27 protein-coding genes (1 of these 27 only partly in view) are annotated in these 44,288 nt (G+C 72.2%); 16 read left to right on the forward strand and 11 right to left on the reverse strand.

The genetic code is table 11. The features are described 5' to 3' along the window. On the reverse strand, window positions 1-467 hold the 5' portion of the coding sequence (locus tag ABZT47_RS00420; protein WP_354834284.1) for a PHP domain-containing protein. The gene continues 388 nt to the left of window position 1, outside the view; only the first 467 of its 855 coding nucleotides appear in the window; its start codon is at window positions 465-467; the stop codon falls past the left edge of the window. Between the two features lie 81 nt (window positions 468-548). Here ABZT47_RS00420 and ABZT47_RS00425 point away from each other — a divergent pair, with 81 nt between their 5' ends. Next, complete coding sequence (locus ABZT47_RS00425) at window positions 549-1,595, forward strand: hypothetical protein (protein ID WP_354834287.1); 1,047 nt, start codon at window positions 549-551, stop codon at window positions 1,593-1,595. Between the two features lie 148 nt (window positions 1,596-1,743). On the opposite strand, the gene ABZT47_RS00430 is transcribed toward ABZT47_RS00425, so the two are convergent. After that, window positions 1,744-2,625 carry a hypothetical protein gene (locus ABZT47_RS00430; protein ID WP_354834290.1) on the reverse strand — a complete coding sequence of 294 codons (882 nt, stop codon included), beginning with the start codon at window positions 2,623-2,625 and terminating at the stop codon, window positions 1,744-1,746. Window positions 2,626-2,848: 223 nt separating this feature from the next. Here ABZT47_RS00430 and ABZT47_RS00435 point away from each other — a divergent pair, with 223 nt between their 5' ends. Next, the gene (locus tag ABZT47_RS00435) at window positions 2,849-3,016 is read left to right on the forward strand and encodes a hypothetical protein (protein ID WP_354834293.1); all 168 of its coding nucleotides are present in this window, start codon (window positions 2,849-2,851) and stop codon (window positions 3,014-3,016) included. A gap of 124 nt (window positions 3,017-3,140) precedes the next feature. On the opposite strand, the gene ABZT47_RS00440 is transcribed toward ABZT47_RS00435, so the two are convergent. Then, window positions 3,141-3,815: a response regulator transcription factor gene (locus ABZT47_RS00440; protein ID WP_354834296.1), complete on the reverse strand. Its 675-nt coding sequence runs from the start codon at window positions 3,813-3,815 to the stop codon at window positions 3,141-3,143. Further along, window positions 3,812-5,080 (reverse strand): sensor histidine kinase, encoded by a 1,269-nt coding sequence (locus tag ABZT47_RS00445; RefSeq protein ID WP_354834299.1) that lies wholly within the window; start codon window positions 5,078-5,080, stop codon window positions 3,812-3,814. Before ABZT47_RS00445 ends, ABZT47_RS00440 begins: the two co-directional genes overlap by 4 nt. Window positions 5,081-5,312: 232 nt before the next feature. Between ABZT47_RS00445 and ABZT47_RS00450 the strand changes: the two genes are divergently transcribed. The 7 genes from ABZT47_RS00450 (at window position 5,313) to ABZT47_RS00480 (ending at window position 23,490) form a co-directional block, all read left to right on the forward strand. Next, entirely contained in the window at window positions 5,313-8,915 is a 3,603-nt protein-coding gene (locus ABZT47_RS00450; RefSeq protein ID WP_354834301.1) for a LamG-like jellyroll fold domain-containing protein, read from the forward strand. Window positions 8,916-9,076: 161 nt separating this feature from the next. Continuing rightward, entirely contained in the window at window positions 9,077-16,123 is a 7,047-nt protein-coding gene (locus ABZT47_RS00455; protein ID WP_354834303.1) for a polymorphic toxin-type HINT domain-containing protein, read from the forward strand. Window positions 16,124-17,105: 982 nt separating this feature from the next. After that, a complete protein-coding gene (locus tag ABZT47_RS00460; RefSeq protein WP_354834305.1) occupies window positions 17,106-17,717 on the forward strand; it encodes a dihydrofolate reductase family protein in 612 nt (203 codons plus the stop codon). 212 nt (window positions 17,718-17,929) lie between these two features. Beyond that, window positions 17,930-18,418 carry a DUF6220 domain-containing protein gene (locus ABZT47_RS00465; RefSeq protein WP_354834308.1) on the forward strand — a complete coding sequence of 163 codons (489 nt, stop codon included), beginning with the start codon at window positions 17,930-17,932 and terminating at the stop codon, window positions 18,416-18,418. Beyond that, window positions 18,415-20,838: a multicopper oxidase domain-containing protein gene (locus tag ABZT47_RS00470; RefSeq protein WP_354834310.1), complete on the forward strand. Its 2,424-nt coding sequence runs from the start codon at window positions 18,415-18,417 to the stop codon at window positions 20,836-20,838. The genes ABZT47_RS00465 and ABZT47_RS00470 overlap by 4 nt, the downstream gene beginning before the upstream one ends. A gap of 104 nt (window positions 20,839-20,942) precedes the next feature. Next, window positions 20,943-22,013: a DUF3152 domain-containing protein gene (locus ABZT47_RS00475; RefSeq protein WP_354834313.1), complete on the forward strand. Its 1,071-nt coding sequence runs from the start codon at window positions 20,943-20,945 to the stop codon at window positions 22,011-22,013. A 130-nt stretch (window positions 22,014-22,143) separates the two neighbouring features. Continuing rightward, on the forward strand, window positions 22,144-23,490 hold the full coding sequence (locus tag ABZT47_RS00480; RefSeq protein ID WP_354834316.1) for a serine hydrolase domain-containing protein: 1,347 nt from the start codon (window positions 22,144-22,146) through the stop codon (window positions 23,488-23,490). Window positions 23,491-23,588: 98 nt separating this feature from the next. On the opposite strand, the gene ABZT47_RS00485 is transcribed toward ABZT47_RS00480, so the two are convergent. Then, entirely contained in the window at window positions 23,589-24,410 is an 822-nt protein-coding gene (locus tag ABZT47_RS00485; RefSeq protein WP_354834319.1) for a hypothetical protein, read from the reverse strand. A 310-nt stretch (window positions 24,411-24,720) separates the two neighbouring features. Here ABZT47_RS00485 and ABZT47_RS00490 point away from each other — a divergent pair, with 310 nt between their 5' ends. Beyond that, the gene (locus ABZT47_RS00490; RefSeq protein WP_354834321.1) at window positions 24,721-25,569 is read left to right on the forward strand and encodes an NAD(P)H-binding protein; all 849 of its coding nucleotides are present in this window, start codon (window positions 24,721-24,723) and stop codon (window positions 25,567-25,569) included. 40 nt (window positions 25,570-25,609) lie between these two features. On the opposite strand, the gene ABZT47_RS00495 is transcribed toward ABZT47_RS00490, so the two are convergent. Beyond that, window positions 25,610-26,401 (reverse strand): SAM-dependent methyltransferase, encoded by a 792-nt coding sequence (locus tag ABZT47_RS00495; protein WP_354834324.1) that lies wholly within the window; start codon window positions 26,399-26,401, stop codon window positions 25,610-25,612. A gap of 118 nt (window positions 26,402-26,519) precedes the next feature. Next, window positions 26,520-27,299 carry an ABC transporter permease subunit gene (locus ABZT47_RS00500; RefSeq protein WP_354834327.1) on the reverse strand — a complete coding sequence of 260 codons (780 nt, stop codon included), beginning with the start codon at window positions 27,297-27,299 and terminating at the stop codon, window positions 26,520-26,522. A 605-nt stretch (window positions 27,300-27,904) separates the two neighbouring features. Here ABZT47_RS00500 and ABZT47_RS00505 point away from each other — a divergent pair. The 4 genes from ABZT47_RS00505 to ABZT47_RS00520 all read left to right on the forward strand — a co-directional run bounded on the left by ABZT47_RS00505 (window position 27,905) and on the right by ABZT47_RS00520 (window position 35,124). After that, on the forward strand, window positions 27,905-32,053 hold the full coding sequence (locus tag ABZT47_RS00505; RefSeq protein ID WP_354834330.1) for a Pls/PosA family non-ribosomal peptide synthetase: 4,149 nt from the start codon (window positions 27,905-27,907) through the stop codon (window positions 32,051-32,053). 20 nt (window positions 32,054-32,073) lie between these two features. Then, the gene (locus tag ABZT47_RS00510; protein ID WP_354834333.1) at window positions 32,074-33,402 is read left to right on the forward strand and encodes a M1 family metallopeptidase; all 1,329 of its coding nucleotides are present in this window, start codon (window positions 32,074-32,076) and stop codon (window positions 33,400-33,402) included. Between the two features lie 326 nt (window positions 33,403-33,728). Beyond that, window positions 33,729-34,310: a hypothetical protein gene (locus ABZT47_RS00515; RefSeq protein WP_354834336.1), complete on the forward strand. Its 582-nt coding sequence runs from the start codon at window positions 33,729-33,731 to the stop codon at window positions 34,308-34,310. A gap of 487 nt (window positions 34,311-34,797) precedes the next feature. Then, the gene (locus ABZT47_RS00520) at window positions 34,798-35,124 is read left to right on the forward strand and encodes a hypothetical protein (protein ID WP_354834339.1); all 327 of its coding nucleotides are present in this window, start codon (window positions 34,798-34,800) and stop codon (window positions 35,122-35,124) included. Here the strand turns inward: ABZT47_RS00520 and ABZT47_RS00525 are convergent. Then, window positions 35,114-37,048, reverse strand: a complete 1,935-nt coding sequence (locus tag ABZT47_RS00525) for a hypothetical protein (RefSeq protein WP_354834342.1) — start codon at window positions 37,046-37,048, stop codon at window positions 35,114-35,116. The two genes, ABZT47_RS00520 and ABZT47_RS00525, sit on opposite strands and share 11 nt — an antisense overlap. A gap of 56 nt (window positions 37,049-37,104) precedes the next feature. Further along, a complete protein-coding gene (locus ABZT47_RS00530) occupies window positions 37,105-38,313 on the reverse strand; it encodes a transposase (RefSeq protein WP_354834345.1) in 1,209 nt (402 codons plus the stop codon). A gap of 34 nt (window positions 38,314-38,347) precedes the next feature. Here ABZT47_RS00530 and ABZT47_RS00535 point away from each other — a divergent pair, with 34 nt between their 5' ends. Beyond that, a complete protein-coding gene (locus tag ABZT47_RS00535) occupies window positions 38,348-38,554 on the forward strand; it encodes a hypothetical protein (RefSeq protein ID WP_354834348.1) in 207 nt (68 codons plus the stop codon). 71 nt (window positions 38,555-38,625) lie between these two features. On the opposite strand, the gene ABZT47_RS00540 is transcribed toward ABZT47_RS00535, so the two are convergent. Beyond that, window positions 38,626-40,716, reverse strand: coding sequence for an ABC transporter ATP-binding protein (locus tag ABZT47_RS00540; RefSeq protein WP_354834351.1), 2,091 nt, complete (start codon window positions 40,714-40,716; stop codon window positions 38,626-38,628). A 32-nt stretch (window positions 40,717-40,748) separates the two neighbouring features. Then, complete coding sequence (locus tag ABZT47_RS00545) at window positions 40,749-42,482, reverse strand: ABC transporter ATP-binding protein (protein ID WP_354834354.1); 1,734 nt, start codon at window positions 42,480-42,482, stop codon at window positions 40,749-40,751. 444 nt (window positions 42,483-42,926) lie between these two features. On the opposite strand from ABZT47_RS00545, the gene ABZT47_RS00550 reads away from it, so the two are divergent. Then, window positions 42,927-44,144, forward strand: a complete 1,218-nt coding sequence (locus ABZT47_RS00550; RefSeq protein ID WP_354834357.1) for a cellulose-binding domain-containing protein — start codon at window positions 42,927-42,929, stop codon at window positions 44,142-44,144. The last annotated feature ends 144 nt before the right edge of the window (window positions 44,145-44,288 follow it).

Here is a 44,288-nt window from a genome sequence, read left to right on the forward strand (position 1 = left end):
CCGAACGCCTCGTCCACCGACCCGACCAGGCCCCGCCGCACCAGCGCCCGGGCGATGTGCGGACGGCCCACCGTGCCGCCGGCCGCCTGCCCGGCGACCTCGGCGGTCGTGACGTCGATTCCGTCGGCGTTCAGCAGCGCGACGATCTTCTCGCTGCGCAGGTCGCGTGACCGGCGCACCCGGGCCAGCTCCTCGGCCAGCGGCTGGTGCGCCGGGTCGAACAGGTAGGCCAGCAGGTGCAGCCCGACCGACGGCTCGGCGCCGTACCAGCGCCCGGACAGCTCCGCCCCCGGCACGAGGGTCAGGCCCGGCGGGACGGCCGCCGCGGCCGCCTCCCAGCCGGCCGTGGTGTCGTGGTCGGTGAGCGCGACCACGTCGAGCCCGGCGGCGGCGGCCCGCCCCATGAGCGCGCCGGGGGCGTCGGTGCCGTCGCTGGCCGTGGAGTGCGTGTGCAGGTCGATCCGCATGGCACGAGCCTGCCAGCATCCCCGCCGCCGCGGTGACCCCCACCGCGCCGTGGTGGGCGTACAGGGGGTTGTATACAGGGCATGTCCGTTCTTCACGCGCGTCGCCGGTGGCGTGGCGTTCTCGCTCTGCTGTCGGTTCCGCCGCTGTTCCTCGTCGTCAGCGGGGCGTGGTTCTCGCTGCTCGGGTCCGGCGAGCCGGCGGCGCGCCCGCCGCGCCCCGCCGGGCAGGACGCCCTGTGGCTCGGCCACGCCTGGGTGGACGGGCGCAACGGGGAGCCGGAGCTGGCGGCGCTCGCCGCACACCTTCGCGGCGGAGGCATCGGCGACGTCTACCTGCACACCGGGCCGCTCGCCTACGACGGCACCCTCGCGCCCTCGTTGTACCCGCGCGCCGCGTGGGCGGTCGGCGCGTTGCACCGGGCCGTGCCGGGCCTGCGCGTGCACGCCTGGCTCGGCCAGCGCGTGGAGCCCGGGGAGCTCGACCTCGGCTCGCCGTCCGTGCGCGCCAACGTGGTCGAGGCGGCCGGGCAGGTGCTGGCCGCGGGCTTCGACGGCATCCATTACAACTTCGAGCCCGTTCCGGACGGTGACCCGGGGCTGCTGGAGCTTCTCGACCGCACCCGCGCGGCCATCGCGCCCGCCCATGGCGTGCTGTCGATGTCGGTGCACCACATCGAACCGGCGTCCGGCGTCGCGCTCGTCGGCAACGCGCTGCTCGGCAGCACCAAGTGGTGGACGCCCGGTTATCTCACCCAGGTGGCCAGCCGTGTGGACCAGGTAGCGGTGATGAGCTACGACACCGCGCAGCCGACCGAGGACGCCTACGCCGGTTATGTCCGGCGGCAGACCGAGCTGGCCCTGGCGGCGGTTCCGCCCGCCACCCGGCTGCTGATGGGGTTGCCCGCCTACCACGACGACAACCTGACCCACCACGCCTCGGCCGAGACCGTGGCCGCCGCCGTGCGGGGCGTGCGCCTCGGGCTCGGCGCGAACACCAGGCCCGGCTTCGGAGTCGCCCTGTACGTCGACTTCGCCGCCACTCCCGCCGACTGGACCTCCTACCACCGCGCCTGGGAGGCCCCGTCGGCGAGCATCCCCCGGACCAGCGGGCGGGCGGCAGGACCTTAGAGGGCCCGGACGCGGGTACCCCTGGACCAGTGGGCAGGGGGACGGGACGTGGGAGAGCCCGGAGCGAGGACAGCGCGCGGGCACTACTCCCAGGTCCTCTGGATCAGCGGGCTGAGGGTCGGGACCTTTCGGGAGGCCGTGGGCCGTTTCAGCGGACAGGGGTGGAGACCCTGCCGATGCCGAGGGTGTTGGCGGCGGGGAGCAGGCCGGACTCCAGGGCGGCGACCAGGAGGGGCGTGGTGAGCTCGGCGAGGCGCTCGGCCTTCTCCAGGCCGATCGCGCGCCAGGGGGCGATCGCGAGGTCGTCGGTGACGCGCTCGACCGTGTCGCGCAGCCGGTGCCCCTGCTCGGTCGCCGTGCCGTCCGGGTTCACCAGGCCGCGGGCGGCGAGACGGTCACGGGCGGCGTCCCACGCCTGAGCGGTCCACCCGCGGCTGTCGAACGTCTCGCGCGGCGCGCCGCCGATCGCGGCGAGCGACACCAGCGCCTCGCACGGGTCGAGCTCCGCGGTCAGCAGCGCGGCGACGTGCCCGTCCCCCCGGTGCTCGCGCAGGACGCCGATGGCCTGCCACAGGAGGAGGTGGGGCTCCTCGGGCCACGGCAGCGCGGCGTTGGCGGCGGCGAGCGGCCGGCCCGCGGTACCGGCCGCCTCCGCCGCCTCCCTGGCGAGCCGCGCGGCCTCGGCGAGGCCGTGGCCGCCGACCTCGCCGCCCAGCATCGCCCGGTACATCCGGTCCACGGCGCGCAGCCGCGCCTCCAGCACCTTCGCGGCCGGGGCCACGGTCCAGGCGGCGGGGACGTGTTCGGCGACCATGCGCGGGCTGAAGCTGTAGAAGGCCGCCGCGACCAGCTCGGCGGAGGCCTCCCCCAGCGGGGCGGCGCGCCAGGCGAAGTACGCGGGCCAGCGGGTGTCCACCTGGTAGCCCAGGGCCGCCGCCTCGGCCGACACCTCCGGCGCGTACCAGAACGGCGCGTGCACCGGCTCCAGCTGGTGCCACATCCGCCGCGCGAAACCGGGGTCCTGCGTCATCGTCGTCCACTCCTGTGCAAAGAGATCGAAAACCGCGAAGCCCCGCGAGAAGCCGGGAACATCCGGATCGTCACGTCAGCGCCATGACGTACGTTAGATAGTGCGGCTATCTAATGTCAATCCCTGTCCTCTCACGCGGCCGCGCCCGCCCTGCGGCGGGGAACGGAGATGAAGGCGCAAACGGGGAGTACGCCGTCCGTCAGGCGGGAGGCATGCCCGCTCCATGGCCGCCATCGATCGGTATCGTGGGACGCCGCGGCGGTTCAAGATCGCCTTTGCGCTGCAGGTGCCGCCCACGCCGCCGGGCGAAGTGCGCCGGGATGTGCCGTCCGCCCTGGACGACCTGCTGATGCGCCTGCCGGCCAAGGAGCCCGGCGACCACGACGACTAGGAACCGGCCGCCGAAGAGGCGGCCGCGCCGGTCGCCGGCGTCGTCCGCCCGAGCCGCCGCTCGGCCGACGCGCCGAGACCCGCGAGAGAGAGGCCGTGACCTGCCGCGACGGCGAGCAGCCGTCTCACACCGTCGCCCGGCGAGGGGTCACCAGACCGGTCTCGTAGGCGAAGGCGACCGCCTGCGCGCGGCTGGAGAGGCCGAGTTTGGTCATCGTGCGGTTGAGGTGGGTCTTCACGGTCGCCTCGCTGACGCACAGGCGGCCGGCGATCTCGGTATTGGACAGCGCGTGCCCGACCAGCTCGAGGACCTCCGCCTCGCGGGCGGTGAGGGCGGCCAGGTCGCGGGAGGGGGCCGCGGTGACGTCCGCGCGGCGCGTGTAGGTCTCGATCAGGCGCCGGGTGACGCTGGGCGCGAAGAGCATCTCTCCTGCCGCGACGGTGTGGATCGCGGTGAGCAGGCGCTCGGGCGGGGTGTCCTTGAGCAGGAAGCCCGACGCGCCGGCCCGCAGGGCGTTGTAGACGTAGTCGTCGAGGTCGAAGGTGGTGAGGATCACGACCTTCGGCGGCCGGCCGTCCGCGGGGGCGGCGAGGATGCGCTCGGTGGCGGTCACCCCGCTCATGCCGGGCATCCTGATGTCCATGAGGATCACGTCCGGGCGCCTCGCCGCGGCCAGGCGCACGGCGTCCTCGCCGGTGGCCGCCTCACCGACGACGTCGAGCTCGGGCATGGCGCGGATCAGCGCGGCGAGTCCGGCACGGACCAGAATCTGATCGTCGACAACGAGCACTTTGATCATAAGGACGTCTCACCGGCCGGCATAGGAGGCTGCTCATCCTCAGTCGGGGATGACAGGGGCAGGGTGACCACGACCTCGAACCCGCCGAGCGGGCGTGGTCCGGCGGCCATCGTTCCCTTGTAGAGCTTGACGCGTTCTCGCATGCCTATCAAGCCGTGGCCTTTCTCGCAGTCGGGAGCGGCCGCCCGCTCGCTCCCGCCGCCGTCGTCGGTGACGCGGATCTCCAGTTCCGCGGGGCGGTACAGGAGGGACACCCCGGCCCGCGCGGGCCCGGCGTGCTTGAGCACGTTGGTGAGCGATTCCTGGACGACCCGGTAGGCGCACAGGTCGACACCGGGCGCCAGCGGCCGCGCGGCGCCGGTGACCGTCACCTCCACCGCCACCCCCGCAGAACGCACCCGCTCGACCAGCTGCCCGAGCTGGTCGAGACCCGGCGCCGGGTCGTAGCTCACCCCATCGCCCTCGTCCTCGGGTTCGATGCGCAGGACCGACAGCAGCCGCCTCATCTCGCCCATGACCTCGCTGCCGGTCTGTGCGATGGTCGCCAGCGCGTCGCGCGCGGTGACCGGATCAGAGGCGAACACGTACCGGGCGAGTCCCGCCTGCACCGAGATGACGGACATGTGGTGGGCGACGACATCGTGCAGTTCGCGGGCGATGCGCACCCGCTCCTGGGTGACCGCGCGCCGGGCCCTGTCCTCCTGGTCGCGGCTGAGCCGCTCGGACAGCTCGGCCAGCCGCCGGCTCCTGTCCGTCAGCAACCGCGCGCCGTTGCCGAACCCCCAGGCCACGGCGATCATGACACCCGCCTGGACGACGCCCGCCCCCAGGAGGCCGACGGGTCCCACCAGGAACGCGTGCGTCCACATGACCAGGATGGCCACCGCGCCCACGGCGGCCAGGCGCGGTGACCGCCGAGCCGCCACCGTGTACAGGGCCAGCAGCGGCGGCATGGTGTTCAACCCGTAGTAGTAGCCCAGCGCGTGGTACACGATCGCGGCCGCGCAGGAGATCAGCAGGACAACGAGCGGGGCGCGCCTGCGCAGCGCCAGCGGGAGGTTCGCCACGAGCGTCAGCATCATGGAGAACCGGTCCGGCAGCCGGAACCCGTGCTCGGGCGCCATCCCCAGAAGCCACGGATGGCGTGCCACCGCCACCTCGATCGCCACGGTCATGCCGGTGAACACCAGGGCGAGCACCACGTCGACGATGAGCGGGTTCGTCGCGGCGAACCTCCTGAACGGCGCGACGACCCTTGTGCCCATCAGCGCATGGTAACCGGACGACCACCGGCCCCTCATCCCCCGCCGAACCTACGACGCGTACCGCGGAAGTCACGCGCCCGGCGCGTCGTACGGCAGGGGTTTACCCCCGGCCGCCACCCGGTGTACGGCGATCTCAATCGCATGCGGGATGACCTCTTTGTCTGACCTCCGTAACGTCCTGCGGTAACGCCGGCGGACCGTCCAGCGTGACAGGAGCCCCCAAGGAGAGCGCGTGCGCCGATACCGTCTCCCCAGCCGCGCGGTCCGGGCGATCGCACTGCCCGCCGCGCTGCTCGCGTCGCTGAGCGGCCTCACCGCGGCACCACACCAGGCGAGTCCGGCGAAGGCCTCCGCCGAGGCGCCCCCGCCCGCTCCGACCGAGAGGCAGGCCGTGGAGGCGGCACGGCGGTCGGGGACGCGGGTGGAGGTGCTGTCTCTGCGCACCGAGACCCGGCAGGTCTTCGCCGATCCCGGCGGGGGCTTCACCTCCGAGACGGCGGCGCTGCCTGAGCGGGTACGGCGTGGCGGTGGCTGGGCCGATGTGGACACGACGTTGCGCTTCGCCGGTGACGGCACGGTGCGTCCGGTGGCCACGCCGTTGGATTTGGCCTTCTCCGGGGGCGGGACGGTCCCGCTGGCGAGTATCGGCGAAGGCGGGCGTTCGGTCGCGATGTCCTGGCCGGGCGGGTTGCCGAGACCGGTGCTGGAGGCCGGCACCGCGACGTACCCGTCGGTGCTGCCGGGGGTGGACCTGAAGGTCACCGCGTCGGTGCTCGGGTTCTCCGAGGTGCTGGTGGTGAAGACCCGGGAGGCGGCGGCGAATCCGGCGCTGGCCAGGCTGAGGTTCGCGACGCGGGGCGCCGGGGTGTCGGTGCGACGGTCGCCGGCCGGCGGGCTGAGCGCCGTGACCGAGGGTGGTGAGACGGTCTTCCACGCGCCGGCGCCGCGAATGTGGGACTCCTCGGGGATCTCGGCGGAGGCGCCGTCGGTGGCGCGGCCGTCGGCGTCGAGGTCCTCGGGGACGGCGTCCCCGGAGGCGGGGTCCTCGGGCGCGGGCTCCTCGGCCGCCGGTATTTCGGGGACGAAATCCTCGGGGACGGGGTTCTTGGGCACGGGTCCGCGGCCGGGCGGACGGCAGGCATTGCTGGGCGTCGAGGCCACGCCCGATGAGGTGGTGCTCACGCCGGACGCGCGGCTGCTCACGGGCGCGAACGTCACCTACCCGGTCTACATCGACCCACAGTGGTCGGGCTCCAAGCAGGCCTGGACCTACGTGGACCGGGCGTTCCCGAACCAGGAGTACTGGAACTCCAGCCACATGCCGGAGGCGGGCAACTACGGCAGCGGGATCAAACGGTCGTTCTTCCGCATGGACTCCAACAACGTCAACGGGAAGCACATCCTGAAGGCGACGTTCCGCATCACCCAGGCCAAGTCGTGGGGGTGCACCTCCTCCCCGCAGGCCGTACAGCTGTGGTTGACCAGCGGCATCTCCAGCTCCACCACCTGGAACCACCAGCCGTCCTGGTCGGACTGGCAGGACAGCGTGTCCTCCGACGCCGGCTACAACTCCTCGTGTCCGGACAAAGGCATCGAGTTCGACGTGACCGCGACCATCGCCAAGGCGGCCAAGTCGGGCTGGCCGAACACGACGTTCGGGCTGAAGGACTACGACGACACCGGCAGCAGCACGTGGGGGTGGAAGGGCTTCGGCAACGCGCCCAAGCTGGTCGTCGACTACAACACCCCGCCCGCGGCCCCCTCGGGCGTCGGCACCTACCCGGCCACGCCGTGCGTCACCGGGGCGGGGCGGCCCGCCGTCAACGCCGGCGACGCCGAGAGCCCCATCAGCCTGAAGGCGAAGATCTACGACCCGGACAAGGCCAACGACGGGGTGCGCGCCGAGTTCGCGTTCCATCACTACAACACCACGACGGCGGTGTGGGACGACGTCACCGCCACCCTGCCCGGCGGCGGGAAGACCGCCTACAAGTACACCACCGCGGCGACCGACCACTCGATCAAGCTGTCGGGGCTGGTGACCGGACAGAGCTACTCCTACAAGGTCAAGGCCTACGACGGCACCGACTCCAGCGCGTGGAGTCCCTGGTGCGAGTTCACCGTGGACACCGTCGACCCCGCGACGCTCCCGAAGATCACCTCGGCCGACTACCCCGGCGACACCCCCGACGACTGGCGGGGCGGGGTGGGCGGCGCCGGCGCCTTCACCTTCGCCCCAGGGGACGGAGAGACCGACGTGACGGCCTTCAGGTTCGCCCTCGACGACCCGAGCCTGGCCACCCCCGCGACCCAGGTGGCGATCCCCGCCGGGCAGACCTCGGTGACGGTGCCGGTGGCGCCGCGCCATGACTGGCTCAACGCGCTGTACGTCTTCCCGGTGGACCGGGCGGGCAACGTCGGCAAGATCCCGGCCGTCCACAGCTTCTACGTCAGGGCCGGCGCCGACCCCGTGGGACTGTGGCGCCTGGACGAGACCGCCGGCACCACGGCGGGCGACTCGGCGGCCGCGCCACACCCGGTGACGCTGGCGGGTGACACGGCGTGGACGGGCGGCCGGGTGAACGGGGCCGCACGGCTGAACGGTTCCACCGGGTACGGCAGCACGGCGGAGCCGGTGGTGCGCACCGACCGGGGTCTGACCGTCTCGGCCTGGGTGCGGCTCACCGCCAAGACCGTCAACTCCTCGGTGCTGAGCCAGTCGGGTGACCGCAACTCCGGCTTCCAGCTGTACTACTCCTCGACCTACAACCGGTGGATCTTCGGCAAGTACGCCACCGACGTGGACGGCACCGCGCTGTCACGGGCGATAAGCGACACCGAGCCGCAGCTCGGCGTCTGGACGCACCTGACCGGCGTGTACGACGCCCCGGCCAAGCAGGTCCGGCTGTACGTCAACGGGACGCTCCAGCAGACCGCCGCGGCCTTCCCGTACACGCCGTGGAACACGAACGGACCTCTGCAGGTCGGGCGCACCAAGTGGGAGGGCGGCTTCCACGAGAACTTCGCGGGTGACGTCGACGACGTCAGGGTGTGGGACCGGATCCTGTCCGACGACCCCCGAACCGTGAACGACCCGATGCTGGGCAACGAGATCGCGGCCATGGCCAAGCAGCCGCCCGCCCAGCTCGGCCTGTGGAGGCTGGACGAGGGAACGGGCACGACCGCCGCCGACTCCTCCGGGTACGGACGGAACGCGACGCTCGCCGGCGGCGCGTCCTGGTCCGACGACGGCTTCGACGGCGCCGCCGTACTGCACCTCAACGGCACGACGGCCTACGCCTCCACCACCTCGGCCCCCGTGCGCACCGACCACAGCTTCACGGTGACGGCCCGCATGCGCCTGACCGGGGACGAAACCTGCGCCATGCCCGTCCACACGCTGACGGCCGTCGGCCAGGACGGCGCCAGGAACAGCGGCTTCTACCTCGGCTACCGGACCTTCACCGAGAACGGCGCCACGGTCTACCGGTGGTCGTTCAGCACGGCCGGCAACGACACCGATTCCTTCACCATGACGCACGCCCGGTCCGTCGAGACCGTCGGCTGCTCGACGCTCGACACCTGGACGCTGCTGGTGGGGGTGTACGACGAGGTGGCCAAGGAACTCCGCCTGTACGTCAACGGGCAACTGGCCGACGTCCGCCCCTTCACCGCCTGGAACGCCGGCGGCGCCCTGCAGATCGGCCGGGTCAGGAACAAGGGCGCCTACGTCGACCACTTCGCGGGTGACGTGGACGACGTTCACGCCTTCGCGGGCACGCTGACCGACCGCCAAGTGCTGAACCTCGCCATGGGACTCCCCCTCGACGGCTGATCCACGACCGGACCTAGCTCGATCCGACCCGGCCCGGCGCGGCGCGGTTTCACCGCCTCCCGGCGTGGCCGGGCCCGGTTCCCCGACGTTCACTGACGCTCATCGCTCCCCCGGAGGAAGCCGTGCTCGGTTCATGGCGAGGCTTGGCCAAGGTCGCAGGAATGCTGGCCGTCGTGGTGCCCGCCACGCTGATCACTCCGGTCGCCGCACGGGCGACGGAAGACCCTCGATGGCACAAGGCCCAGGAGCAGCATCCCGTACCGGGGCACGCCCTCACGGCCCGCGCGCCGCTCGCGGACCCGGGGGCGAAGTACGACCTGAAGGCGGCGCCCCCGGTGACCTGGCCGGAGCCGGGGTCGGCCGTGGTGCGGCTCCCGGGGGCCGCGGCCGGCGCCGGGGCAGGCGCGGGAACGGGCGCCGGCACGACGACAGGGACCGGCACGGCAACAGGGACCGGCGCGAGAACAGGGGCCGGCGCCGGTGCCGGTACATGGGCCGCGGGCCCCGGCAAGGTGCGGGCCGGGCGCCTGCCGGTCTGGCTCGGCCCGGCGCCCCCGAAGGCCGGCGCCGACGGGCCGGCCCCCTCCCCTCAGAGCACCGACAGGCAGAGCGAAACCTCGCGGCGGGCGACCGCGGGTGCGACACCTTCTCCGACCTCGCGGCCCGCGCCGGCGCCACCCGCCGTCGAGGTGCGGACGCTCGACGCCCGTACCGCCGCGGCGTCGCGGATCTCGGGGCTCGGCCTGCTGCTGACACCCCAGGCAAGACCGGCGGGCGCGGAACGCCTGTCGGTGGAGGTCGACTACTCGGGCTTCCGGTACGCCTTCGGAGGCGACTGGGGGGCGCGGCTGCGGCTCGTCCGGCTGCCCGAATGCGCGGCCACGACCCCGGACAGACCGGAGTGCCAGACCCGCGCGCCGCTGGTCACCAGGAACGACGTCACCACCGGGCGGCTGAGCGCCGACGTCGACGTCACCTCGGCGGCCCCGATGACGCTGGCCGCGGTGGCCGCGGCGTCGGGTTCGACGGGCAGCTACGAGGCGACCTCCCTCTCCCCCTCGGCCACCTGGAGTGTGAGCAACCAGAGCGGGGCCTTCTCCTGGTCCTATCCGCTGCGCCTGCCGCCGACGCCCGGCGGGCCGACCCCGAACATCGGGTTCGCCTACTCCTCGGGGAGCATCGACGGCCGCACCGTCGCGACCAACAACCAGGCGTCCTGGATCGGCGAGGGCTTCGACTACTGGCCCGGTTTCATCGAGCGCAGGTACAAGCAGTGCGCCGAGGACGGCGTGACGCCCAAGCGCGGCGACCAGTGCTGGCGGTACGACAACGCCACGATGTCGCTCAACGGCCAGGCCACCGAGCTGGTACGGGACGACGCGACGGGCACCTGGCAACCGCAGAACGACGACGGCGCCAAGATCGAGAAGCTCGGCGGCGCCGCCAACGGGGACAACGACGGCGAGCACTGGCGGGTGACCACGCCGGACGGCACCCAGTACTACTTCGGCCTGAACCACCTGCCCCGCTGGGCCGACGGCGACCCCGAGACCCAGTCGACCTGGACGGTGCCGATCTTCGGCAACAACGACGGCGAACCGTGTCACAAGGACAGCGGCTTCGCCGACTCCTGGTGCCAGCAGGCGTGGCGGTGGAACCTGGACTACGTCGTGGACCCGCACGGCACCGTCAGCACGTTCTGGTACACGCCCGAGACCAACTACTACCGCCGCGACGTCACCACGCTGACCAACGGCGAGCCCAACGGAACCCCGACCCGCTACATCCGCGGCGGCTATCTCAAGCGCGCCGACTACGGGCAGCGCTCCGACGCCGTCTACTCCTCCTCCGCCCCCGCACGCGTGGTCTTCGACGCCAAGGAGCGTTGCGTCCCCGACTCCACGTTCGACTGCGCCGAGAGCAAATTCACCAAGGACAACGCCAAGTACTGGCCGGACGTGCCCTATGACCAGAAGTGCGACTCGGGCGAGAAGTGCTTGGACAACTACGCCCCCACGTTCTGGACGCGTAAGCGGCTGGCCGGCGTCACCACGCAGGTGCTGGTGTCCGGCAGCACCTACAAGGACGTCGACACCTGGACGCTGAACCACGAGATGCGCGCCCCCGGTGACGGCACAGCGGCCGGACTGTGGCTGGCCTCGATCCAGCACACGGGCAAGGTCGGCGGATCGGTCTCCCTTCCGCCGGTCCGGTTCGCGGGCGTCCAGAGGCCGAACCGGGTGGATGCGCTCGAAGGGCGCCCCCCGCTCACCAAGTGGCGCATCTCGGCCATCGACAACGAGACCGGCGGCGCCCTGTCCATCACCTACTCCAGCCCCGACTGCGCGGCCGGGAACACCCCGGAGCCCGACTCGAACACTCGGCGGTGCTACCCGCAGTACTGGTCGCCCGACGGCGCCACCACGCCCGTCCGCGACTGGTTCCACAAGTACGTCGTCACCCAGGTCCAGCAGATCGACGGCACCGGCGGGGCGCCCGACGTCGTTGACACCTACGAGTATCTCGGCGGCGGCGCCTGGCACCACGATGACGACGACGGGCTGACCAGGGAGAAGTACAAGACCTGGTCGCAGTGGCGCGGCTACGGCAAGGTGCGGGTGCTGCACGGCGACCCCGCCGGGCAGCGCTCTCAGGCCGAGTTCACCTACTTCCGCGGCATGGACGGCGACGAACTGTCCGGCGGCGGCACCCGGGACGTGAAGGTCACCGCCTCCGAGGGGCCGCCGCTGGACGACGCCGACGCCCTGCAAGGACGCGTCCTTGAGGAGTTCCACTACGACGGTCCCGGCGGCGCGGAGAAGATGGGGGAGATCACCGGCTACTGGGTCAGGCAGACCGGCAAGCGGGTCCGCTCCTGGGGCACCACCACCGCCAACATGGTGCAGGCCGACGTTGTCCGCACCCGCACGGCCCTGGCGTCCGGCGGGTGGCGGCGCACCTCGTCCGACACCGACTACAACGCCGATGGCCTGATCACCCAGATCAGTGACCTGGGCGACGACTCCACTCCCGCCGACGACCAGTGCGTCCGCACCACCTACGCCCGCGACGACGCCCGCTGGATGATCTCCTACGCCTCCCGGGTGGAGACGGTGAGCAAGGCGTGTACCGCGACACCGTCCAGGCCCGGCGACGTGCTGTCCGACATGCGCAAGTACTACGACGGCAAGGACTTCGGCGCTCCACCGTCCAAGGGTGACGTCACCAAGACCGAGAAACTCGGTTCATGGAACGGCGGCCCGCAGTACGTCACCGTCGGCAGCACCACCTTCGACGGGTACGGACGGCCGCTGGTCGTCACCGATTCCGCCGGCGGCAAGACCACCACCGCCTACACCCCAGCCGCCGGCCCGGTCACCGCCACCCAGGAGACCAACCCGGCCGGGCACGTGACCAAGACCGAGGTCGAGCCGGCCTGGGGCCTCGCCACCGCGGCCATCGACGTCAACGGCAAGCGGTCGGATCTGGCCTACGACCCGCTCGGCAGGCTCACCGGCGTGTGGTTACCGGGCCGCGCCAAGGCAACGTACGCCACGACTCCGAACATGCGGTTCGGCTACCAGATCCGTTCCGACGGGCCGACCGCGGTGTCCACCGCGACCCTGCGCAACGACGGCAGCACCTACACCACCGGGTACGCGCTGTACGACGGCCTGCTGCGGGCGCGGCAGACCCAGCAGCCCGCTCCCGGTGGCGGCCGGCTGGTCGACGACACCTTCTACGACGCCCGCGGCCTGGTGGCCAAGTCCAACGACGACTACTACACGGAGGGCTCCCCGGGCACCACGCTGTGGAGCCCGGCCAGCGACGACGACGTGCCCGGGCAGACGGTCACCCTCTACGACGGCATGGAATGGGCCACGGCGGAGATCTTCCGCAAGCGCGGCACCGAGCAGTGGCGCACCACCACGACCTACGGCGGTGACCGCGTCAGTGTCGACCCGCCCGCCGGATCCACACCGATCACGAAGATCACCGACGCCCGGGGTCGTACCGTGGAAGTGCGCCAATACAAGGGCGACGGGCCGAGCGGCGCCTACGACGCGACCAAGACCACCTACGCCCCGAACGGGCAGCCCGCGACGATCACCGACGCAGCGGGCAGCATCTGGCGCTACCTCTACGACCTGCGGGGCCGGGTTAAGCAGGTCGACGACCCTGACAAGGGCACCGCGACGCTGACCTACGACGACCGGACCGACGAGCTGCTGTCGAGCACCGACTCGCGAGGCAAGAGCATCGCCTTCACCTACGACGCGCTCGGCCGCAAGACCGCCGAGTACGCCGGAACCGACGCCTCAAGCGTCAAGCTCGCCGACTGGACCTACGACACGCTGCCCAACGGCACCGTCGTCAAGGGCCAGCCGGCCTCCGCCACGCGCTACGTGAAGAACTCCGTCACCGGCGTCACCGACGCCTACACCAGCGCGGTCACCGGCTACGACAACGCCTACCGGCCTACGGGGGCGCAGACCGTCATCCCCGCCGCGGAAGGCGCGCTCCAGGGCACCTACAGCACCAGCACCGACTACAACCTCGACGGCACCGTCCACCGCACTGTGCTCCCCGCTGCCGGAGGGTTGCTCGGCGAGACGATGCTCTACGACTACGACGAACTCGGCAACCCAACGACGACCCGCGGGCTGACGAACTATGTCACCTCCACGACGTACTCCAAGCTCGGCCAGCTACTCGACATGACGCTGTCCACCGGTGGCAAGCGAGTCAAGGAGACCAACTACTACGAAGAGGGAACCAACCGTCTGACGCGCTCTCTGTTCGAGCGCGAGACGGCCCCCATCTCGATCTCCGACGCCAACTACACGTACGACCCGTCGGGCAATATCACCAAGATCGCCGACACGCCGTCCGGCCAGTCCGCCGACGTGCAGTGCTTCAAGCAGGACTACCTGCAGCGCCTGACCGAGGCCTGGACCGCCACCGACGGCTGCGCGGGCGCCCCCGCCCAGGCCATCGTCGGCGGCCCCGCGCCGTACTGGCAGTCCTTCTCCTACGACGTGGTCGGCAACCGCACCAAGGAGGTCGACCACGGCCCGACCGGCGACATCACCAAGACCTTCACCTACGCCGGCGCCGGCAACCCCCAGCCGCACACGTTGACCTCCGTCTCCTTCCAGGGCGGCGCACGCAACGGCCAGACCGACACCTACGCCTACGACCAGGCGGGCAACACCACCGAGCGCGGAGACGGCCGCGTCCTAGAATGGGACGTCGAAGGCCACCTCGCCAAGTCGACCGACCCCTCGGGCGTCAGCACCTACCTCTACGACGCCGGCGGCGAGCGGCTCATCCGCCGCGATCCCACCTCGACGACCCTCTACGTCGCCGGGATGGAGATCCGGCTCGACAAATCCACCGGCGCCAAGACCGCCACCCGCTACTACAGCCACGGCGGTCAGGTCGTGGCCTGCCGGACCAACCAGGGCGTCACCTGGCTCGGCGCCGATAACCACGGCAGCGCCGACACCTCGCTCACCGACAACGCCGCCCAGACCGCCGACCGCCGCCGCTTCACTCCGTTCGGCCAGATGCGCGGCGTCCAGCCCGCGTACTGGCCGGGAGAACGCGGCTTCGTCGGCGGCACCATCGACACCAGCACCGCACTCACCCACCTCGGCGCCCGCGAGTACGACGCCGAGACAGGCCGCTTCATCTCCGTCGACCCGGTGTTCGACCAGTCCGACCCGCAGAGCTGGAACGGCTACGCCTACTCGGGCAACAACCCGGTGACCACCTCCGACCCCAGCGGCCTGCTTCGGGATGGCGGCGGGGGCGGCTCGTCGCCCATTCTCGCCCAGGACGCCGGGATGCTCGGCGCCGCGTCCGGCTTGGCGATCGGCGGCGCCTCCCACTACAGCATCCCACCCCCGCGCCCCGCGACCCACCCCAAGCCGCACTGCGGCACCTGGGACTTCGGTTGCAAGGCCAAGAAGGTCTGGCACGACTACAAGGGCACCATCGTCAACATCACGGTCGCGGTCGTCGTCACCATCGGGTGTGAGGCGGCCACGGGCGGCGCCGGGAGCGTCGGCTGCCTCGCGGCCGGCGGCGCCGCCGGGAACCTGGCCGAGTACATGGTCACCAAGCCCCCGGACCAGTGGAGCCTCGGCGGGATGGTGAAGACGGCCACGGTCGGGGCCGTGGTCAACATGGCAGGCGGCTTCGTCGGCAAGGCCGCGGCGGCGGTGGTCGGCAAACTCGCCACGACGGCAGCCGGCAAGGTCGTCGCCGGAGCCGTAGCAAAGGCCGCAAGCAAGGCCAAATCCGCCATCGGCAAGGGCGGCGGCGCGGCCGCCGAAGGAGCCGAGGGCGCGGCGGCCAAGGGCGCGGGCAAGGGTGCGGGCAAGGGCGGGGAAAGCCCACGCGCCGAATCAGGCCGATCCGGCGGCGGCTGCAACAGCTTCATCGCCGGCACCAAGGTCAAGATGGCCAACGGCACCCTCAAACCGATCGAGAAGATCAAGCCCGGCGAGAAGGTCCTCGCCACCGACCCGCTGACCGGCAAGACCACACCCAAGGCTGTCCTGGCCACCTACTCCGGTCTCAGCTACCTCACCCTCATCCAGATCACCGTGGACACCGACGGCAAGAAGGGCGACGCCACCGGCACCATCCTCACCACGGAGCACCACCTCTTCTGGAACGCAAAGGACCGCACCTGGGTCCGCGCCGACCAGCTCACCGACGCCGACCGCCTCCGCGACCCCGACGGAAAACCCCTGCCCGTCGTGGGCGCCACGCTCCGGCCCGACCACCCGGCCGTGCACGACATCACGGTCGAGGACGTCCACTCCTTCTACGTCGCGGCGGCGGACACATCAGTACTGGTCCACAACTGTCCCACCTCTTGGTCGCTGCCCCTGAGGCGGACCCCCTATGGACTGCCCGAAGGGCCGAGCATCACCGTCTCGACGAACGGCCGGTCGGTGCCGGCGGGCATCAAGGCAGCCAATCGATACCTCGGGAAGAGACTCCCGAGAGGCGTCCAATCAGACGACGCCGCGGTCCGGCATGAAACCTTGGAGGAACTCACGGAGGAGCAGGTCAGAACGCGCCTGGGCGACAATATTCTGCAGGGGACCAGGGTCATCGAGAAAATCGACGATTCGCATGCCGTCGACATGGTCAATGCCCTTCTCGGAATGTTCTTTGGCGCCGGCGGCTGATCACCGACGATGTCGTCACCTTGGATCCCATTCGGATCCAAGGTGACAAGGCGCGGCCGAACGAGTTCGACGCCCGGATTCAGGAGCAGGGTGGCAGTGAAGTGCCGGAGGTCGACAGGCGGAGGCGGCCTTGCGGGGTCTGGTGGGGAGAGCGAGTTCGAACAGGGCGTGCAAGCGGTGTTCGCCGGTTGATCGTGTGACCGGGCACTCAAGCCACTCGCGACTCTTGGCACACCGGAGACTCAGAAACGGTAGCGGAGGATGCGTCCGACTTACCTGAGAAAGTAGAAGCGGTTCATGACGGCCAGGGCGGCGCGGTGGCCGGCCGGGAAGCGTTCGACCTCGGGCGGTCGGAGAAGAACAGCTGTTCGACCAGGTGGAGGCCGGGGACGGCGGCGGTGAGTTCCGCAGGTCGTCCTGGGGGCGCCGACGAGGTGGGCCGCGGTGAGGGTGTCGAAGGTCATCGCGCGGATGGCGACGTCCAGGGCGTCGCCGGCGCGCCTCGACGGCCTGCTCGGCCAGCGGGTCGCGCAGGACCGGGCTCTCCGTACGGTCGTGCACGGCACGCCCGTACAGCGCGGCGAGGAGGGTCTCTTTCTCCCTGATGAGGTGGACCTCCTCGGTACCCATTGCGCCAGCCTAAATCCGGAGTACAGGGAGTCTGCGCAGGTCAACGGGGTTCGCGGCGGACGCCGTCGGCCATTTTGGGTTGTTTGCGGCTCTCCAAGGGCGAACCCGGAGCATCTCGAGTGGAGTCGCCGGAGGCGGGCGGGCGTCGGCGATCCAGAGCGGGTGGGTGAGCGGGAGAGGCGACCCCACACCGACAATTTCTATGTTATTGAACAGATTAGTTTTCGGCAGCAACGTATCGGGCAGTAGAGGGGTGGCGGTCGAAGGGATCGGCGCATCCCCTCCGGCCTAGAACTTCAGAACACGCGATGGATCGCCCCGAGCCGGGGATCCGACCGAAAGGACATGACAGATGAGGAAGCTGGTCGTGAGCACCTTCGTCACGCTCGACGGGATCATGCAGGCTCCCGGCGGCCCCGGCGAGGACGACAGCAATGGCTTCGCGCACGGCGGATGGACCGTGAACTACTGGGACGAGCAGCTGGCCGCGTTCATGGACGAGACCATGTCCACGCCGTTCGATCTCGTCCTCGGACGCAAGACCTATGACCTCTTCGCCTCGTATTGGCCGAACGCCCCGGAGGAGGCCGGCGCCAAGCGCCTGAACGACGCCACCAAGTACGTCGCGTCGCGGAGTCGTCCCACGCTGGAGTGGAACAACTCGGTGCTGATCAAGGGAGACGTGGCCGAAGGCGTCGCGGCGCTGAAGAAGGAGGACGGACCCGAGCTGCAGGTGCACGGCAGCGGCGACCTGCTGCGGACGCTGCTGCGCCACGACCTCGTCGACCGGTACCGCCTGCTGATCTTCCCCGTGGTCCTCGGGTCGGGCAAGCGGCTGTTCTCCGAAGGCGCCGTTCCCTCGGGACTGAAGCTCGTCGACAGGGAGGTCTCCACCACCGGCGTCCTCATGAACACCTACGAATCGGCCGGCGAGGTCGTCACAGGGGCCTTCGATCAGGACTGACCGCTTCCGCGAAGCGCCACAGCGGACCCCCTGGCCAGGCGTTCTCGACCGGGACACCCGATCGGCGAGGAGGCGGACGGTCCCGGGGGCAGGCCCGGCGGGTCCGCGTACTCCCTAGGTAGTACGTGACGTGTCGCTGGAGGGGGGACGACGTGGAGCGGCGCGTGCAACAGCATCGGTCACTACCGACCGAGCCATGAAGGGAGCACGCGATGCGCAGAATCTACGCAGCGCTTGCCGCACTGCTGTTGATCGCCGTACTGGCACAGTTCTACTTCGCCGCAGTGGGTGCGTTCGCCAGACCACAGGACGACGGCTCCTTCGCGCTGCACAGCATCACCGGCATGATGATCATTCCGGTCCTGTCGCTGCTGGTCACCATCGCCGCCGCCGCTTCCCGCGCCCCTGGGCGGCAGATCGCGACGGCCCTGCTGCCGTTCGGCCTGGTGATCGTCCAGGTTCTGATCGTCGTGCTCGGCCGCGTGCTGAACGACAGTGCGGACAACACGACCCCCGCCGGGCTCGCCATCATGGGCCTGCATGGGATCAACGCCATGGCGGTCATGGGAGCCGCCGGCATGGTGTTGCGCAACGCCCGCAAGCTCGCCGGTTCCCCGCGCGGCTCGCAGGCCGCCGACGGCGCTCCCATGGCGCGGACCTCCGGCTCTCTGGGCGGCGAGTCCGCGGCACGGTCCTCGTGAGCGTTGAAGGGCTCATGGCGCTCGACCTGCTCGCCGGGGTGCTCGCCGCGGTGGCGTGGCTGGGCGCGGGCGCGGCGGCGGCCGCCCGCCATGTCAGGGTGGCCGCCGGTCTGTTCGTCCTGGCGGTGCTGGCGTCGCTGGCCCGGGGCGGGCTCGTCCTGGCGCTCGCCGGCGCCGGATGGTGGTTCGTCCAGGAGAAGCTCACGCTGACGCTGCCGCTGCTGGCGGCGGGCACGGCCGCCGCCGCCGTGCTCGCCGCTCCATCCCTGGCCAGAGCGGCCTTGGGCGCCGGTCAGAGCCGACTCGGCGTCTCGGAGGCCGTCCAGGTGGAGTCGACGGCGACGGCAGCGCACGCCACGGGGGCGCGGGCGGTCGGGGAGCCGACGGCGGGACCAGGAGCGGCGGCCGAAGCAGGACCGGCGGCCGAGACACGAGCTGCCACCGAGGCAGGGCGAGGCGCCGTACCGGGTGCGGCGGCGTTGGTGAGGCCTTGGGCGGTGACGGCGCTGTTCGGGGCCGGGTACGCGGCGACGGCCGGGCCGGTGGTCACGTTGCTGATGGGGTACCCGGCGACGTGGAGCACCGCGATGATCACCGTGGTCCTCGTGGCCGCGGCGGTGCTGACCACCCAGCGGTTGCTGGCCCCCGGCACGCGCGTCCGCGGGACGCGGGCCGCCGTGGCGGCGACCGTCGTGGCCGGGCTGATCGGTGGAGGGCTCGCGTTCCTGCCGGCCGACGACGTCGACACCGGCCGTGGCCCGGCCGCCACCTCCGCGGGCACCATGCCGGCATCGAACGGGCACGGCGCCATGCCGATGCCCGGCGGGCACGGCGCCATGCCGATGCCGGCTGGGCATGCCGCCATGCCGGTGGCCGGTGGGCGGTTCGGCGCGGGGCACCCGGCAGGGGCGCACACGGCCGGCACCGCGGGGTACGACCGGCCGGTGACCGCGCTGCGCGGACCCGCCGCGCCCGCGCCGGGCGGCACGGTGCGCCGGTACGAGCTCACGGCGCGCACGGCCACGGTCACCCTGTCGTCGGGGCGCAAGGTGGCCGCGTGGACGTTCAACGGGACCGTCCCCGGTCCGCCGATCACCGCCACCGAGGGCGACCTGGTCGAGGTGCGCCTGCGCAACGCCGACATCTCCGCCGGGGTGACCCTGCACTGGCACGGCTATGACGTGCCCGCCGGCGAGGACGGGGTCCCCGGCCTGACGCAGGACAGCGTGCGGCCCGGCCAGGAGTTCGTGTACCGGTTCCGCGCCCTCCAGGTCGGCACGTACTGGTACCACACCCACGAAGTGTCCGACAAAGGGGTGAAGATGGGCCTGTACGGCGCGCTGGTGGTGACACGGTGTGGACCGGCGCCGCCGGGCGCCGACCTCCCCCTTCCGGTGCACACCTTCGCCGGCCGGACCGTGCTCGGCGACCACGACCGGCCGATCGAGCGGCGCGTCGCGCCCGGCACGGCCGTCCGGCTGCGACTGGTCAACACCGACAACACTCCGCACCGGTTCACGCTCGCGGGCGCCCGGTACAGGGTGGTCGCCGTGGACGGCTCGGATCTGCACGCCCCCGGCGAGGTGGACCGGGTGGGGCTGCGCCTGCCCGCGGGCGGCCGCTATGACCTCGCCTTCACGCTCGCGGCGGGCGCGCCGGTCACGCTCGCCGTTGACGACCGCGTGGCCGGCCTGCGCCTCACCCCCGACCCCACGGCCCCCGCGTCCGGCGCCGCACCTGGCTCGTCCCCGGAGAACGACGGCACCAGGACCGACACGGGTGAGGGAGGCGCGGACGCCACGACCGGCACGGGTCGGGGAAACGCGGATGCGGGAGACGTGGGGACCACCAACGGTGCGAACGCGCAGGCCGTGGATGACGAGGCAGGACAAGGCGGGCAAGGAGCCGTGGCGGTACCCGACACCCAGGGGTGGCCCGAGTTGGACCTGACCCGGTACGGGACGCCGGCCGGGCCGCTTCCGTACAACGGCTCCAGCCGGTTCGACCGGGACTTCACCATGGTTCTCGACCAGGGGCTCGCCGTGTCGGAAGGCCGCCCTCTGTACGCGCACACGGTGAACGGGCGCGCGTTCCCCTCGGTGCCGACCCAACAGGTGCGGGATGGCGATCTGGTCCGGATGACGGTGGTGAACCGGGGACGGGAGACCCACCCCTGGCATCTGCACGGCCATCGCGTGCTGGTCCTCGCCCGGGACGGCCGGGCGCCGACCGGCACCCCGCTGTGGCTGGACACCTTCGACGTGCGCCCGGGCGAGGTGTGGCAGGTCGCCTTCCGCGCCTCGAATCCGGGCGTGTGGATGAACCACTGCCACAACCTGAGCCACGCGGACCAGGGCATGATGCTCATGCTGGACTATGAGGGCGTCACCACGCCCTTCCACGGCGCGCACGGCGGGTGATCGGGCCGTTCGCCACCAGGGTGGCCTAAGGTGATCAATGAGGCGATCGGTACTAGGCTTCGCCCTCGATGTCCGGAAATATCACGCCTCGCATTCTTCGTCGGTTGAAGCCCGGGACCCTGCTCATGGCGTTGCCGATCACTGCCATCTTCCTGCTCAGCGGATACGTCTTCCTGCTCGCCGCCGGCCATGACGCGAAGGCGGTCGCGGGTCGGGACAGGACGGCTCGCGCCGCGGTCGCGGCTCCCTCGGCCTCGGTGGCGGGCCCTCCGGGCTCGGTCGCGGCCCCCTCCGCCCCGGCCGCGCCCCCATCGGCCCCCTCGGCCGCCGTGACGCCCGGCGCGCCGGCGGGGACGGCGGGGACGGCGACCGCCGTGGCCCCGCCTCCCAGCCCCACGTCCACCGCGTCCGGCTCCGGCGACGGCCCGGACGCAGGCCCGGACGCACGCTCGGACACAGGCTCGGCGGGGCGGGCGGAGACCGTCCGGGTCCCGTACTCGGCGAAGGGGCGGTACAAGGTCGTCAAGGGGGTCGCCGAGCCGCCGGAGGGAACCCGCGGCAAGGTGGTCCGCTACCTCGTCGAGGTCGAGCGCGGGCTGCCGTTCGACGCCGAGGACTTCGCCGCCATGGTGCACCGGACGCTCAACGACCCGCGCAGCTGGGGCCGGGGACGCATGCGGTTCGAGCGGGTCGACCACGGCCCGGTGCGCTTCCGCGTGGCGCTGTCCAGCCCCGCGCTGACCAACGTACGGTGCCGTCCCCTGCAGACGTTCGGCGAGCTGTCGTGCTGGAACGGCAGGCGCTCGGTCATCAACGCCAAGCGGTGGGGGGCGGCGATTCCCGGATACCACGGCGACCTGGTCGCCTACCGGCAGTACGTGATCAACCATGAGGTCGGCCACGCCCTCGGCCACGCGCATCAGCAGTGCCCCGCCCCCGGCGGCCTCGCGCCGGTGATGACGCAGCAGACCAAGTCCCTGCAGGGCTGCCGCCCGAACGCCTGGCCCTTCCCACGCTCCAAGGGCGGCTCCGGCGGCGCGAAGCACCACGACGAGCGCAGGCACCGTACCCCCAAGGGGGACACCTCGGATCGGCGCTCCAAGGGGAACTCCCCCGACGACGACCGGCCCCGCGCGGGCGAGTCCGGCCACCCCGGCCGTGGCCGGGACTCCTGACACCGGCCGCGGGTGGGACTTCTGGCGGGCGGAGGAGCACGAAAATCGTCCGCGATGACGATGAGGCCGGCGACGGAGGTCGGCAGACTCGGGAGGGCGACCGATGTCGGCCCACCAAAGGAGCAAAACGGTGCATTTAGCCCGAAAGTCACTCCGTAGACTGATGGCCGCCGGGCTGGTCTCCGGCACTGTGCTCGCCACCTGGACGGCGGCGGCGCACCCGGCGGCGGCTCGGCAGAGCGAGGCGTCCGGCACCGGCGGCGCCGTGGTCCGGACCGCGGCGCAGCGGGCCACCCCCGCCGCGGACGCCCTCGACCGCGACGCGCTGCGCGGGACGCTCGACGCGGTGCGGGACGCGGGGATGTACGGCATCTACTCCAGCGTCCGGGACGGCGAGGAACGGTGGGAGGGCGCCTCCGGCGTCGCCGACGTGCGCACCGGCAGGCCCGTGACGCCCCAGATGCGGCACCGCATCGGCAGCGTCAGCAAGGCGTTCACCTCCGTCGCGCTCATGCAGCAGGTGGAGCGCGGCCGGCTTGACCTCGACGCGCCGATCGCGCGCTATCTGCCCGGCCTGGTGCCCGGCGAGCTCGGGCGCGCCGTGACCACGCGGATGCTGCTGAACCACACCAGCGGCATCGCCGACTACATCCCCGGCGCCTTCCCGTCGCTGGTGCAGAACTCCCCCGCCAGCCTCGACGACAACAGGTTCGAGCGGTTCACCCCCGAGGAACTGGTGCGCTTCGGCCTGGCCGGCGTGCCCACCGGACGTCCCGGCGAGCGCGCCTCGTACTCCAACACCAACTACGTGATCGCCGGCCTGCTGCTGGAAAGACTCACCGGCGTCGAGGCCGAGACCTACATCACCCACAACGTCATCGGCAGGGCAGGGCTCCGGCACACCTACTTCCCGCGCACGCCCTTCGTCACCGGACCGCACTCCAAGATGTACGAGGCGTTGTACGGCCTGATCGACCCGCCGCGCGACTACAGCGTGTACGACATGTCCTGGGCCTTCACCGCGGGCGCGCTGGTCTCCACGATGGACGACCTCGGCACCTTCTACCGCGCGCTCCTCGGCGGCCGGCTCGTCGGCCCCCGGCAGCTCGCCGAGATGCAGCGCACCGTCCCGTTCACCGACGCGCAGGGCAACGTGCTGCTCAACTACGGGCTGGGGATCTACGCGCAGGACTGGCCGTGCGGCCGGTTCTGGGGGCACGACGGAGCGGTCTTCGGCGCGGGCACGGTCACCCTGTCCAGCCCCGACGGCCGCCGCCAGGCGTCGCTGGGCATCAACCTGATGAAGTACCAGCACATCGACGAGAACGGCCAGGTCCAGATCCATCCCATCGACATCGCGATGGCGCGGCACATGCTGGTCGCCCTGTGCGGAACCCAGGCCGCCCCGCCCTCCACGCTGAGGGCCCCCGCAATCCCCCTGTTCCCCACCGAGACCCTGCGCCCGGCGCGAGCCTAAGGGCACCGCCACCGGCCCTCTCCGCCGCGCCCGGCGGAGAGGGCCGGCCGGAGCGGTCGGCGCACGGCGAGGCGGCGTGCGCCCCCCCGACCCGGGACTCAGTGCACGGCGAGAGTGCGGCCGGCGACGACGGCCTCGCGTACGCTGCTCGCCAGGACCGCTCCGAGTCCGTGGGCACGCGACGCCAGGTCGCGCAGGCCCTCGAGGTCATCGGTGTGGGCCAGCAGGTCGCGGTACTTGTCGTTGCTGCGCAGCAGGTCTTCGGCGTGCAGCGCCGCGTCCGCCGCCTGCACGCGGCGCGCGTACGCCTCGAGCGCCGCGACCTGCCCGGTCACCTCGCCGGCCGAGCGCCGCAGCGCGGCGAGCTGGGGCTCGAGCACCGCGCGCAACTCGGGGGTGAGCACTCCCCCGGTCGCCCGGGCGTGCTCGGCGCGCAGCTCGGACTGGGTGCGGAGCACTCTGGCGATCTCCCACAGCCGCCGGGGCAGGACGACGTCGTTGGCCACCGGGTCCAGCCAGCCCATCTGGTTGACGCGGGAGGCGTAGACCGTCTCGACGGCGTGGCCCGCGCGGTCGAGCAGCAGCCGGGCGGACCGGTCGAGGTCGGCGGGGACGACGTAACGGTCCTGGTAGAGCCGCACGAGGCGAGCGGGGGAGCTGAGCACGGCGAAGCGGCCCCACGGCAGGCCCACGGCGGCGGCGCCCACCAGCAGGATCGACAGCGTCGCCGTTCCGCCGATCAACGTCATGCGGTCGAGGGCCACTTCCTGCGACACCGCGATGAGGATGAGGATGAGCAGCAGGCCCGCGATGATGCCGAGCCAGCCGGAGGCGCTGGAGGGGACGACACGGCGGTCGGCCAGGGCGTTGTTACCGATGATGCGTCGTTTGTCATCGTCGGGGATGTCCGGGTCCACCACCGGCCATCTTCCGATCCACCAGGCGCCCATCGTGAAGTAAGCCCCCTCTCGGCGAAATCGCCGCCCCCCGTCAGCGGCAGAGCCGTGGCCCCGCAGCCGACAATCCCCGTTGGCGTCATTTTAACGTTCGTGCACGGCTCGTGGCGCGGTTAATGGGCGCCGGGAATCGATTCCGGGTATTAGCGCCCGACGCCATCCCTAATTGCGACATATCCGGTAATTCAGGTCGGTGCCGGCCGCCGGGGTGTTGACCTCAACCGCGCTTGATGTTTCACGATGGTCGCCCCGCACCTCTGACAAGGGAGAACTCATGATTCTGGTCACCGGGGCCACCGGTCGCGTCGGAGGGCACGCCGTGTCGGCCCTGCTGGCGGCGGGCGCCGAGACACGGGCCCTCGCCCGCGACCCGGCGGCCGCCCGCCTGCCGGACGCCGTCGAGGTCGTCCAGGGCGACCTGGCGAAACCCGAGACGCTGGAAGCGGCCCTGGACGGCGTCGAAGCGGTGTTCCTGGTCTGGCCCACCCTGTCCGCCGACCACGCCGCCCCGGCCGCCGTCGAGGCGATCGCCGCGCGCGTCCGCCGCGTCGTCTATGTGTCCGCACGGGGAGTGCCACCCCGGCGGGAGGAGTCGGACGGGACGATCCTCGGCTCGCACGCCCGCCTGGAAAGCCTGATCGAGCGGTCGGGGATGGAGTGGACCTTCCTGCGCCCCAGCGGCTTCGCGGCCAACACCCTCATGTGGGCGCCGCAGATCCGGGAGACCGGGACCGTCCGGTGGGTGCACGGCGCCGCTCGCAGGCCGCTCATCCACGAGCGCGACATCGCGACCGTCGGTGTGCGGGCGCTGTCGGCCCCTGGGCACGGCGGCGCCGCGTACGAGCTCACCGGGCCGCGGACGCTCACACAGGTCGAGCAGGTCACCCTCATCGGCGAGGCCATCGGCCGTCCGGTGCGATGGGAGGAGATGTCCCCCGAGGTCGCGCAGCGGGCGATGGTGGCCCAGGGCATGCCGGCCTCGCTGGCCCGCGACATCCTGGACGGACACGCCGCGATGGTCACCGCCCCGGAAACGGTCACCACGACCGTCGAGGAGATCACCGGCACCCCGGCCACCGACTTCGGAACCTGGGCCCGCGACCACGCGGACGACTTCCGCTGACCCCGCGTGGGGCGTGACCCCGCGTGGGGCGTGGAGGGGGTCAGCGCCGGTGGGCGACGCCGCAGAAGGCGGGCAGGTCGTCGTCCCCCCGGTAGAGCGGGGAGTCGGGCCGCCACGAGCCCAGGCGCGTCACCCCCGGCTCCACGAGCTCCAGGCCATCGAAGAACGCCTCGATCTCCTCGCGGGAGCGCAGCACCGCGGGCGAGCTGGCCCTGTCGTACACCGACGTGCCGGGCATCAGCCGCCGGTCGGCCTCGGCGTGCGACAGGACCAGCACCGAGCCGGGGACCACGGCGTCCATCAGAGCGCGGACGATGCCGCGCGGGTCCTCCTCGTCCCTGATGAAGTGCAGCACGAAGACGAGCAGGACGGCCATGGGCCGGTCGAAGTCGAGGTGCTCCCGCAGCACCGGGTCGGCGACGATCTTCTCCGGCCGGCGCAGGTCGCCGGCGACCATGATGGTCTGCTCGTCGGTGGCGAGCAGGGCCTGGCCGTGCGACAGGACGATGGGCTCGAGGTCGACATAGGCGACGCGCGCGGCGGGCAGGACGCGCTGCGCCACCTCGTGGACGTTCTCCTGTGTGGGCAGCCCGGAGCCGATGTCGAGGAACTGGCCGATGCCCGCCTCGGCGGCGGCGTACTCGACCGCGCGCCGCAGGAAGCGACGGTTGGCGACGGCGAGCTCGCGCGTGCGGGGGAACACGCCGATGACCCGCTCGGCCGCTTCCCGGTCGGAGGCGTAATTGTCCTTGCCGCCCAGGTAATAGTCATACATTCGCCCGACATTTGGGGTTATCGGGTCGAATGCTGCGTTTAGTGGCGCGGAATCCATTACCACTCCGTCGGGGGCCGGGTGTCATGCGGCGGTTCTCGCCGTCCGTTCACGTTATTCGGGGCCCGACGTTAACAGCCGCCATCCCGATGCTCAATGGCGAGGGCCCATTCGCCGTTCACAGGTCCCTGCGGCGCACGAGCAGGGCGCCCGCGGCGAGCGGAAGCAGAGCGTAGGCGAGCATCACGGCCGCCGCCGCGACCGGGGGCAGCAGCGTGTCGAACACCGTGTTCGCGTCGAGGGTGCCGGTGATCTCGCGGGGCAGGTTCGTCAGCAGGACCGACCCGAGCCGCGCGTCCCACGGCGCCGGCAGGTTGATCGCCACGATCGGGATCACGTACACCAGCCCGATCAGGATGACGATCGACCCGGCCGTGGACCGCAGTACAGTCGCCAGTCCTAGCCCCACCAGGGCGAACACCACCACCGACAGGCCGGTGACGATCAGGACCGGCAGCCGGTGGGCCAAGGGGGTGAGGTACACGCCGTTGAACCGGCCCCCGATGAGCGACCGGCAGGCGAAGTAGGTCCCGAACACCACCAGCGGCCCGGTGACGGCGGCCAGCCCGGCGAGCAGGGCGGCCTTGCCCGCGACGACCGGCCAGCGCCGGGGCACCGCCATCATGGTCGCTCTGATCGTCCCGGTGGTGTGCTCCGAGGTGATCGACAGCACGCCGAGGATGCCCAGGCACAGCTGAGGGATGATCACCAGGACCTCCTCGATGTAGGAGACCGAGGAGCGCAGCCGCCCTTCGGGCGAGGTGCCGTCGAACGCGGCCGCCGCCGACCAGGCGATGGCCGCGCCGGCCAGCAGGCCGGCCAGGGCGACGCCCAGGGCGTAGTAGGTGGAGCGGACCGAACGGAGCTTGTGCCACTCCGCGGCCAGAACGTCGATCATGGACTACCTCCGGTGCGTGGCGCCGACAGCACGGACGCCGATGGTGCGCTCCCCCCACCGCGCACGCCGGCCGGGCCGGCGCTGACAAGGCGGCGCTGACAAGGCGGCGCTGACACGAGCGGGCGCGAGGACGCGGTGCGCCCGGCGCGTGGACGCCGACCGTGGGCGAGCGTTCGACGGGACGGGCGCCGGTGAGCGGGTGTTCGGGGACGTGTCAACGCTCCCGCAGCCGAAGCGGCGGCGCATCGGCCCTGCGTCCGAACTCCCACACGGGTCTCACCCTCCAGGCCGTCCTCCTCCGGGCTGATCCGCCCTTGTCCTCGCCCTCGTCGCTCCCGTCCCCGTGCCGGGTCAACGGCGACGGCGACGGCGACGGCGACGGCGACGGCGACGGCGACGGCGATCAAGGTGTCCTCGGGGTGTCCATCAGATGGACGGGAATAGGCGGAATGGTGGCGGAAGTTAAGATCAGGCGATGTCCATGGCGTCAGTAGGGCCGGTTCGGAGCCGAAGAACCGCAGCAGGGTGGTCGACCAGACCGTCGTTCCCCCGCCGCCCCTGACGAAGACCCGGGCGAACCGTCCGGGCACTCACCAGGAGCCTTCTTGCCCTCCTCACCGGTGGAAGCCGAGCAGCCGCTCGCGCGGCGAACCCCGACGCCGGCCGCCTCGCGGACGCCCGCGACCAGAGCCGTCCACCACGCCCCCCTGACACCGCGCAAGTCCCCCACCCCCGCCGGCTCCCTGCCCGGGACCACCTCCGAGCCGGCCGTCTTCCTGGCCGGAGCGGCCGCCGCGCCGCCGCGGACGCTGGTCGACGTCCTGGCCGAGACGACCCGGCGCCACCCCCGCTCCCCCGCGCTCGACGACGGCCGCACCCGCCTGGACTACCAGGCCCTGAGCGCCGAGGTGGAGTCCCTGGCGGGCGAGCTGCGCCGGGCCGGTGTGCGCACCGGCGACCGCGTGGGCGTGCGCGTCCCGTCCGGCACCGCCGACCTCTACGTCGCGATCCTCGCCGTGCTCGCCGCCGGCGCGGCCTACGTGCCCGTCGACGCGGACGACCCCGACGAGCGCGCCGAACTGGTCTTCACCGAGGCGGGCGTCCACGCCGTCATCGGCGAAGGCCGCGCGATCACCCGTACGACGCCCGCGAGCACGGACGACGCTCGCCGTCCCCTCCCCGCGAGCACGGACGGCCCTCGCCACACCGTCCCCTCGGACACAGACCCCCGCCCTCACCCCGAGCCGGACGGCACGCCGGAGCGGCCCGGTCCCGAGACGACCGGCGCCCCGGAGCGGTCCGGTCCCGGGCCGGAGGACGACGCCTGGATCATCTTCACCTCGGGCTCCACGGGCAGGCCGAAGGGCGTGGCGGTGACCCACCGCAGCGCGGCGGCGTTCGTCGACGCCGAGGCGCGACTGTTCCTCGCCGACGAGCCGATCGGCCCGGGCGACCGGGTACTCGCGGGCCTTTCCGTGGCCTTCGACGCCTCCTGCGAGGAGATGTGGCTGGCGTGGCGGCACGGCGCCTGCCTGGTGCCCGCGCCCCGCGCGCTCGTGCGCACCGGCATGGACCTCGGCCCCTGGCTCGCCGACAAGGGCATCACGGTCGTCTCGACGGTGCCGACCCTGGCGGCGCTGTGGCCGGTCGAGACCCTCGACGACGTCCGCCTGCTGATCTTCGGCGGCGAGGCGTGCCCGCCCGAGCTGGCCGAGCGGCTGGCCGTTCCCGGGCGCGAGGTGTGGAACACCTACGGCCCCACCGAGGCCACCGTCGTGGCGTGCGCCGCGCCGCTGACCGGGCGGGGCAAGGTGCGCATCGGCCTGCCGCTCGCCGGCTGGGACCTCGCGGTCGTGGACGACGCGGGCGAACCCGTGGCCATGGGCGAGACCGGCCAGCTCGTCATCGGCGGCGCCGGCCTGGCCCGCTACCTGGACACCGCCAAGGACGCCGAGAAGTACGCCCCGCTGCCTTCCCTCGGCTGGGCGCGCGCCTACCGCAGCGGCGACCTGGTGACGGCCGAGCCGCGGGGCCTGGTCTTCGTCGGCCGGGCGGACGAGCAGGTCAAGCTCGGCGGCCGGCGCATCGAGCTGGGCGAGGTGGACGCCGCGCTCCAGTCCCTCCCGGGCGTGCGCGGCGCGGCCGCCGCGGTCCGCGCGACCGGCTCGGGGCACCAGCTTCTGGTCGGGTACGTCGTCGCCGCCGAGGACTTCGACGCCGAGGCCGCCCGCGACCGGCTGGCCGGGGCGCTGCCGGCCGCCCTGGTCCCGCGCATCGCGCTCGTGGCCGACCTGCCGACCCGCACCTCCGGGAAGATCGACCGCGACGCCCTGCCGTGGCCGCTGCCCGGCGGCGCGACCCCCGGCGCCGATCCGGGCGCGGCGGGCGCGGCCGCGGAGCTGTCGGACGACGAGCGGTGGGTGGCCGAACGGTGGGCCGGCATCCTGGGCGTGGACGCCGCCGACCGCGACGACGACTTCTTCGTGCTGGGCGGCACGAGCCTGGCCGTCGCGCTGCTGGTCTCCGAGCTGCGCGCCCGCCACCCCGCGGCGGCGGTCGCCGACGTGTACGAGCACCCCACGCTGGGTGGGCTCGCCGCCCGCCTGGCCGCGATGGCGGCCCCCCGCGCCGAGAACACGCAGCGTCCCGTGACGCCGGTGCCGCGGCGTTCCGCGCTCGCGCAGACGGCGCTCATGATTCCGCTGCTCACCATCGGCGGCATGCCGTGGATCGTCGGCCTGGCCACGCTGAACAACATCGTGGCCCTTCCCTGGACCCCCACCGTCTCGTGGTGGTGGGTGCTGGCGGGCTGGCTGCTGTTCGTCTCCCCCTGGGGACGCATCGGCGTGGCCGCCGCGGTGGCCCGGGTGCTGCTGCGCGGCCTGAAGCCGGGCGCCTACCCGCGCGGCGGCGGCACGCACCTGCGGCTGTGGTTCGCCGAGCGGTTCGCCGCGCAGATCGGGGTGGGCCGGCTGTCCGGCGCCCCGTGGAATGCCCGGTACGCGCGGGCGCTCGGCGCGCAGGTCGGCGAGGACGTGGACCTGCACGCGCTGCCCCCGGTGACCGGGATGCTCAAGGTCGGCAGGAACGCGGCGATCGAGCCTGAGGTCGACCTGCACGGGTACTGGATGGACGGCGACCTGCTGCGCGTCGGTGAGATCCGCGTCGGCGCCGCCGCCACGATCGGCGCCAGGGCGACGCTGCTCCCCGGGGCCCGCGTCGGCAAGAACGCGCAGGTCGCGCCGGGCGCCGTCGTCGAGGGCGCCGTCCCGTCCGGCGAGCGCTGGGCGGGTGCGCCCGCGAGCCGGCAGGGCAAGGCGCGCCGGTTCCCGCCGTCGGAGCGGCCTCCGCGCTCCCGGCGCTGGGAGGCGATGTACGGCCTGTCGGCGATGGCGCTGAGCCTGATCCCGGTCGTGGCCGCCCTGTGCGGGCTGATCGTGCTGGACGTCTTCGCCGGCGACGTGGCCACGCTCGGCGAGGCGCTGCCTGCCGCCCTCTACGGCGTCGCGCCCGCCACGGTGACCGCGCTGGCGGCCTTCGCGCTGATCGTCCTGGTCTGCGTGCGGCTGCTCGGCGCCGGCCTGCGCCCGGGACGGCACCCCGTGCACAGCCGCCAGGCGTGGCAGGCGTGGGCGACCGGCCGGCTCATGGCGGCGGCCCGCGTCTGGCTGTTCCCCCTGTACGCCAGCATCCTCACCCCCGCGTGGCTGCGCGCGCTCGGCATGAAGGTCGGCCGGGACGTCGAGCTGTCCACGGTGCTGGCGCTGCCCACGATGACCACCGTCGGCGACGGGGCCTTCCTCGCCGACGACACGATGGTGGCCCCGTACGAGCTGGTCAACGGCAGCCTGCGGGTGGACCAGGTGCGCATCGGCAAGCGGGCCTTCCTCGGCAACAGCGGCATGACCGCCCCGGGGCGCAAGGTGCCCAAGGACGGGCTGGTCGGCGTGCTGTCGGCCACGCCGAAGAAGGCCAAGGCGGGTTCGTCCTACCTGGGCATGCCCCCGATCGAGCTGCGCAGGACGGCCGAGTCCGGCGACCGGAGCCGCACCTACGACCCGCCGCGCCGGCTGAAGGCCGCGCGGGCGTTCGTGGAGGTCTGCCGCGTCGTCCCCGCCATGGGCACGGTCGCGCTCGCCGTGCTGGTCGCCGCGACGCTGGAGTTCCTCGCCGGCTCCTACGGCTTCGCGGTCGCGGCGGGGCTGGTCGGCGTGGTGCTGGCGGGCGCGGGGGCCGTGGCCGCCGCGACCGCCACCGCGGCCAAGTGGGCGATCGTCGGCAGGATCGCGGCGGGCAACCGTCCGCTGTGGAGCTCGTTCGTGTGGCGCAACGAGCTGGCCGACAACTTCGTGGAGGTGCTCGCCGCCCCGTGGTTCGCCGAGGCGTGGCTCGGCACCGCCCCGCTGGCCCTGTGGCTGCGCTCGCTGGGCGCGCGCGTCGGCCGCGGGGTGTGGTGCGAGACCTACTGGCTGCCCGAGGCCGACCTGGTCGAGGTCGGCGACGGGGCGAGCGTCAACCGCGGATGCGTGCTGCAGACCCACCTGTTCCACGACCGCGTGATGAGCATCGATAAGGTCGTGCTGCGGCACGGGGCGACGCTCGGGCCGCACGGCGTGGTCCTCCCCGCGGCGACGATCGGGCAGGACACCACGGTCGGACCGGCGTCCCTGGTGATGCGCGGCGAGACGGTGCCCGCGCGCGCCCGCTGGTTCGGGAACCCGATCACGCCGTGGTCCCGTCCGCCGTCGCGTTGACCCGGAAGGCATGACAGAACGTGAGCGTGGCACCAGGCGTCTCCCGCCGTCCCTACTTTCCCGAGCGGGGCAACGAGGGCTACTGGGTCGAGCACTACGAGCTGTCGCTGGACTACCGGGTCGGCGCCGGCCGGTTGCGCGCGTCGGCGGTGATCTCGGCGTTCGCGAGCCGGTCGCCGTCCCTTCCCGCCTTCACCCTGGACCTTTCGTCCTCGCTGCGCGTGTCCGGGGTGCTGGTCGACGGCGAGCCGGCGCGCTACACGCACCGGGGTGACAAGCTGCGGATCACCCCGGCCCGCCCGCTGCACGAGGGCACGCTGTTCGCCGTCGACGTGCGGTACGGGGGCGACCCTCGTCCCCTGACCAGCCGCTGGGGCGGCCTCGGGTGGGACCGGCTCACCGACGGGGTCATCGTCGCCGGCCAGCCGACGGGGGCGCCGTCGTGGTTCCCCTGCAACGACGACCCGGCCGACAAGGCCACCTACCGCGTCACGGTGACGACCGGGTCGGCGTACGAGGTGGTGGCCAACGGCCGCCTCGCCGACCGGCGCCGGGCCGCGTCCACCACCACCTGGGTGTACGAGCAGCCGCAGCCGATGGCCACCTACCTGGCGAGCGTGCAGATCGGGCGGTACCAGTCGGCCGAGGTGCCGGGGCCGGTGCCGCAGCGGCTGGTCCACCCCGCCCGGCTGGCCTCGCGGGTGCGGGCCGACTTCGCCCGCCAGCCGGCCATGATCGCCCTGTTCTCCGACCTGTTCGGCCCCTACCCCTTCGCCGGGTACACCGTCGTGGTCACCGCCGACGACCTGGAGATCCCGGTCGAGGCCCAGGGGATGTCGATCTTCGGCGCGAACCACGTGGACGGGCGGCGCGGCGAGGAGCGCCTCATCGCCCACGAGCTGGCCCACCAGTGGTTCGGCAACAGCCTGACGCTGGAGGACTGGCGCGACATCTGGCTGCACGAGGGCTTCGCCGCCTACGCCGAGTGGCTGTGGTCGCAGGCGTCGGGCGAGGAGACGGCCGACGCGCTCGCCGCCCGCTGGCACCGCAGGCTGGCGGCGCTCCCGCAGGACTTCACGCTGGCCGACCCCGGCGCGCGCCGGCTGTTCGACGACCGGGTGTACAAGCGCGGCGCCCTCACCCTGCACGCGCTGCGCCGCGCGATCGGCGACGAGGCGTTCTTCGCGCTGCTGCGCGAGTGGACGGCCACCTACCAGCACGGCGGCGTCACCACCGAGCGGTTCACCCGCCTCGCGGCCCGCCACGCCGCGACCCCGCTGGACGACCTGTTCGCCGAGTGGCTCCACACCGAACGCCTCCCGGCCTCCCTCACCCGCCGGACGGTCTGACCACCGCGGCCGATAACGTCCCGGCCTGGCGACGACCGTGCGGGTGAAGGATGAACGTCTGAGAAACGGCTCGTCCTGAGAACGGCTCGGCCCGGGGACAGCAGGTCTGTGGGGACCGGTAACCGGTCCTGGGGCCGGTCTTGGGAACGGCCGTACGAAGTCCTGGATCGGCTGTGGGTGAAACCGCGCGTGTCGATCGGCACGGTGGCGTTGACTGGCTGTCGGGGCCCCGGCCACGCCAAGACCCCTGGGAGCCACGCGGCGCCCGAGTGCTCGCCAGGAGCCACCACCGCGATGGCGGGAGCCGCGCCGAAGGAAAGGGAAGCATGGGCGAGCACGACGCCTTCCGCATCGACCACGGCCACGATCGCGAACTCGCCTCCGAGGGGTCAAGCCGGTACGCCGAGCACGTACGGCACAACGTCGCGGCGTTCGACGGCGCGTGGGGCGACATCGCCCCGGTCACCTTCGCGTGCGCCGCCTGGCGGCTGGCCATCACCCCCTCGCCGCCCTACGTGCGGCGGCACCGGCGCATCCTGTCCGCCGCCTGCGACCGCAACCCCTGGGACGGCACGCTCACCGCCCGCGTGCTCCTCGTCTCGCCGCCGCCGGCGGAGCTCACCGCCTCGCGCGAGTGGTGGCACGACCGCGGCTGGCGCGAGTGGCCGCAGACCTTCGGCCAGTACCTCGAGCCCAGCGACCAGGACCTCACCCGGAACCCGTTCCTGCGCACCACCCTGGTGATCGACGCGCCCCTGCCGCTGGACGCCCTGCCGCCCGCCCCCGACGGTCCGAGCGACACCCTGTCCTCCACCGCCGCGCTCGCGGTCACCACCCTGGTCAGAGAGCTCAACGCCCTGCTCACCCCGATCATCCGCCGCCTGGAGACCACCCAGGCCCGCGGCTGACCGCGGCGCGCGTCGTCATCTCCGCGACCCGCTTACTCAGCACCCTGTCGCCCGCGGCCCTGTGGTGAGGATGGACATCCGGCACGGCACACCAGTGCGGTGAGCACACACGTCCCCCGACAGCGCCTCCCCACTCCCGCCATGTGCTGAACGCCTGCGGCCCGGCGTGCGGGTGAACATCCGGCACGGCACACCAGTGCGGTGAGCACACACGTCCACCGACAGCGGCTCCCCACTCCCGCCATGTGCTGGACGTGATGGGCGCCGGGTCGGCGGGTCGTGGTACGGCGATGCCGGCGCCTGCTACGGCGCCTGAGCCGGTGCACGTTCGTGGAAGCGCATCAGGGCGGCTCGGTCATGCGATCACGACGCCGAGGACAGCTTGACCGATGCCCGGCGAGGGCGGCGAGGGCTTGAGACGGTTGTGAGACTTCACCGGCGGCGCCGGCTGTTAGGTTCCCGGCACAAGCCCACGAAGGAGGTCATCGTGTCCATCGTCCGAGGGATCAGCAACGGGGCGGCCGCCGCCCTGATCGGCGCCGCGGCCGTCGTCGCGACCACGGCCGCACCGGCGGCTGCCGCCGTCGACCCGGCGAGCTGCGTCTACGGCTACAACCTCTCCATCCCGCAGGTCTCGGCCACCTGCAACAACCCGACCCCGACCGGCTGGTATCTGCGGGTCGCGTGCGAGACGCCCCGCGGCACCGTCGTGTACGTCAACGGCACCATGGCTTATGGCCCGGGGCGCGACACGTCGCTGGCGCGGTGCCCGCACAACACCGAGCTCGGCCCCTCCACGCTGGTCAACGCGTAGCGGCGCGCAGGGCCTCGGTCAGGCGGCGGACGCCGTGGTCCAGGCGGCGGAAGTAGGTCGCCCTGCTCAGGTGCAGGCGGTGGGCGGCCGCCTCGTGCGCGATGCCGCCACGAAGGTAGTACAGGCTGAGCACACGCCCGGCCTCCTGGTCCACGGGTGAGCCGGAGTTCGCCAGCGCCTCCACCTGCCGTCGGACGAAGGCCGCGATCGCCTCGGGTGACCCCAGCCCGGGCATCGCGGCCGGCGGGCCCTCGGCCGGCCGGCGCGGGTCGCCCAGCCGGGCGAGGGCGGCGCGCACCGCCTCCGCCAGCGCGTCGTCCTCGGCGGGGACGGCGCCCCGTTCGAGCTGCCGCAGCCAGCCGGGCAGGTTGCGCGGGGTGAACGTGCGCGCGAAGACGCCGCTCCTGCGTCCGCAGCGGAACAGGTCGTCGCGGGTCTCCCCCATCCGGACCAGGCCCATGCGCTCGGACAGCCGCTGGTACGGCGCCCACGGCGTGGAGACGACCACCCTGCCGCTCGCCATGGCGGTGGCCAGGATGTGCCGCAGCATGACGGCGCGCGCCGCCGGGCGGCGGGGCGCGGTGACCAGCATCCCCAGGACGACGCCGGCGGAGTCGTCGCCGCCGGGCGAGGGGGCCGGCGGCGGCGCGTGCTGCTGGAGCAGCGCCTCCAGCAGCGGCGCGGCCCCGGCGCCGATGCCCGTCATGTTCGTCATGCCCAAGGGCCGGTCGTCGCCGTCGACGACCAGGTCGAACAGGCTGCCGGGGGTGGTCATCCACAGCTCCAGCATCCGGTCGGCGCGGCGCGGGTCGAGCGCCTCCATGCCGGCCCACTGGCGGGTCAGCCGGACGATGTCGTCCTCGTCCGCCGCCTCCGCCGCCCTGACGCGCAGCGGCCCCGGCACGGGCGGGAAGAAGATCGGGCGGACCTGGGGATGGGCGGACATGTGCAGCACCTGGTCGGCCAGTTTGGCGCGCACGCCCGGGTCACCGGTGCGGGTGATCTGACGCCGCCGGTGCGCGGAGCCCTTGTCCAGAAGCGTGCGGGCCGTGACCGGGTGCCGCCACCGGTAGGCCAGCTCGAAGATCGTGCGGAAGGGCTCGACCACGACCAGCCCGTGCGCCTCCGGCCGTACGACGCTCAAGGCGCTGAGCCGGTCGAAGTCGGCGGGTGTCCCCTGCACGAGCGCGGCCAGCAGGTCGGCGTCCGCACCGCCCACGGTGGCCACGACCGGCAGCGCGCCGGGCGGCGGGCCGGCGGTCTCGACGGCGAGCCGCCGCAGCAGCTCCCCCGCCACGACGTCCGCGAGCCCGCCCAGCGTGTCCATCCCGGCGATGTCGCCGGTGGATCCGCTGGTCGGGCAGGGGCTAGGCGGACTGGGGCTCGGCGGGCAGGGCTCCGTCCGAACGGCGAGGGCGCACAGCAGACGGTCGGCGATGAGGGGGATGCCACCGGACAGGTCGGCGACCAGGTCGAGCCGGGCAGGGTCGCGCACGCCGCGCGAGCGCGCCAGCCTTCGCATGGCCGCCCGGCTCCACGGGGACAGCGGCACCGTCTCTACGGGCCGGTCGGCCCAGCCGGGCCGGGACACCAGCGGCCTGCGCCCGACGACCAGGACGCACGTGCCCGGCGCCAGGTCCGCGAGCAGCTCGCGGACGGCCTCGGCCCGCGCGTCGTGATCGACGCCATCCACCACCAGCAGACCGGTGGCCGTCCGGTCGCCCACCGGCGGACCGGCGGCCGGCCTGAAGCCTGGTGCCGGCCTGGGTGCCGAGTCGGCCGGTGTGCCGGTCAGCGCGGACGCCAGCCGGGTCTTGCCCACGCCGACCGGCCCGCAGAGGTTGACGACGACGACCGGTCCGCCTGGCCGGGCGCCCCGTAACAGGGCGCTCAGCCGCCGGCGCGCGTCAGTGTAGGCGACCACCGGTAAACGTTGACGCGCTCCCCGGTCTGAAGGCCGGGAGTTCAGCCCATGCCGCGTCACGCGGCACCTCTGAGGCTTCCTGTTTCATCGACCTGTGCCACCGCGAGCGGTGGTCTTACCTGGTCTCCACAGGCGTTTAACCTGTCCGCCCGCCCGGCGGCCAGTATGTTGATCGCCGCATTGACGTCCCGGTCGTGGGCCGCGCCACAGGCGCAGATCCACGACCGGACCGACAGCGGCATCGACTCGACGACGGCCCCGCACGCCGAGCACAGCTTCGACGACGGGAACCATCGATCGATCTTGACCAAGGTCCGCCCGTACCGGGCGGCCTTGTACTCCAGCATCCCGACGAACTGCGACCAGCCCGCGTCGTGGACGCTCTTGGCCAGTCTCGTGCGCGCCAGGCCCTTCACCGACAGGTTCTCCACATGCACCGCTTGGTTGTCGCGGATGATGCTCGTAGAGAGCTTGTGGGCGAAGTCGCGGCGCGCGTCGGCCACCCGGGCATGACCCCTGGCGACCTTCACAACGGCCTTCTTCCGGTTCGCCGACCCCTTCGCCTTACGGGACAGGGCCTGCTGGGCCTTGCGGAGCTTCTTGGCCGCCCGGCGCAGAAACCGAGGGTTGCCGATCTTCCGTCCGTCGGACGTGACCGCGAAGTGCGTCAACCCCAGATCGATGCCCACCTCGCCGGCCGTCTCAGGCCAGGGCATCTCGCCGGTCTCGTCTCCGGTCTCGACGACGAAGGAGGCGAAGTACCGGCCCGCCGCATCCTTGACCACCGTGACCGAGCCTGGGTCCGACGGCAGGGGGCGCGACCACCGCACTGTCACGTCCCCGATCTTCGGCAGGCGCAGCCTGCCGCCTGGCGTGATCGAGAACCGGGCGTTCCTGGTGAAGCGGACGGCCTGCCGGTTGTCCTTCTTGGATCGGAACCGGGGCGCGGCCACCCTCGGTCCCCTCCGCTTGCCGGTGATCGAGGCGAAGAAGTTGCGGTAAGCGGCATTCAGATCGGCCAGCGCCTGCTGGAGGACGACCGCTGAGACCTCACCCAGCCACGCCCGTTCAGGGGTCTGCTTGGCCTGGGTGATGACCCGATTGGACAACTCCCCGTCGGAGACGTACGGCAGTCCTTGAGCGCGGGCGTCGGTCCGTACGCGCAGCCCGTCGTTGAACACCACCCGCGCGCACCCGAACGCCCGCGCCAGCGCCTCACGCTGGGCGGCGTCCGGGTAGAGCCGGTACTGGTAACGAAGCCGCACGGTCATCATTGTCCATCGATCCGTGACCGAACGTATGGGAATCCGAGCGATCCGTGAATATATCGGCGACCGCGCCAACGCCGCCCACCACCTCGGCGAGCACACCATCGTCGAACGCAACGACCGGCCCTTCGCCGTCCTGGTGCCCCACGCCTGGTGGATCAAGCAGCAAGACCAGGAAGGTCAGGGCACGGTCGCGCCTCAGCAGGCACTCCCGCGCGGGCCTTCGCCTCCGGCGTGAACGCCGGAGCACTGGCCCGCATTCAGGTAGCAATCACGACGCCACCGAGGAATCGGTGAAGAGTTATGGCCTCACCCGGCCATGTCGCCGTCGGCTGCCACCAGGGCGCCGCTGAACTGCGCCGAGTACAGGCGGTGGTAGGCGCCGCGGGCGGTGAGCAGCTCGTCGTGGGTGCCATGCTCGACGATGCTCCCGGCCTCCATCACCAGGATCAGGTCGGCGTCGCGGATCGTGGACAGCCGGTGGGCGATGACGAAGCTGGTGCGGTCGCTGCGCAGCGCGGCCATCGCGTGCTGCACCAGCACCTCGGTGCGGGTGTCCACCGAGCTGGTCGCCTCGTCCAGGATGAGCAGGGACGGGTCGGCCAGGAACGCCCGCGCGATGGTGAGCAGCTGCTTCTCGCCGGCGCTGACGTTGCTCCCCTCCTCGTCGATCACGGTGTCGTAGCCGTCGGGCAGCGTGCGGACGAACCGGTCGACGTAGGTCGCCCGCGCCGCGGCCTGGATCTGCTCCTCGGTGGCCCGCGGGTTGCCGTAGGCGATGTTGTCGCGGATGGTGCCGCCGAACAGCCAGGTGTCCTGGAGCACCATGCCGATCTGGGAGCGCAGGTCGTCGCGGCGCATCGCGGTGATGTCGACACCGTCCAGGGTGATGCGGCCCGCGTCCAACTCGTAGAAGCGCATGATGAGGTTGACCAGGGTGGTCTTCCCCGCGCCGGTCGGGCCGACGATCGCGATGGTGTGACCGGGCTCGGCCACCAGCGAGAGGTCCTCGATGAGCGGCTGGTCGGCGTTGTAGCGGAACGACACGTGCTCGAACTCGACCCGGCCGCGCCGGTCGGCGGGCGGCGCCGCGTCGGCGGGGTCGGGGGCCTGCTCCTCGGCGTCCAGCAGCTCGAAGACCCGCTCCGCCGAGGCCACCCCCGACTGCAGCAGGTTGGCCATCGAGGCGACCTGCGTCAGCGGCTGGGTGAACTGCCGGGAGTACTGGATGAACGCCTGGACGTCGCCGAGGCTCATCGCCCCGGTGGCGACGCGCAGGGCCCCGACGACGGCGATGGCGACGTAGTTCAGGTTCCCGATGAACATCATGACCGGCATGATGATCCCGGAGATGAACTGGGCGCCGAAGCTCGCCTTGTACAGGTCCTCGTTGCGCTCGCGGAACACCTCCTCGACCTCCGGGCCGCGCCCGAACACCTTGACCAGCTCGTGGCCGGTGAACGCCTCCTCGATGTGGGCGTTGAGGGTGCCGGTGTGCGCCCACTGGGCGACGAAGAGCTTCTGCGAGCGCTTGGCCACCTGGCCGGTGACGACCATCGACACCGGGATGGTGACCAGGGCGATGACCGCGAGCAGCGGCGAGATCACGAACATCATCACCAGCACGCCGATGACGGTCAGCAGCGAGGTGAGAAGCTGGCTCAACGTCTGCTGGAGGGTCTGCGACACGTTGTCGATGTCGTTGGTGACCCGGCTGAGCAGCTCGCCGCGCGGCTGGCCGTCGAAGAACTTCAGCGGCAGCCGGTTGATCTTGTCTTCGACGTCGGACCGCAGCCGGAAGATGGTGCGCTGGGTCGCGTCGTTGAGCAGGTAGTTCTGCAGCCAGCTGAAGACCGAGGCCGCGACGTACAGCACCAGGGCCCAGGTCAGCACCGTGGCGAGCGCGCCGAAGTCGATGCCGTGGCCGGGCACCAGGTCCATGCGCGCGAGCATGTCGGCGAGGTTGCCGTTGCCCGAGGCACGGACGCCCTGGACGGCCTGCTCCTTGGTCGTCCCCGCGGGAAGATGCCGGCCGACCACGCCGCTGAAGATGATGTCGGTGGCGCGGCCGAGGATCTTCGGCCCGATGACGGCGAACGCGACGCTGACCACGGCCAGCGCGATGACGGCCAGGATGCGGGGGCGTTCGGGGTCCAGCCGCCGGATCAGCCGGCGGGCGGAGGGGCCGAAGTTCATCGACTTCTCCGCGGGCATCCCTCCCCCGCCGAAGGGCCCCCTGCCGAACGGTCCGCCTCCGGCGGGCGGGCGCACCGGAGCCGCGAGCGGCCTGCCCCCCGCCGCGGCACCCGGTCCACCTCCGGCCTGCGTCCCCTGGCCGTCCTGGGCCGGTCCCCCGGCGGGCGTGGCCTGGTCTGCCGGTGCGGTGGGACGCTCGCTCACGCCGCCCTCCTGACGGTCGGCCGGAACCCGGCTCATACTGCGCTCCCCGCGGTCACCTGGGACTCCACGATCTCGACATAGGTCGGACAGGAGGCCAGCAGTTCGTCATGGGTCCCGATGCCGGCGATCACGCCGTCGTCCAGGACGATGATCTGGTCGGCGTCGGCGATGGTGGAGACCCGCTGGCCGACGATGACGACGGCGGCCTCGGCGGTGCGCGGACGCAAGGCGGCGCGCAACCGGGCGTCGGTGGCCAGGTCCAGAGCCGAGAACGAGTCGTCGAACAGGTAGATCTCGGGCTTGCTGACCAGCGCCCGCGCGATCGACAGCCGCTGCCGCTGTCCGCCGGACACGTTCGTGCCGCCCTGCGTGATCGGCGCCTGGAGCCCCTCGGGCATCGCCTCGACGAAGTCGCGCGCCTGGGCGACCTCCAGGGCCTCCCACAGCTCCTCGTCGGTGGCGTTCGGGTTGCCGTACCGCAGGTTGCTCGCGACGGTGCCGGTGAACAGGTACGGCTTCTGCGGCACCAGGCCGATGCGCGTCCACAGCAACTGCGGGTCCAGGTCGCGGACGTCGACGCCGTCGACCGACACGGTGCCGGAGGTGGCGTCGAACAGCCGCGGCACCAGCGACACCAGGGTCGTCTTGCCCGACCCGGTGCTGCCGATGACGGCGGTGGTCTGCCCCGCGACGGCGCGGAAGGAGATGCCGGACAGCACGGGCGCCGCCGCGCCCGGGTAGCGGAACTCCACGTCCCGCATCACCAGCTCGGCCCGCCTGCCCGCGTCGCGCACCGGCTCGTCCGGCGGGCGCACCGACGACTCGGTGTCCAGCACCTCGCCGATGCGCTCGGCGCAGACGGCGGCCCGCGGGATCATGATCGAGATGAAGGTGGCCATCATCACCGACATCAGGATCTGCATCAGGTACATGAGGAAGGCGGTCAGCGCGCCGACCTGGATCTCGCCGCTGTCCACCCGCGCCGCGCCGAACCACAGCACCGCCACGCTGGAGGCGTTGAGGATGAGCATGACGACGGGGAAGATCAGCGCGGTCAGCCGGCCGACGCGCAGCGCGGTGTCGGTCAGCGCCTGGTTGGCGTCGGCGAACCGGCGCGTCTCCTCGCGCTCCCTGACGAAGGCCCGCACCACGCGGATGCCCGACAGCTGCTCCCTGAGCACCCGGTTGACCTCGTCGATGCGGGTCTGCATCGCGCGGAACTGCGGCACCATGCGGAAGACGATCAGGCCGATCGAGACGAGCAGCGCCGGGACGCAGACCAGCATCAACCAGGACAGGCCGATGTCCTGCCGCAGCGCCATGATGATGCCGCCGACGCACATGATCGGCGCGGCGACCAGCATGGTGCACGTCATCACGACGAGCATCTGCACCTGCTGCACGTCGTTGGTGCTGCGCGTGATCAGCGAAGGCGCCCCGAACTGGGTGACCTCGCGGGTGGAGAACCCCACCACGCGGTGGAAGACCGCGCCCCGTACGTCGCGCCCGAACCCGGCCGCGACCTTGGCCCCGTAGTACACCGCCGCGATCGAGCAGGCGATCTGCACCAGCGACACCGTCAGCATCCAGCCACCGGTGCCGAGGATGTAGCCGGTGTCCCCGGTGGCGACCCCCTTGTCGATGATGTCGGCGTTCAGGCTCGGCAGGTACAGAGACGCGATGGTCCCCACGAGCTGCAACGCGACCACCGCTACCAGTGCCGTCGAATAGGGCCGCAGATGGACCCGCAACAACCGGCTCAACATGTCCGCGCCCCGGTCAGCGCGGCAGAACCCACCGTGGTAATCACTTGGGTCAGGCTATAGGAGGAGTTGACCCACTCTCCCCTGTTTTTCGCCTGGCGAAACCGCCCGCGAAGACCGGGCATGTCCTGCGCGTCCGGCTGAAACTTTCAGCTCCGCGCGCCAGTGCCCCGCCCCTGACCTGTCAGGGAAGGTGGCCGCTCAGACGCGGGGTGGACCGGGCATCGCCCGCGGCGCACGATCGAGGATGGGCGGCGCGTGTCGCCGTCCCGCTCGGGGGAGTCGATGCGACGAACCGGTCGCGAGCGCGTGTGACGGGGGGCGCTCTGGATCCGCCGGCCGGTGGCGTGCAGGCGTCGCCCGTGCGTCCGGCAGCACCAGCTCCTGACCCCGCACCCAGCGGGCGGGCCGTCCGGAGGTCCGTCCGCTCGACGAGAGAGGCTCCTCATGCCCTTTCCGCGTCCTCGTGGGACCGCGTCGCGTGGCCTTCTGATCGCGGGTTGCGCGGCCGCCGTCACGGCCGCCCTCACGGCCACCGTCCTCGGCGCCGGCCTGACGCCCGCCTCCGGCGCCGCCGCGGGACCGGTGCCCGCCGTGGGCGCCGCCGCCGGCGCGGCGCGGGCCGGTGCGGCCGCCGCCGACACCACCCCGCCCAGCGAACCCACCGGGCTCACCCCCCTGACCGTCTACCGCAACGGCGGGGTGGCGGGCCTCACCTGGGCGCAGTCGACCGACAACGTCGGGGTCACCGGGTACGACATCTACGCCTGGTCCTACGGCTCCCCGGCGTATCCCTCCTTCAGCCGCGTCCAGGCGGACTTCACCCACACGACCACCCAGGTGACCGCCGAGGTGAAGTACCTCACGCCCGGCGGCTCCTACCTGTTCTACGTGGTGGCCATCGACGCCGCCGGCAACAGGAGCGTGCCGAGCCTTCTCGTCATGAACAGGGCCATGGTCGAGCCGCCGTTCCCGAGCCCGTACCCCACCTCGTCCGCGCCGCCCATGCCCTGGGACCTGCGCGTCTTCGCCGGGCCCGAACCCGGCTACGTGGCGATGCAGTGGGCGACCAGCGGTTACACGCCCGAGACGCACTGGCCGGTGTTCGTCCGTTCCTCCACCAGGTGGGGCCTCGGGGACGACAGCCCGCTTCCGCGCACCCTGGTGGTGCCGATCGGCGGCGAGGCGTCCTACACCTTCCAGGTGGTGGCGCGGGACAACGCAGGCAATCTGAGCAACCCGTCCAACGCCGTCACCTACATCAACCCCTATCCGTCGCCCTCCCCCACCCCGCCCACGACCCCGACGCCGCCCACGACCCCCTCGGCGACCCCTTCCGCGCCCCGCACGTGCGCGGTCACCTACGTGGCCAAGAGCTGGGCGACCGGCTTCACCTCCGACGTCACGATCAAGAACACCGGCGCCACCCCGATCTCGGGATGGCGGCTGGCGTTCGCCTTCCCCCTCACCACCCAGCACCTGACCTCGGGCTGGTCGGCCACCTGGACCCAGACGGGCACGGCCGTCTCCGCGGTCAACACCGCCTGGAACAAGACCATCAAACCCGGCCAGTCCCTGAAGATCGGATTCAACGGCACCTCCTCCGGCGCCAACCCCTCCCCCACCGCCTTCACCCTCAACGACGCCCCCTGCACCTCAGGCTGACCTTCCACCGCCGGACCCACGTCCGGCGGCACCCCACATCTGCCCCGCACCCCGCACCTGACCGGCACGCTCGTACCCGACCGGCACCCTCACACTCGACCCGCACCCCACACCCGACCGGCACGCTCGTACCCGACCGGCACC

It is taken from the genome of Sphaerisporangium sp. NPDC005289 (genome assembly GCF_040607455.1).
Lineage (GTDB): Bacteria > Actinomycetota > Actinomycetes > Streptosporangiales > Streptosporangiaceae > Sphaerisporangium > Sphaerisporangium rhizosphaerae.

Coding starts and splice junctions, on each gene's coding strand:
- ABZT47_RS00490 (WP_354834321.1), top strand. CDS start 24,721: ATGATTCTGGTCACCGGGGCCACCGGTCGCGTCGGAGGGCACGCCGTG.
- ABZT47_RS00430 (WP_354834290.1), bottom strand. CDS start 2,625: ATGACGCAGGACCCCGGTTTCGCGCGGCGGATGTGGCACCAGCTGGAG.
- ABZT47_RS00425 (WP_354834287.1), top strand. CDS start 549: ATGTCCGTTCTTCACGCGCGTCGCCGGTGGCGTGGCGTTCTCGCTCTG.
- ABZT47_RS00435 (WP_354834293.1), top strand. CDS start 2,849: ATGGCCGCCATCGATCGGTATCGTGGGACGCCGCGGCGGTTCAAGATC.
- ABZT47_RS00465 (WP_354834308.1), top strand. CDS start 17,930: ATGCGCAGAATCTACGCAGCGCTTGCCGCACTGCTGTTGATCGCCGTA.
- ABZT47_RS00535 (WP_354834348.1), top strand. CDS start 38,348: ATGGGAATCCGAGCGATCCGTGAATATATCGGCGACCGCGCCAACGCC.
- ABZT47_RS00550 (WP_354834357.1), top strand. CDS start 42,927: ATGCCCTTTCCGCGTCCTCGTGGGACCGCGTCGCGTGGCCTTCTGATC.
- ABZT47_RS00460 (WP_354834305.1), top strand. CDS start 17,106: ATGAGGAAGCTGGTCGTGAGCACCTTCGTCACGCTCGACGGGATCATG.
- ABZT47_RS00445 (WP_354834299.1), bottom strand. CDS start 5,080: ATGGGCACAAGGGTCGTCGCGCCGTTCAGGAGGTTCGCCGCGACGAAC.
- ABZT47_RS00545 (WP_354834354.1), bottom strand. CDS start 42,482: ATGTTGAGCCGGTTGTTGCGGGTCCATCTGCGGCCCTATTCGACGGCA.
- ABZT47_RS00495 (WP_354834324.1), bottom strand. CDS start 26,401: ATGGATTCCGCGCCACTAAACGCAGCATTCGACCCGATAACCCCAAAT.
- ABZT47_RS00515 (WP_354834336.1), top strand. CDS start 33,729: ATGGGCGAGCACGACGCCTTCCGCATCGACCACGGCCACGATCGCGAA.
- ABZT47_RS00440 (WP_354834296.1), bottom strand. CDS start 3,815: ATGATCAAAGTGCTCGTTGTCGACGATCAGATTCTGGTCCGTGCCGGA.
- ABZT47_RS00500 (WP_354834327.1), bottom strand. CDS start 27,299: ATGATCGACGTTCTGGCCGCGGAGTGGCACAAGCTCCGTTCGGTCCGC.
- ABZT47_RS00455 (WP_354834303.1), top strand. CDS start 9,077: ATGCTGGCCGTCGTGGTGCCCGCCACGCTGATCACTCCGGTCGCCGCA.